This window comes from Vibrio sp. TRT 1302 (assembly GCF_050113875.1).
Lineage (GTDB): Bacteria > Pseudomonadota > Gammaproteobacteria > Enterobacterales > Vibrionaceae > Vibrio.
On the sequence record NZ_JBNJOF010000007.1, the window covers coordinates 57672 to 115342 of the forward strand.

Genomic DNA, 57671 nt, shown 5'->3' on the forward strand with positions numbered 1-57671 from the left:
CCGTATGCTTGATCAAGGTTCGATCGTTTTACTTGGCCCTATCGCCAGCTCAGTGACCGGAGAATCATTCAACTTACTCTCTGAAGAAGTGGCGACCCAAGTTGCAATAAAATTAAATGCCGATAAGTTGATTGGCTTCTGTTCTGAACAAGGCATCATTGATGAAAATGGCAACGCAGTCGCCGAGCTGTTTCCCAAAGACGCAGAACGGATTCTCTCTCGTCTGGAAATCGAACGCGGCAGAGACAATGACTCTTCTTCAGGGACTTTACGTTTCCTTAGAGCAGCAACAGCGGCATGTCGAGCGGGGGTTCCACGTAGCCACTTGGTCAGCTACAAGGTTGATGGCGCACTGATTCAAGAACTTTTCTCTCTCGATGGTATCGGTACTCAGGTCGTTGAGGCGAGTGCAGAGCAAGTCAGACTTGCCGATATTGACGATATTGGCGGTATCCTAGATTTGATTCGCCCATTAGAAGAGCAAGGTATTCTTGTTAGACGTTCACGTGAGCAACTTGAGCAAGAGATTCATCAATTCACCATTATTGATAAAGATGGGCTGATCATTGGTTGCGCTGCTCTTTATCCTTATCCTGATGAGAAAATGGCAGAAATGGCGTGTGTGGCCATTCATCCAGAGTACCGCGATGGAAATCGAGGGCTATTGCTGCTTAACCATATGAGATTGCAATCAAAAGCTCAGGGTATCGAACAGATTTTCGTACTGACGACTCATAGTCTCCACTGGTTTAGAGAGCAGGGTTTCCATGAAATGGGCGTCGACTCTTTGCCATCACACAAGCAAAACTTATACAACTATCAACGTAAATCGAAAATACTCTCTTTACAGCTGTAAGGTGTTGATATTCTCATAGTTGCGCTTGAAACGGTGAACTTTCCTACATTATTCACTTTATTTCATGCGTCAGTTTGGTTAAAATTCGAGCTCCCAAATAAATGGGAGCTAAATAGGATTCACTTATCCGCTTAACTTATTCGCAAGTTAAGTCGCAAGGATTGCTTGAGGTAACTCACTACGTCACTTAGAGCAAACTGTCGATGAAAAAAATTATCTGTAACTCAGTCCAGAGTTTTTGGGATATGGCAGACAATGAACTGCTAGAAAATCTAGACGTTCACTGCGTCTTTCCCGTTACAGAAGGCTTAAAAGCATTCATTTTGAACTATCAAAAAAAATACCGCATTCGCAGTATTTCTTTCACTAAAGCACTTTAACTGCTGCATTCGGTAACCACGGAAGGTTATCCACTCACTTGCAACCGCTCTATCAATCCACTTGCTCGCTCAGTCCGAACCTTAATGCCTCTTTTCATCACTCCATCATCGACATATAAGCTCAAACGCTTTTTGGCTCGAGTGATCCCTGTATAGATCAGCTCACGCGTTAAAATAGGGGTAAACTCAGGTGGAAGAATCATTAGAGTATGCTCAAACTCACTACCCTGTGACTTGTGAATCGTCATCGCGTAGGCGGTTTCATGCTCTGGAACTCGACTTGGCAGCACCGACTTCACACTACCATCCGGAAGTTCAAAAAAGACTTTCAGCCTTGGCTGACTGTCTGATTCATCAAGCATACAGATACCAATGTCACCATTGTAAAGCCCTAGCGAATGGTCATTGCGTGTCACCATTACTGGTCGACCGTGATACCAAATTTCGTCCTGAACCTGAATAAGTTTACGTGCGGCCAAGGCGCGCTCGATACGCAAATTTAGCCCTTTAACCCCAAAGTCTCCCTCACGAATAGCACACAACAAACGACAGCGTGAAAATAGTTCCAACACGGCTTTCGCTTTATGAGCCGCGGTTTCAAGTTCACCGGTACTAACATCGTGTTGCGAAATGTTCATACGTTTGAGGTAGTCGCTGTACTCGCTCACTAGAGATTGAATTAATTGGCTGTAGTGTTGACTATCGATAGGAAATCTCGCGATATCAGCAAACTCTTTTTGCCACACCCAATCGACTTTCTGCGCCGAACCTGCGTTAACCGCCTGAGAAAGCTGACCGATACCTGAGCGTGCATCAAAACGGTAGCTCTTTTTGAGCATACACAAGCTATCAGCTATCGAAGGTTGAGCATTATTTGTCTGAGCCAGTGTTGTATAGCCCGTTAAACGCGCCACTTGCGTCGCTTGTAACTGACTGAAACCAAAATGACTAAACGAGCAAATATCCCCAAGCACCGCTCCCGCCTCTACCGAAGCTAGCTGGTCTTTATCGCCAAGTAAGATCAAACGTGCATGCTTAGGTAACGCATCAATCAATTTGTACATCATCGGCAGATCAACCATAGAGGCTTCATCGACAACAAGAATATCTAAGTGAAGCGGATTATCTCGGTTATGTCGAAACTCTGCGCTGTTTGGTATCGCGCCCAATAGGCGATGAAGCGTACTTGCATCTGTAGGAATTGCTTGCTTGAGCTCTAACGACACTGGCAAACCAGCAACCGCTTTACCTATCGATTCCGTCAAACGGGCCGCTGCTTTCCCCGTCGGCGCCACCAGTTTAATGGTTGGATATTCATTATTGCTTTGTGCTTGCTCGATAAGTGCTGCAAGTAATTTGGTTACCGTTGTTGTTTTACCGGTTCCCGGTCCACCTGAAATCACCGCAAAACGTCGGCTCAGCGCAACCGCTGCCGCAACCTTCTGCCAGTTAACACAAGCAGCCATTGGTACCAACTCATCTAACACCGACAAATCAGAGACACTTTTCGCCGCAACAAGCTTTTGGTCTATGGTAGGCCAATCCAAGATTTCCTCGCACACGACGTCTAGGTGGTCACAAACCATACGCTGACGAAGCACCGAATTTAGCTCTCCAGAATCAAAGCTTTTCTTAATATCTTCAAATAGATAACGATAATTTCTTGCAAAAAGATGATCGAGTAGATCTGCGAGCTTTTGCACGTCAGCGGGCTTTTGGATCATAGGTGACCCAAAGCTATTTAAGCGTTCGGCTAGTGCAACTTCGTAATGCCAATAGCGATGAAGGTAGAGCCGTTTACCATCAAATATTAGTGGCAGCGATTCTCCCATTGTTCCGACTAATGGCGCCGAACTAAGGCACTGATGCCAATCCACTCCGACCAAGATTTGATTAAGTTGATGGGCAGCCTCACCGAAAAGACCAAGCTTGGCACTTAGATCAACCGCCTGTCCCTGAGCATCGTTCAATGGAAGACAAATATGACCTTTTCCTAACTCACTGCTCACCACTCCGGCAATGAACCCCAGATATTGGTCATGAGATTGAGACTCGATGAATCGTGCAAACTGATAATCAAGTTGTCGGATACTGCCTTTCAGCGCTAACTGTTTGAGGGGTTGAACTAGATTCATCATGATCAAAGTAACTCCATCTGGCCTGCGCTATTTTGCTTCACATCAATCGCTTCACCATCGATCAGTTTGTCCATGTCGGTCAAAAACTCCAAGCTTGGTTTGGCACTAAATACACCATGGTCACTCGCGCCATCCATACCTCTCAAAAACAGGTAGTAAACTCCACCAAAATGCTGCTCATAGTCATAGTTGGCGATACGGCTGCGCAAAAAACGGTGCAGTGCTAAAGCATAAATCTGGTATTGAAGATCGTAGCGATGATCGGCCATTGCCGTTTTTAATGCATCGCCATGATAGAAACTCACTTCATCGCCAAGGTGATTCGACTTCCAGTCAAGAACGTAATACTTACCTTGGTGTTCAAATACCAAGTCAATAAAACCTTTCAACATACCCTGAACGGTGTGAAAACCCAGGTCACCCGCTTTGGCTGAAAGCGGATCATGGCGCTGAATAATTCGGTTAAGTGCAGGAGCCGACAGCACTTCAATCGGTAATAAGAATTCCATCTCAACCAGTCGTTGACTAGGGTCTTTTTGGTTGAGTAGCAACGATTTACCATCTAAAGGAGTCGCTAACACGGTATCGATAAGTTGCTGAAGAACTGACAGCCAGTTGATGTCTAACTGCTCACTTTCTAATAGCTGGGCAATTATTTCACTGTTTTCATCGCTGGTCGCAGGCAGAGTGAACTCAACCTCTTCGAATAAGGTATGTAAGAAGGTGCCAGGTCTTGCCCCTCGCGGAAAAGTAAAAATCGACATTTCGGGATCGGAAATTTCGTCTAGATCCTGTTCACCTGAAGAATCAATATCGAGGTGCATCAAATCCGTGAAGGCTTCATCACTATGATGAGAGCCCTGTTTTACCAATCCTGAATAGCTGGTAATCCGCCAGTTGCGATCAATCTCATGGCTCAGTTCACTGGCTGTCAGTGAATGTTGAGACTCATTTAGTAAACTAAACGGTTGTGAATGCTGTTGGGGTAACGCTGACAGCACAACGCAATTCAACCCATCCACTTGCTTTTGAATAGCTAAGGTTAAATCTTGTATACCACCCTGCTGCCCATCCTGAAGCAAATGCCCCATCGCACTATTGTGAACCCCCGTAGGCTCTTTGGTTGAACGCCCATTCCTCAACGGAGACGCGCCAATATAGCAACCATAAACCGCTCGAGTTAAGGCGACGTATATCAAACGCAGATCTTCTGCCAAACGCTCTTTGTCGGCCTGAGCAAGCGACGAATCCTGCTTAGCGATATCTAAAATGGTTTGATCTTGCTTGGCATCGTAATACTTGGCTTCACTTGCTTCTCGATGACTCATAGCAAAAGGCAAGAAAACGAGGTCATATTCAAGACCTTTTGACTTGTGGATTGTCACGATTTGCACCAAATTGCGTTCAGACTCCAAACGCTGAATTTGCTCCTCGCTGCCTCCCAAACCATTTTGCGCATCACTGATTGCCTGAGCGAGCCAACGCAACAAACCGTGGTCACTTTCCAGCTCTTGGCTCGCCTGTTGTAAGAGCTCACCAATATGCATTAAGTCAGTAAGATTGCGCTCACCCGCCTCTTCTTCCAGCATACGTTCTGCAATATGACGCTTACTCATCACACTGCGCAGCATGGGTAGCACACCACGCTGACTCCATAGCTTGCGATACTCTTTGAATTCATTGATCGCACTTTCCCACTCATTCTCATCATTATTGAGCTTGTCGAGTGTTCCGGCATCAAGAGCAAAAATTTCTGAGGCTAGACTGGCACGCAAGGCACGATCATTTTCAGGTGTAAGTACAGCTTGCAGCAAACGCTGAATATCTTGCGCGATCAAAGAAGTAAAAACGCTGTCACGGTTCGAAAGGTACACACTCGCTATGCCCTGCTTGGCAAGCGCTTCTTTAACCATGCGACCTTCGCTACCAGTGCGAACGAGAACCGCTATATCACCGGCCTGTATCTGATGTTGCTTATCACCATCAACAAAGTGAGCCCTCTGCTCTTGCGCTGCCGTTAGTATTGTCTGTATCTGGTCAGCCGTCGCTTTGGCCATAGCTTGCAAATACTCACCTTTCGGTAACGGTTTATCGTCGGCGTCTTGCAGCCAATAGGTCAGCGCGGGTTGCTTTTGGTCACCGATGAACCAAGTGCGATTTTGAGCTTTAGGACTATGATTAACCGCAAGGAACGGAATGTCCTCATCATAAATAAATGGACTCGTAGGTAGTTCAAAAATCTGGTTTACCGCCGCCACCATATCTGCGCTCGAACGCCAGTTAGTTCCAAGGGTAAAGTGAGACGAAACCTGCTTACGAGCCTTGATGTACGTAAAAATATCAGCGCCACGGAAACCATAAATGGCCTGCTTAGGGTCGCCGATCATGAACAACCCACATTGTGGATGGTTCAAATAGATACGGCTAAAAATGCTGTATTGCAGAGGATCGGTATCCTGAAACTCATCAATCATCGCAACCGGATATAGCGTCCGAATACGTTCCGCAAGCAATTCTGATTCATCGCTATCAATGGCTGCAGAGAGATTAGTTAACAGGTCATCGAACGATAACCACTGTTTTTGCTGCTTCGCTTTTGCCAGCATAGAACGGCAATGCTCTATTGCATGAGCAAGAATCGGCGCTTTAAGAGTGATCGGATTGGAAAGAAATTCTTCAATCGCCGAAAACACAAGATGCTCTGGCGCACTCCCTTTTGGCGTTTTTTCGTGCAGCACCTGCTGAGAAAAGCGCTCCAGCTTGTCTGGGTAGTCATAGCCAGTGGTATCGGATGCAGCCCAATGGTTGACCTCTTCCAGCCACGCTGGCAGGGATTTTTTGGTGTAGCTGCGCTTATTCACATCAGAATCATTGATGATGGCAAAAAGGTCATCCTGATGGTTTCGCCACAACTGTTTCAATTCATCAACACGCTCAAGATTTTGCTTATGCAGATCCGCCAACGAACCACTCATCGCTTTAACCGAAAGACTTAGCGGCGCTCCCGTTAAATAGTTAGTGATATCGCGCAGCAGATCAGAAGGAGCGTTCCATAGTCGACGAACCTCACCCGCCAAGTTCAGTGGCAGTGGATAAAAATTTCGCCGCCAATAGTCAGCAACCACTTGTGCTTTAAGGTGGCTTTCATCAGTAACAAACTCATTATTAAATCGACTGCCTGACTCAAACGCATTTTGGGTCAGCATACGCTGACAGAAGCCGTGGATGGTATAGACCGCGGCTTCATCCATTTGCCTCTCAGCTTGAAGCAAGATATCAGCCGCTAGCTTATGATCATGCACCTCTTCAAGCAGAGGTTGGATCACAGGGTCATGACTTGTCCCTCGAGCAAACGCCAGTCGTGCATCATGAATCCTCGCTCGGATACGATCGCGCAATTCTGCCGTTGCAGCTTCCGTAAAAGTAACAACTAAAATCTGATCAACCGTTAAAGGGACTTGGTGCTTCGTTTTTGGATCACCATGACCCAAAAGCAATCTGAGGTATAAGCCAGCGATGGTAAATGTCTTACCCGTACCCGCCGATGCCTCGATAAGCCGAGCACCGTGCAAAGGAAAAGTCATGGCATCTAGCGGTGTCACCATAGACGTTGCTGTCATAAAAATTCTACCTTTCTAATCAAAACCCAAGATCCAAGTGTGATCTAGACTTAAAAATGATTGTAATTACGTTAAACGCCTAAATAGTTAGGACTTTATGGGATCTTTCTCACGGCAGAACATTGTTCTAACCGCTAGTATCCGCGACATGTGTTGAGCAAGTGACGTTAACTTTGAATTTAACCGCACTTGTGAACAACCAACAGAATCATGGTCCCTCTGACCTGTGGCCGTACAGCGAACGCCCTACACAATAATGATTTACTGGCGGCCACCTACTTTCCTCATGCTATCAATCACTCAACATCTTCACGATTTTTTGCGGTTAAACGCGGAGCCTGAAGCACCAATGCACTCATCATTCGTACTTGCGCTGCCAGCTCGTCACTCCAGTTCGGCCAGACACGCGCGATATAAGGATTATTGCCTTCACCAGCAGCCATAAAGCTGTCATTAAATGTTTCCGCCATTTTTTTCAGCGACTTCTCTTCATCGTCTACCCAATTACCACGGCTAAAACCCGCTTCAACACACGCTAAGGCGGTTTTAGGGAAATAGCACAACGGCTGCGTCATACCCTGATAGAACAGACGGATCAATTCAGCCAATAGTGACTTAGCATATGTCGAATCATCGACGGCTGGATAAACCAGATGAACCACGCCCTCTTTACGGTCGTAGCCAATCATGTGAGTGGGCTTATTAATGCCCATCGCTGACATTGAGAGGTGATCAATCCACGCTGCGAGATAGTCCTGAGCACGAATGCTGCCACTACGGTAGCGAATCAATCCAGATTGATAGTGTTGGGTCAGCCAGCCAGTAAGGTTGACGAGTTTATCCTCTCCCAGCACGTCGAAGCTGAGTTTGATTTCCAAATCCTCATGTTCAGCACCGCATAAGAAGGTTAATTTCTCGACCAACTCTTCAGCCTGAACACGATTGGTTTCAAATTCAATATCACCGAACGCACCGACTGGTAGTTTGCCTTGAGCACGCTGTTGCTCAACAAAGCGGTTTACCATGGTTTGTGAGTCTTGTTCACCTGCGAGTCGATGCTTAAGCAAACTATCGAGCAGACCATCACGCATCTGATAGCTTTGCAGCCCATTCAGTACGAAAGGCTCGTCATCTTCCATAACAGGCAGAGGTGGTTCAAACATTACTTTCAAACGGCGATTGAAAAAATACTGAACAGGTAAACGCCAAAAACGCTGTAACTCAACCAAATCCAATTCCAACGGATAGGTGGCATCGAGCAGATAATCCTCAAGCTGACGGTTAAACTCACCACCGCTTTGACCTTGTCTGTTCGCAGCGGGCAGCCACTCTTTGGCATAGCTTGGCTGTTCACCGACAAATGCACTGGCACTAAACGGCACCATAGAATGGCGATGAATCAATCGGCTAAGTAACCGATCCCCAGACGCATCACTAGGCAATGACTCATCGCCCTCTAAGCAATAGTTTTGTTGGCAATATTCCGTTAACTCAGACACCAATACCGACGGGACGCGCTCAGTATTGTCCTGAATCGAACGGCCAACATAGCTAATGTAAAGCGTTTGCTGCGCTGAAAGCATTGCTTCAAGGAATAAATAGCGGTCATCGTCACGACGAGAACGATCTCCAGGCTTGGTTCGACCATTCATTAGATCGAAACCTTCTGCGGGCATTGAACGAGGATAAACGCCATCATTCATCCCCAACAAACAGACAACCTTAAATGGAATTGAGCGCATCGGCATCAAGGTACAGAAGTTGACTTGTCCAGCTAAGAAGCGCTGACTTACTCTCGTTCCTGCGAGTTTATTATGTAGATACTGAGCCACGATAGCTGGCGCTAAGGTTTGCTCAAAAGCTGCATCAGTGAGTTGCTCTTTGAGATTGACCAAAGTATCTCGAATCGATTTCAATGCCGCCTCACCTTCCAGCTCCACCGAGAAAAAGTCATCGAGCAATAAGGTGAGGACTTCACGCCAGCTATCAATTGACTGGGTGAGTTGCAGTTTTTGGCGATAGTCGCTGATGGTCTCAATAAAGTGTGCCAGCTTACCCGCTAGCTCGGCCCCCATGCCCTGAACTTCATTATAAGGTGCGATCATTCCTGATTGAGATTCAAACAAACCCGCGCTATTGGGCATCGCGTAACCAAGTAACATACGCTCAATGCCGAATTGCCATGTATTTTGTTCGGTTGCCGGTAATTCAAATTCCAGACTCGTCGAGGCGTTCAACCCCCAACGAATACCTGATTCCTCAACCCACTGCTTCGCTAAAATAAACTCATCTTCGTTTAATTCAAATCGTGCTAGTACTGCTGGAGTTTCGAGTAACTCTAACAGCTCTGACGCCAAACAACGCGTATTCGGTAAATTAACCAACTGCATAAAGGCATTAAGGATCGGACTTTCTTGATCTGCGGTTCGGTCGGATATTGAGTAAGGAATAAAACGTTCGCCCGGTGCATTCCCATATACCGCCTGTATCGCTGGGCTATAGGCATTAATATCCGACACCATAACGATAATATCGCGCGGTTTGAGCGCAGGATCCGCATCGAACATCGCTAATAACTGGTCATGAAGCACTTCTACCTCACGCATCGGGCTGTGACAAGCATGCAAGGTCAGCGACTTATCCTCCAAAGCGATGACTTGCTTGTGTGTACTGGTCTCTAGTTGCTGGTCATTCTGGTGTTCTTCCAGATTGAGAATATCCGCTTGTAGATGGTGAAGCAGACTGTCTCGTTCGACATCAACAAAAGCTTCGATCTCGTTCGATTCAAGTTGTGACAACAAATACATGTTATCGCGCCCCAACTTACCCATAGAAGCCAACAGGCTATTGCCAACCGCGTCGGTATGCAGTTCGTCGATGACGTTCTCTTCTAGACTGCCTTTTAACTGTTCGCTTTCGCCATGCTGTTCGGAGTGATCCTGATTCCATACCACATGCTTACGATGCTTAGCCGCTAAACGAGCAAGGAATTTTCTATCTCGCACTTCTCCCCAGTAGTAACGACAAGGATTCGTAAACATCAGATGAACGTCGATATGCTCACCAATCGCTTTTAACGCATCCATATAGCGCGGAGGCAAAGAAGTGATACCAAACACAAATAAGCGTTTTGGCAGATGATCAAAGCTCGCCTGACTGCTTTCTAAGGTATCAATAAAGTGCTCATAAAGATTGGCACGATGGTAAGGTGACTGACCAAGAGCGACCGTATGATCATAAAGTGCCTGCCATAGGATAGGCTGCCACGGATGTTCGTCGTCGAGTTCAAAAACCGTCTGCCCAGCTTCCCAAGCCGCTATCCATTCTGGACGATAGACGAGATAGCCATCAAAAATGTCGGCTATTTTTTCAGACAACTGATAGAGCTTAGATTTGTCATCATCTTGCTCTAAATAGTGTTTGAGTGGTTCAAACTCCTCTCGCCCGAGTAACTCAGGCAAAATCAGCATCAATTTCCAAGTCATTGACTCTTTGTTGAATGCACTGCGTTTGGGTACGTCAGGTAGAACCTGAGTAAACATATTCCAAATAAAAGTAGCTGGCAGAGGGAACTCGATGTTCGCTGCCACCCCAAACTCCTTGGCTAGCTCCATCTTTAACCACTGAGACATCCCCGGACTCTGAACTAAGATCTGCTCTTGCTCAAATGGGTTTGACAAAGGGTTAAGCCGTACAAGCTCAACAAGTAAGGATTTTAATATATCCACTTGATTGGAATGGTAGACAGTAAACAAAACACACTCACACTATTAATGCCGCAACTAGGGTGAGACTAGCACATGCAGCTAAATTTCGAGAGTGTTATAAGCGTATGATTTGGCTCGAATCAAAATACCCGCTCAAGCCTTAGACAGACAAGAGCGGGTAGGAGGGAGAAATTATCAACTCATTGTTAGAGAGCTAATTATTGAGCGATGAGATCTTTGTAAGCGATCGTTTTGCCTTGTGGTTTTTCATTCGCCAGCTTGGCTTTAGGCGCACCAGGTTGAGACAACCAGTACTGTGGATCTTTCTTCTCATTCAGTTTCGGACCACACTCACCTTGTGCACCACTACGCTCTAGACGCTGTAGTACACGGTCTTGTGCTTGCGCTAAACCATCCAATGCTTCCTGAGGCGTTTTCTCGCCACTTGCCGCTTCAGAAACGTACTGCCACCATAGCTGTGCTAGCTTCGGATAGTCAGGAACGTTGGTTCCCGTTGGCGTCCACTGCTTACGTGCATCACTGCGGTAAAACTCAACCAAACCGCCGAGTTTCGGCGCAGCTTCTGTCATAGCATCAGAGTTGATGTCTGATTCACGAATTGGAGTCAAACCAACCAGCGTTTTCTTCAAACTCACTGATTTCGATACGACAAACTGAGCGTACAACCACGCTGCCTGACGGCGGTCAAGTGGTGTGCTGTTTAGGAATGTCCAAGAACCTGCATCCTGATAACCCAGTTTCATGCCTTCTTCCCAGTAAGGACCACGTGGAGAAGGTGCCATACGCCATTTTGGCGTACCATCTTCATTCACTACCGGTAGTCCAGGTTTGGTCATGTCAGCGGTAAAAGCGGTGTACCAGAAGATTTGCTGAGCAATAGAACCTTGAGCCGGAACTGGACCCGCTTCACCAAACGTCATGCCCTGTGCTTCTGGTGGCGCGTACTGCTTGAGCCAGTCTACGTATTTGGTTGTCGCATACACTGCGGCTGGACCATTGGTTGCACCGCCACGAGCGACATCTGAACCGACGGGTTTACAGCCTTCAATACGAATGCCCCACTCGTCAACAGGTAGACCGTTTGGAATACCCTTATCGCCAGCACCGGCCATTGAGAACCATGAGTCAGTGAAACGCCAACCTAGAGAAGGATCTTTCTTACCGTAATCCATGTGCCCGTACACTGGCTCGCCATCGATAGTCTTCACTTTATCGGTGAAAAACTCTGCAATATCTTCATACGCAGACCAGTTCAATGGAACACCGAGTTCATAGCCGTACTCTTTTTTAAACTTGGCTTTTAGATCTTCGCGCTCAAACCAGTCCGCACGGAACCAGTATAAGTTCGCAAACTGCTGATCAGGAAGTTGATACAATTTACCGTCTGGCCCCGTTGTGAAATCCAAACCAATAAAATCAGGTAAATCCAAATATGGGTTAGTAACGCTTTTTCCTTCACCTGCAATGAAGTCTGAAATAGGTACAACTTTTCCGTAACGAACGTGAGTACCAATTAAGTCGGAATCGTTAATGTAGCCATCATAGATGTTACGGCCAGTCTGCATCTGGGTTTGTAGTTTCTCAACGACATCACCTTCTTGAATTAGGTCATGATTAACCTTAATTCCGGTAATTTCATAAAACGCTTTCGCCAAAACTTTCGCTTCGTACTCGTGCGTTGTGATGGTTTCAGAAGCAACATTAATTTCCATACCTTGGAAAGGCTTAGCAGCATCAATGAACCACTGCATCTCTTGCGTTTGTTCCTCTTTCGACAGTGTCGAAGGAGTAAACTCTTCACTCATCCATTTTTTCGCTGCTGCTATATCAGCCAGGGCAGCAGGAGAGATTGCAGCAAGCGCAAATGTCAGCGCCAAACTACGTGCAAGGTAAGACTTTTTGATATCCTTTTTCATTCTTGTGTAACTCCAGTTATGAGTATTCTGTCTCTTACGTTATTGATTACGCTCATGACCCTGAGACTATGGCTTACTGTCAGCTTGGTCAGGAGCACATGTCAGTCAGTTGTTGTTATCCCCATTTCAAAACCGTACCCAGCCAAACTACGCAGATCGTAAATGGCACCCAAATTGTCAGTTCAGTAAACCCAATAAATCCCAAGTGGATAAAAGCGGAACTTAATAAACCGATAAACAGCCGATCACCACGAGTGGTTGTAATCGGAAGGAATCCTTTGCGCTCAATACATGGTGTACGAATTTCTCGAACCGTCATCGTGAGCAAGATCAGAGCTATTCCTAGGAAGAACAGTGCTGAAGGTGTAGTCCATGCCATCCAAGCCATAATGTTTCTCCTTATACTCGACCTAACGCGAAGCCTTTCGCGACATGGTTTCTAACGAACCAGATAACCAAAATACCCGGTAAGATGGTTAGTACCCCAGCCGCAGCCAACACACCCCAGTCAATACCCGACGCGCTCACGGTTCGAGTCATAACGGCTGAAATTGGCTTAGCCTCTACGGATGTCAGCGTACGAGCAAGCAACAGCTCGACCCAACTGAACATGAAGCAGAAAAAAGCCGAGACCCCAATCCCCGAACGGATCATCGGCAAAAAGATTTTGATGAAGAACTTAGGAAAGCTGTAACCATCAATGTAAGCGGTCTCATCGATTTCACGGGGAACACTCGACATAAAACCTTCCAGAATCCATACCGCGAGTGGCACATTGAACAGACAGTGCGCCAATGCGACCGCAATATGGGTGTCAAACAAACCAACCGAAGAGTAAAGCTGGAAGAATGGCAGCAAGAACACAGCTGGTGGTGCCATACGGTTGGTTAACAACCAGAAGAACAGGTGCTTATCACCGACGAACTTAAAACGAGAAAACGCATAAGCAGCAGGCAACGCAACCGTTAAGGTAATGACCATATTCATCACTACATAGATGATCGAGTTGACGTACCCCATATACCAACTTGAGTCGGAGAAAATGGTCTGATAGTTCTTAAACGTCCAGTTCTCAGGAAAGAAGCTCAGGCTTCCTAATATCTCTTGGTTTTCTTTAAACGACATGTTGAGCAGCCAGTAAATTGGCAGCATCAAACAGATGATGTAGAACGCTAGCCCGACGATCTGTGTGTATCGGGTGTATGTTGATTTTGTCATCGCCATTGTTGTTTCCTTACTTACTTTCACCGTGCGTCATTGCGGTGTAGAACACCCAGCTCACCAATAGGATGATCAGGAAGTAGATGATCGAGAATGCCGCAGCCGGACCAATATCAAACTGACCAATCGCCATTTTGGTGAGTGTCTGACTGAGGAATGTGGTTGAGTTACCCGGACCACCGCCGGTTAAGACAAACGGTTCGGTGTAAATCATGAAGCTGTCCATAAATCGGATCAGAATGCCGATCAGAAGAACGCTTTTTAGCTTAGGTAGCTGAATGTAACGGATGATTGACCATGTTGATGCACGGTCTATATTCGCAGCTTGATAGTACGCATCAGGAATCGCGCGCAGCCCCGAATAACACAGGAGTGCTATCAATGAAGTCCAGTGCCAGACATCCATCAGAATCACGGTCAACCACGCATCAATTGGATTGCCTGCATAGTTGTAATCAACCCCCATACCATTGAGAGCCCAACCAAACAGACCGATATCTGCACGACCAAAGATCTGCCAAATGGTCCCTACCACGTTTAGCGGAATCAGCAGAGGAATGGCCAGTACAATGAGGCAAAAAGCAGACCAGCGACCTTTGGTTGGCATGGTCAAAGCAACGATGATACCTAGCGGTACTTCGATGAGTAGAATGGTAAAAGTGAATCCAAACTGGCGCACAAGAGCACCATGCAACCTTTCATCATTGAGAATCTCACGATACCACTCCGTGCCGACGAAATAAGCCGTATTGGCGTCAAAGATATCTTGTAGCGAGTAGTTCACTACGGTCATAAGAGGAACAATGGCACTAAAGGCCACCAGCGCAAACACTGGCAGGACAAGAAACCATGCTTTATTGTTTGAAACCTTATCCATTACTCTTCCCCTACATTGACTAAAAATTCATCGACATACAGCATGGTCCATTGCTCTGGGAAGCTGATATATGCGTGTTTATCAGGCACCGGCTGATCTTCTTGTAAGCGTGCTTTGATCTGCTTAGAACCCAATTGCAAGGTGACGATTTTGTAGGTACCAAGGTCTTCGACATGGAGCACTTCGCAGCTCAACGCCGACTCATTCCCTTTCTCCCATACGTGGACAAATTCAGGTCGAATGCCGATTTTGATGTTATCGCTCCCTGCCTGAGAGATGGCGTGACGGTAAGATTCAGATAGTGGCACTTCTACATCATCAAACCGAACGCCATTTTCCGTTGGAGTGACTTCCATTAAGTTCATCCCCGGGCTACCAATGAAGTAACCAACGAAGGTGTGATTTGGTCGTTCAAACAACTCACGTGGCGTTCCAAACTGAACAATCTGACCGTTGTACATCACGGCAATTTCATCAGCGAAAGTGGAAGCCTCAAGTTGGTCATGAGTCACGTAGACCATAGTGATATTGAACTGCTGATGAATCTGTTTGAGCTTGCGGCGCAGCTTCCATTTCAGTTGTGGATCGATAACCGTTAAAGGTTCATCAAACAGAATCGCCGAAACATCATCTCGAACTAAGCCACGCCCCATAGATACTTTCTGCTTTTCATCCGCCGTGAGATGCTGGGCTTTTTTAGACAACACATTAGTCAGCTCCAAAATCTCTGCGATTTCAGTCACCTTGGAATGTATTTTGGCTTTATGAACCTTCATATTGCGCAGTGGGAATGCAAGGTTGTCGTACACCGTCATGGTGTCGTAAATCACCGGAAACTGAAAAACCTGAGCAATATTGCGATCTTGAGGACGAAGTTCATTCACCCTCACATCATCAAACATCACATCCCCTTGAGATGGACTCATTAAGCCAGAAATGATGTTGAGCAAAGTGGATTTACCACAACCAGAAGGCCCTAGTAACGCGTATGCTCCTCCTTGTTTCCAAACATGGTTCATCTCTTTGATGGCATAAGTCGAAGAAGACGTGGGCTTCTTATCATAGGTGTGAGCCAGTGAATTAAGTGTAATTTGAACCATGAACGCTATCCCCTAACATCACGAATCGGGGCATGGATGAGATTGTTATCCATACCGAAGACATAAAATTTGTGGATTGGAATGTAGATTTTGATCGTCTCATCAACGTCGTAGCTATGGACGCCCGGTAAATGCAGCACCATATCCAGATGAGCGTTGCGCACGTGAAGGAAGGTTTCAGAGCCACTGATTTCCGCCACTTCAACCTGAACGGTGAGTTCAACATCATCATCATTTTTAGGCAGTAAGCTCAGATGACTTGGGCGAATCCCAAACTGGTAATGACCCATATCCAATTTACTTAGTGACTGATTTAACGGGAAATGCGCACTTTGATCGAACGTCACTTCGTTCGAGGTAATTTCGCCAGAAATAAGATTGATCGGCGGTTCACTAAATAGGGTCGCGGAATCCACATTGTCAGGGTGATGGTAAACAGAAGCGGTTGGACCAGACTGAATCACTTTTCCTTCATGAAGAATGGTCGTCGTTCCTCCTAGTGCCAGTGCCTCGTTCGGTTCGGTCGTCGCGTAGATAGCAATCGTATGTCTAGTCTGAAATAGCTCGCGCATCTCCTGACGTAACTCTTCACGCAATTTGTAGTCAAGATTCACTAATGGCTCATCGAACAGAATGATCTCTGCATCTTTTACCAAAGCTCTTGCCATAGCCGTACGCTGTTGCTGACCACCTGATAGCTCTAATGGGTACTTGTTTAGGTGTTCAGTTATGCGCAACATTTCTGCTGTCGCATAAACGCGTTCCTGAATCTCTTTATCTGCCATCCCTGCAAGTCTTAGCGGCGAAGCCACATTTTCAAACACAGTCAGGTTGGGATAATTAATAAACTGTTGGTAAACCATAGAGATGTTACGGTCACGTACCGACACGCCCGTCACATCAATACCATTGACTAAAATCTTTCCAGAAGTCGGGCGATCCAGCCCTGCAATGAGCCTCATTAAAGAGGTCTTACCCGCTAACGTACGTCCGAGCAACACGTTAAACGAGCCCGGCTCAAAAGTGAGGTTGACATCAGAGATATGCATATCTCCGTCAACATATTTGCTTACCTGCTCAAGTGTTAATGACACTAAAAACTCCTTACCATTCGAACAACAATCTTTTTCGATATTGCTCACTAGAGCGAGAGTCGTGCCAACTTACACAAATAAGAAACAAAAAATTCACATATCGTCTTACAGCCCTTTAAACATAAAGATATTTTGATGAACAAGTCAGTAAGACACTTGGTTTATTAGTAATTTCGTATATGAGACCCTTGTAACATTTGTTAATAAAATGTGTTCAATTGATGTTCAATGTGTTCATAGAAGTGATATGTTAGATGAGCGTTTGTGATCATTAACGTTCACATACGAACAATTAGAATAATTACTTAATTCAGGCCAATTTAACGCTGCTAGTGGTCAAGACTATGGACAAAACACATCTATCTATGATTGAGCGATCCTGGCAAAGGTGCCGGGAGGCGGGGCTCGTTCACAATAGTCATCCAATAATTGAAATGGAGACCGGTCAGGCCTTTAGCCATACCCTTGAAGAACATTCAGGGCTATTAACCACTACCCAGCAAAAAGTCCTGCCCTTCTATGACAGCTTACTCGCCAACAGCAACTGCCTGATCACATTAGCGAACACCAATGGACAGGTGTTGAACAGTTGGGGTGAACAACGTTTCTTCTCACAACGACAGCCTCAAGTCTTTCAGAATGGCGTAAACTGGCAGGAAAACCTGATTGGTACCAACGCAATTGGTACAGCCCTAGAGACAGGTTCCATTGTTCAAGTGTTTCACGATGAACACTTCTTAACGTCTAACCGCTTTATGACGGGCTCCGCTGCCCCACTTTTTGATGCAGACAGAAAAATGGCCGGAGTACTTTCGATATCCAGTGACGCCTACATGCCAACCGCCCACACTCTAGGTATGGTAAAGCTGATGTCTCAGGCGATTGAAAACCAACTTATTGCATCCAAGTTTCAAGCAGATCACTATCTTTTGTGGTTTAACACTTCAGCGGAAAATATTGATAGCCAGTGGTCTTCCCTCTTGGTATTCAATGAACAAGGCGTGATCATTTCTGCCAACCGTCGAGCCGAAGTGGTCTTAGGGCAAGATCTGGCACTTCAGCGTTTAGATCAGATCTTTGATATTAGGCTGGAACAGTTACTATCCCATCCACCTTTTAATCCAGCAGCAATCACAACCCACTCTCGCTTTAGCTTTTTTGGTATTATTACACCGCCTAAAGTGCCTAAAGGGCGTCAACTCGATTACCGTAAATCGGCAGCCAAAAGCGATCTCGAAAACGCCAAAGCACCTCTTGACTTAGAACGACTCAACATGGGCGACCCAAGGCTGGCGAAAGCCATCGCTCAATCGAGCCGGATTCTCGATACTGACATCCCTATCTTGATTCATGGCGAAACGGGCGTCGGCAAAGAAGTATTCGTCAATGCACTTCACTTATCCAGCGAACGTAAACATGCTCCGATGATTGCAGTCAACTGTGCCGCAATTCCTGCCGAGTTAGTCGAATCAGAACTGTTTGGTTATGAAAAAGGCGCCTTTACGGGGGCGAACAATAAGGGCTATATAGGCCTAATCCGCAAAGCTGATAAAGGGACACTGTTTTTAGATGAGTTAGGCGATATGCCTATGAATGTTCAGGCGCGCCTGTTGCGTGTTCTTCAAGAACGTAAGGTAACACCTCTTGGTTCTACGACCTCTTATCCTGTCGACTTCAAACTGGTCTCTGCCACCAACCGCAACCTCAAACAAGATGTTGAAAGAGGCACTTTCCGACAAGATCTCTACTACCGAGTAACAGGATTGAACCTCTCATTGCCTTCACTAAGAGAGCGAACAGACAAAGAAGCCCTAGTGAAGTTTTTACTGGCTAAATACGCCCTAGATGGTGAGACACCTAATATCAGTCTCGAAGTGTTGTCGATGTTCAAATCCCACCCTTGGCCGGGAAATATTCGTCAGATGGTCAGTGTCATTCAGATAGCGCTAGCGATGGCTGGCGATGAAACCATTACCGTAGAACATCTTCCTGATGATTTCTTGCAAGATTTGCAACCGTCTCAGCCCGAAGTGTTGTCTCCGCCGGACCATCATATCGGTCTGCCTTCTAGTCGCAGCCAAGAAACCATGATCAGCGAAGATTGGATGGCGGTTTATGAACAAAACGGCCGCAATGTCTCTGCGACCGCTAAGGATTTGAACATTAGCCGCAATACTTTGTATAAGCGGCTAAGAGAGCAAGGAGTACGTTAATCAGTGAGAGACCAAACCTAATGCATGACTTACTGGTTTGTAGAAAGCGAGGTATCTTAGTGCAACATAGCCAACAACAACGGTTGCAACCACTAGCTCTAAACCCGCAAGCCAGTGAATTTGAGCAACATACTCACTAGCGATACCGACGCTCTCCATCCACACACTGAGTTTAAACAGAGCGGTAGAACCAATCACCATTGGGAAGGTGAACGCGGCATAACCCGGACTAAATGGCAGTCTAAGTAGTTTGATAAATGCCAGATAGATAATCGCTGTCATCAAGACTGCAATACCGAACAAAAGACCAATGATAACTGGCGATGGCTCAGCAGTGACCGTCAAGTAACCCGCAAGCGAAAGACTGGCAGGTGCTGCCATAATCGCCATGGTTGGTTTTGCAGCATCAGGAATTTCATGGGTGAACATCAAACGATAGATCATTAGAGGTAGCATAATCGCATATGCCAACATACCAAAGATAAGCGCGCCCGTCGCAACTTGAGTCAATGCTGGATTGCCCGAAAAAGAGACATCAGCAACGATGATTCCCACAGGTGGAACGAACCAGCTGGGTACCATATGGTGAAGCTCGAAATCCTGCATGCGATGGTAAGCAAAGCTGGTAAGAAACACGATATGTAGCCCTACTGCAAATAGCCATAACATGTCGCCCGCAAGTGGAATGAAATGCCCCAAAGAGTTCGATACCACCATAGTCGCCATCGCGAAAGTAGGTACTACACTTCCCACAACTGGGTGAGCAAGATCTTCACGTAATAGGTGGCGATGAAACAAGAATTTTACCGCGAGAACCAGCAACAATACGCTGGCAATTAACGCTCCAGACCACTGCGCGTAACCGTGAAAAGGGGCGGCATTTTCCCAACACCAACCTAAACTGGCAATCCCTAGAGCTAAGCCCGCCATAGGAGTAGGCGCACCCATCACTTTTGCTTTTGCTGCTTTAATCATTCTTGCCTCACAATCTCTTTAATTCGAGGTCAGTTTACGCTTGCCAAATGTTCGAAACTATCTAATTATTTAGAACATACGTTCAGATAAACTAAACACAAAATTATGGCCGCTAACATCTCTCTGAAACAACTAAAGGTCTTCATCGCCATCACTCAGCATGACACCCTGACGGCAGCGTCTGAAGCGCTGTTTTTGTCTAAAGCGGCCGTAAGCATGGCGCTCTCTGAACTTGAAAAACAGATCGGTCATTCACTATTTGACCGAGTAAACAATCGACTTATCCTCAATCAAGAGGGGCAGAAACTACTGCCTTTGGCGGATGAAATCATTGAGCGTGCGCAAGATATTGAACAGCTGTTCGATAATAATCAGGCATTGTCAGGCCAATTAAGAATTGGCGCCAGTGACACCATAGGCAACCAACTTGCCCCGTATCTACTCAGCGACTTTCGCCGTGAAACCCATCACCTTGCACAAAGCCTATTTATCTCCAACTCAGCACTCATCTGCGAAAAACTGGTCGACTATGAACTCGATCTGGCACTGATTGAAGGGAAAACACTGCATCCTCAGTTAATTTCAACTCAGTTCAGCGACGATGAAATGTGCGTCATTTGTGCACCAAATATGCCTTTTGCACAGCAAGGAGTCATTCCCGTTGGTGAGCTGGAGAATAGCCACTGGATCCTACGCGAGCCAGGATCCGGTTCCCGTGAGTTTTTTCTACGTGCCATCGCCCCAAGAATTGAACATTGGCAGGAGTCATTCCAACTCAACACCACGGAAGCCTTGATCAATAGCGTCTCTGCTGGATTGGGATTAGGTTGCCTCTCCAAATTGGCTGCCGAGCCAGCATTAAAAGATGGCCGCGTGGTAGAACTCCAGTTACCTCTCGATATGAAGCGCCGCTTCTGGCTACTGGTTCACAAAGAAAAATACCAAAGTCCCCTGCTGAAAACCTTCATTGAGTATTGTCATCAATGGCGCAAAGACTAGCCACTTGGATCTCAGAATTGGTCAGTAACCTAGACTTAATCGGTTAAAAACTGTATAAACAGACAGTAAATATTTTCAATAATTTGAGTTAGAGGACCAACCATGGCTGTAATCGTCAAGTACGTGGTAGAACGCAACGGAGAAGAGAAAATGACTTTTACCTCTAAAGCGGAAGCTGACGCATATGACAAGATGCTCGATATGGCTGATGAGCTTTTTGAGCTATTGGGTAAAAGTGAACTGCTAGAAGATGACGGCAAGCAAGAAGACTTGGCCATGTTCCTAGCACAAAACAAAGAAGAAGTGCTTTATGCACTTGGCGCAAAGCGTAAACCAACACCAAAGCAATCAAAAAAGATTGAAGCGGTTGAAGATAGCGAAGAAGCGCAAGACGACGCAGCGTAATCAAGCGATTCCGATTTGAAACCTCAGCCTCAAGCTGGGGTTTTGTTTTTTAAGGGGAAGTAAAAACCGCCACGTTTACCCTAATATGTTGCAATGGCACTGCTAAAATGACCTTACCTTTCCAAATGAGCAACAGCCATGAAATACCATATCGAAGTCTGCATTGATAATTTAGAATCCCTCCACTACGCCATCAAAGGCGGTGCTACCCGCATTGAACTCTGCTCATCACTCGCTTTGGGTGGTCTAACACCGAGTTTCGGCCTGATGAATAAAGCAGCTCAAATAGCCTCGATTCCGGTTTACGCTATGATTCGCCCTCGACAAGGGGATTTTGTTTACGACCAAGATGACATTGATTCTATGTTGCTGGACATCGAAGCCGCAGCAGAAGCAGGATTACAAGGAGTGGTTCTTGGAGTCCTAACTCCAGAAGGCAAGATCGATATGCTCGCGGCTCAGCAATTAGCCGACAAAGCGAAAATCTATGGACTCGGAATCACTTTCCATCGTGCCATCGACCAATGTGTTGATTGGCAACAAGCAATAGAAGACATTGTTTCACTAGGCTGCGAACGCATTCTCACCTCAGGTTTGGCTGCCAATGCCGAGCTTGGAATCGACGTTTTAAAACAGATGGTAACCACGGCTGATGGACGTATTTCCGTCATGGCTGGCGCTGGGCTAAACGAAGAAAATGCGCAATCCATCGTAACGCAAACCCGGGTTAGAGAAGTTCACCTATCCGGAAAGACGACTCGTCCTAGCAAAATGCAAACCCAGAACAATCAGACCAAAATGGGCAATCAAGATACCGATGATTACCTTATTCCCGTCACAAGTAGCGAAGCTATTGAAAAGGTAGTGAAAGCTCTCAGTTCTTAGCCATATCACTCTCATACAGATAAAACTAATGCTAACCTTTTGATAACAAAGGAGTGCATTATGGGCGACGGTAAACTAACTAAAAAATACTACGAGAACGAACTTCAACGATTGCAAATCGAGTTAGTCAAACTGCAAGAGTGGGTTAAGCAGGAAGGACTCAAGGTCGTGGTTATCTTTGAAGGTCGTGATGCTGCAGGGAAAGGCGGTGTGATAAAACGCATCACTGAGAAACTCAATCCTAGGGTATGTCGGGTTGTCGCCCTACCGGCCCCTACAGAAAAAGAAAAAACTCAGTGGTATTTTCAACGCTACGTTGCCCATCTGCCAGCGGCTGGCGAAATCACTCTGTTTGATCGAAGCTGGTACAACCGAGCGGGGGTTGAAAAGGTGATGGGGTTTTGTACTCCCGAGCAGTATGAAGAGTTTCTAAGATCTTGCCCTGAGTTTGAACGCATGCTGCAACGTTCGGGCATTATTCTACTCAAATACTGGTTCTCCGTTTCCGATGAAGAGCAAGAGAAACGCTTTTTAGGACGTATAAATACGCCTATCAAACGCTGGAAATTTAGTCCAATGGATCTTGAGTCTCGCAATCGATGGGCAGAGTATTCAGAAGCGAAGGATCAGATGTTCGCTTACACTGATACCAAGCAGTGTCCTTGGTGGGTAGTCCCTTCAGATGATAAGAAGCGAGCGCGACTTAACTGTATCAGCCACTTACTTGAACAAATTGAGTATCAGGAAATTTCCTACCCAAAAATCGAGCTACCAGAACTCAACAAAGAAGGCTATATTCGAGCTCCACTTGAAGAGCAAACCTTCGTTCCACAGAAATACTAGGGCAGAAAATGGCAAAGGATCTGTTTTACAGCTTAGATTTAAACCTGTTACGGACATTTCTAGTTCTTTCTCAAGAACTCAACATGCGTAAAGCTTCACAACGCCTGTTTGTCTCCCAGCCTGCAATCAGTCAAGCCCTGCAAAAACTACGTAACCATTTTGATGATGAGCTGTTTGTCAAAGTCCCTAAAGGGCTGGAGCCGACACCATTTGCCCATCAGTTGGCAAACTCAATCACTCCACATCTTGATGGACTGGCAAAGGCGCTTAATCAGGTCGATACGTTTGATCCCAAAACGCTCTCTGGTTCCATTAAAATTGCCGTAGCGCCTATTGTATTAACTTGCCTCTCTGGTGCGCTATTTCTACGTTTGAGAGAGCAAGCTCCCAATTGCACTATTGAATTGATCGGCTGGCAACGCTCTACTTTTGAAGAAATTATAAAGGGTGAAATACTGCTCGGAGTCAATCTCGAAAGCGAAGCGCAACAAAATATATATCAACAAAAACTGGTTGAACTAACAGGAAAAATCATCGTTCGAAAAGACCACCCAGTAACCAAAAAACAAGTCACGTCACATGACATGGCTCCCTACCCTATCGCTTCAGTTATCACCCCAGGTTGGAACGATAATTTTGTTTATGCCGCTGAGCTGATGAAACAAGAAGGGGTAGCTCCTGAAGTCGGATTCCGATCAGAATTTGTCATGGCGGTGGTAGACGTCATTCAACATAGTGACTTTTTCTTGCCTCACTCTAACTTATTTCCGATACAAAACTACCCAACCCTTAAAGCACTTGATGTCACAGTGCAAGGCCAGCCCTATCTTCACAATGTATACAGTTTTTACCACTGTAAATACCGCCAAACATCATTGATTGAGTGGCTCCACCAGCAAATTCAACATGTGCTTAACCAGCAACTCGCCAAACCAGTATAATGAAAAGCCCCGAGCATAATCTGTCTATCACGCTCTATTCTCCTTCATCACTCCATCTCACTTCGAAAAACGTCATTCAAATTTTTATTGGCCACAAGTAAGAAGCAATGCTTATCAGATTAATAAGAGATACTAATTAGTACCTATCTGGCTTAGTGCTTAACATTTCCTCACTAGAGCAAAGATACCAAGGATGGACAAGCATTACTGCGCTTCAGTTTTAGAAGCCATTGCTCCAAATTACGGCTCAATCTTTGGTACCTATCATGAAAAAACAACTGTTAACTCTGGCTCTCTTGGCTCCGATGACGGCTGGTGCGACTGGCTTACATATTTCACCAGAACTCAAACTGGGGCCTTATCTTGGAGCAGGTATATCAGGCGCGGGACTGCAGTTAGGATTAACTGATATCGCAGGGCTAGATGCTTTGTATCTCAGCTATTCGCATACTTCAGCAGAGATTCTGCTAGATAAAGATCGCTTTAAAACCTACCGTATTGGCGGTCAATACCAGTTAGTTGACCGACCAATGAAGATGGCACTTCAGCTAGAAGGTGGGGTTGTTGAGTATCAAGGGACTCGTGATTACATCTGGTCGAGTGAATCTAAGTATACAGAGGCCACTGGAGCCACTGTTTCAGCGGCTTGGGTGGTATTTGTTAATGACAATATCGGCTTTAGAGTTGGCAGTGACGTCCACTATATTGATCAGAGCAAAACACTGTTGGGGACGCACTGGTCAGCCACTTTTTCCACTGGGGTCGTTTTACACTTTTAACGCAATGCGTCATCAATGCTTTGTTCGCCCAAGTGGCGAACATCTTTGCCTTTCACAAAGTAAATAATGTATTCACAGATGTTCTGGCATCGATCGCCAACCCGTTCTATTGCACGCGCAGACCACATAACTTGCAAAATGCTTGGAATATTTTTGGGGTCTTCCATCATGTAAGTCATTAACTGACGAATGACCGCTTCATATTCCGCGTCAAGTTTATCATCGAGCTTGTACACTTCTGCTGCCGCATCAACGTCCATACGGGCGAAAGCATCCAACACTTGGTGCAACATACTAATTGCGTGGCGGCAAAGAGGTTCTAATGAGACATGAAACTGACGTTCTTTCGTCGTTGGCGATTTAATGGCCGCATGCGCAATTTTAGCCGCTACGTCACCGATACGTTCGAGATCTGTAATGGTTTTGATGATCGCCATAACAAGACGCAAATCTTTCGCGGTTGGCTGGCGCTTAGCAATTATGCGAGTACAAGCTTCATCAATCGACACTTCCATCGCATTAACTTTGTGATCATCTCGAACCACTTGTCTTGCGAGTTCAATATCATCTTTGTACAGAGCTTGCATAGCAAAAGAGAGCTGTTGCTCAACCAAGCCGCCCATAGTTAAAACATGAGTTCGGATCGATTCTAACTCGACATTAAACTGACCTGAAATATGACGTCCAAAATTCATAGAATCTCCGTTAAAACTGCTTAACCATATCGACCAGTAATGTAGTCTTCGGTCTGTTTTTTCAATGGTGAAGTGAAGATAGAATCCGTATCAGAATACTCAATCAATTTTCCCATATGAATAAATGCGGTGTGATCACTCACTCGCGCGGCTTGTTGCATGTTATGTGTGACGATGACAACGGTATATTGAGTTTTCAGCTCGTTAATCAACTCTTCTATCGTCAACGTAGAGATGGGATCGAGCGCCGATGTCGGCTCATCAAGTAGCAATACTTCCGGTTCAATCGCAATGGCTCTCGCAATCACCAGTCGCTGCTGCTGACCACCAGATAGTCCAAATGCATTCTCGTGTAAACGATCTTTCACTTCATCCCAAAGCGCTGATGCTCTAAGAGCTCTTTCTACCGCATCATCAAGTGAGCGGCTATTTTTAACACCTTGCAGACGCAGACCGTAAACCACATTCTCATATATTGATTTAGGAAATGGGTTGGGTCTTTGGAAAACCATCCCTACACGGCGACGCAAAGTTGCAACGTCTACATCTGGATCATAGACGTTTTTTCCATGAAGTCTGACTTGCCCCTGCACTTGGCAGCCTTCAACCAAGTCATTCATTCGGTTTATACAGCGCAGAAGCGTGGATTTCCCACATCCTGACGGACCTATGAATGCAGTGACTTGCCCCTTAGGGATTCGCATCGAGACTCCACTCAATGCCTGCGAACTCTTGTAGAACAAGTTTAAATCCTCGATCGCAATCGCCGTTTGCTCATCGCTCAAATTGTTCACATCTAACGGCGCGTGGTAGCCGAGTGTTTGATTGACAGAAAACATGTTTAATCTTGTCCTAATGTTCGATATTTTTCGCGCAAATTATTACGAATACTAATCGCAGTGAGGTTCAGCCCTACAATCACTGTTACTAATAAAAAAGAGGTCGCATAAACCAGCGGTCTTGCACTTTCAATATTTGTGGTCTGAAAGCCCACGTCATAAATGTGAAAACCTAAGTGCATGAATTTACGTTCTAAATGCAAAAATGGGAACTGATTATCAACCGGCAAACTCGAAGCTAGTTTCACGACCCCGACTAACATCAAAGGAGCGACTTCTCCTGCCGCCCGCGCCACCGCCAGAATCAGACCTGTGATGATTGCGGGACTCGCCATCGGCAAGACTATTCGCCACATAGTTTCAAATTGCGTTGCGCCTAACGCCAATGAACCATGACGAACTGAGTTCGGAATTCGAGTTAAACCTTCTTCCGTTGCAACAATCACAACGGGTAGCGTTAACACGGCCAACGTCAGTGCCGACCATAGTAGCCCAGGCGTACCAAATGTCGGTGCAGGCAAACGCTCTTGGTAAAAGAGTGCGTCTATTGAACCACCTAAGGTATAAACAAAGAAACCAAGGCCAAAAACACCATACACAATGGACGGTACCCCAGCGAGGTTAATCACCGCGACTCGAATCAAGCGAGTGAAGGCATTGTTCTTAGCATACTCATGAAGGTATATCGCTGCAATGACACCAAGCGGCATAACGATAACAGACATGATCAGTACCAATAACACGGTTCCGAACATTGCAGGAAAAACCCCTCCTTCCGAGTTTGAATCACGAGGGTCTTCTGACAAGAACTTCCATACCTGCTTAGCCCAACGAGCTAGCTTTTCCAAAGTACTCATCTGATTCGGATACCAAATATCTAAGACTTGATTCAGCGGTATCATCACTTGTTGTCCGGTCATGTCTTCGACAATCATCCCCTGATTTGCCAACTGACCGCGCAAGTAATCGAGTTTATTTTCTGCTGCCGCTAGAGCTTCAACATAACGACCACTCTGAGTTTCGTAAAGCGCTTCAAACTCATCATCTAGCTTTCCATTCAGAGTGCGTTTGCGCTTTTCAAGTCTCAGTCTCTCCGCTTGAGCACTGATCACTCGGACATCGCCTTCAATTAGACGTTCAATCTCTTCGCGTAACTCATTGGCAAAATCCAAGCGGTCGCGAATCTCACTGGTTAAATCCGTTGATATTGTTCCATCTGGGTATAAATAGCCGATAGGATTGGCATAAAAATCACCATCGCGAACTCTCTCGATGACAGCCCACTTAGCGGGTGTTGTTGGTTCTTCAAGATCAATAGAAAGCAACGAAACAAAATCCGCATCGTAGAGATCGCGGTTAGCCACCTTAATGTTCAAGCGCTTCACCAACCCCTTATCGATCGCTTCCTGGGGCAATGTAACGTTCATCTCGGTTAAGTGGCTAACTGGCACATATTCAGTCGCATAGATTTGCCCAACGAGAGTATTCCCCTGTGAAGTCTGCCACTGATACAAAGGCGCAGGCCAGAAATAAGAAAGTCCTTTCCAACCAATCAGCAGCAATAGCCCTAACACAGAAAGCAGGCTGACGCTAACTGCACCACCTGTTAACCATATCCATGGAGAGCCTGATTTAAACCACTTAATCACGTTGAACACTTCCTAAATTTTGACCGTTAAAGTGAGCGATACTTTTCACGTAAACGTTGACGAACATATTCTGCTAAAGAGTTCACCGCAAAGGTAAATACCAACAATATCAGCGCCGCTAAGAACAACAAGCGATAGTGCGAGCTACCGACTTCAGACTCCGGCATCTCAACGGCAATTGTTGCTGATAACGTACGCATCCCTTCTAAAATATTCCAATCCATGATTGGCGTATTACCTGTCGCCATCAACACAATCATGGTTTCACCTACCGCGCGCCCTAGCCCCATCATAATGGCAGAAAAAATACCTGGGCTGGCGGTCAATAACACAACATGTATCAGTGTTTGCCATGATGTCGCCCCCAGTGCCAAAGAGCCATCGGATAGATGTTTAGGTACAGAGAAAATCGCATCCTCCGCAATAGTAAATATGGTCGGAATCACCGCAAAACCCATCGCGAATCCCACCACGAGTGCATTTCGCTGGTCAAAATCGATTCCATGCTCGGCAAGATAAACTCTGACATCGCCTGAAAACAGTAACGCCTCGATGCTGCCACTTTGAGACAGAATAACCGCAGTAACGATAACAATTGCGGGCATTAAAATTGCGGCATGCCATCCATTAGAGAATCGTCCAGTCAACGCTTTGGGAAGACCATGCCAGACCAAACCAATCACTACCGTCGATAGCGGTAAGAAAAGCATCAGGGCAACGACTGCGGCTAAGTGACTTTCGACAATAGGAGCAAACCACAAGCCGGCAAGGAAACCGATAATAACCGTCGGCAATGCTTCCATCAGTTCGATCGACGGCTTAACGACTCTACGCATTCTAGGTGTCATGAAATACGCAGTATATATGGCCCCTAATACTGCAATCGGCACAGCAAATAGCATCGCAAAAGCGGCGGCCTTCAGCGTCCCAAATGCAATCGGAACCAGACTAAATTTCGCTTCAAACTCTTCACTCGCCGACGTGGTTTGCCAAACAAACTCCGGTTCCGCATAACTTTCATACCAGACTTGCTGCCAAAGTGACGATAACGAAATTTCAGGATAAGGATTATCCACTACCGCAAGATCTAATGAACCGTCTGTCAGCGCAATGAGATAAGTCTCATTGTTTGACATCGCTGCTATTTGCGGAGCTTTTTGATATGCACGCTCAAACATCACGAGCTTTTCGCTGGTCGTGTAGTGGCTCTGAACCGTGCCGTTTATATAGAAGCTATAAAACCCTTTGCGATAACTGTCTGGCAGAAGAAATTGCAATTCTGAGGCAAGATTGAACTGGCGAATAAAGGTAAGTGAACGCTTACCTTCATTGATAACGTCAAACCACTGAGAGACCAAGCCATCGCGGTAAGTAACCAGCAACGAGTATGCCCCAGAAAGTAAGTCAATATTCATTACTGAATGTTGGGGATTTCCCTGACTCAAGTCGACCACTTCACGCACTGCAAAATTTTGTGACTGACGAACCGCCACAATCAATTCGGAGCCAGAACGGAGGTAAAGAGTTTTACCATTTGGCGTTAGTATCAACTGTTCAAGGCTGGATATAGGCGATAGAAACGTAAACGACTTAACCTCGCTGCCATCTTGCCATCGGACCATAACCGTTTGGTCATCGTACCAACCCGCCAAGGTGAGGTCGTCACTATTCGCGAAGGCAAACTTTTTAAGATCATTCCCTTCGCGGTAAAGATTGAAAGGTAGAGACAACTCCGTCACGCTTGGTGAGAATTTACGGTTACCTTTTTGCAGCTCAGAATCTAAGTTAGGCTTGAACAAAGTCACTTCCCCTTGCTGGGAAGCATAAGCAAACCACCCAAGCACAGGGATGGTTTTAGCAAACAGATCACCCGAACGACCAAGTTGTTCCGATAGCACAGGCTTGCGTTCAGGATCGGTTAACGACCAGAAATTGAGCTTACCTTGTGACGACAGGACAAAAGCATTTTCACCATAATCATCGACACCCGCCGCAAGAGCTTGCGTTGCTTGTATCTTTATCGAACGTACATTAGGTGTGAATTTTGCGTCACTAAACAGTGGCAAAACCATCATGGCGAGATAGACAAAAATCAACACCAACGCGGCAAGAACACCAACGCCACCAGCAGATACAGTGAAACGAACCAATCGATCTTTTATCAATCGCTTTCGATCACGTTCTCGCAAAGAAAATTCTGCCTGTGTCATTCCTGTCTCTTACCTATTTTTGCCCTAGGGTATAATATTTCTATAAGGTGACAATTATATTACAGTTCCCATTAAACAACTGAAAACAATGCAATAAAATTTGCAATAAAAATGTCATATAAACCCCTTAAGTTGCTATCCAAAGTGAGTGAGGAGGAGCTTCACTCGAGTCCGTCAAGTAGGTCATAGGGTAAGATCATGAGCACAGAGAAGCTGTATATTGAAAAGGAATTAAGTTGGCTTTCTTTTAACGAACGGGTCTTGCAAGAGGCGGCCGACAAACATGTCCCACTGATCGAACGAATTCGATTTCTTGGTATATTTTCCAATAACTTAGATGAGTTCTATAAAGTACGATTTGCCGATGTCAAACGCCGAATTTTGATCAACCAAGAACGTGGTGGCAATGACAACTCCAAACATCTATTGACCAAAATGCAAACCAAAGCGCTGCGCCTTAATGAGCGCTTTGATGAGCTCTACGCGGACTTGATTCGTGATATGGCCCGAAGACGCATATTTCTTGTTAACGAAACTCAACTCAGTGAAGCGCAGCAAGTTTGGGTACGAAAATATTTTCGTCATCAGGTTCTGCCCCACATCACGCCCTTGATGCTTCGTGATGATATTGACGTTTTGCAGTTTCTCAAAGATGAATATGCCTATATCGCCGTTGAGCTCGAACAACAGGAGTTCAACCAATACGCACTGATCGAAATCCCAACCGATCACCTGCCACGTTTTGTGATGGTACCTGAGCAGAAAGGAAAACGACGTAAAACGATCATCTTGCTCGATAACATCATCCGATATTGTCTAGATGAGCTTTTTAGCGGATTTTTTGAATATCAGAGCCTCAATGGCTACGCGATGAAAATGACACGCGATGCAGAGTACGACTTGAGTCACGAGGTTGAATACAGCCTACTTGAACAGATGTCAGAAGGCGTAAGCCAACGTTTAACCGCTATGCCTGTGCGCTTCGTTTACGAAAGAGAGATGCCTAAGGAAATGCTCGATTTCTTATGCGAAAAGCTCAAAATATCAAACTACGACAGTTTGATTCCTGGTGGTCGTTATCACAACTTTAAAGACTTTATTGCTTTTCCTAACGTCGGCCGAGACTACTTAGAAAACAAGCCGTTACCGCCAATGGAGTGTGCGGACTTTGAAGGGTACGCCAACAAATTTGACGCCATCAAGGCGCAAGATATTTTGCTCCACTACCCTTACCATACCTTTGAACATATCAGTGAATTGGTACGTCAAGCATCGTTCGACCCGAAAGTGCTAAGTATAAAAATCAATATTTATCGCGTCGCCAAAGACTCGCGTTTAATGAACTCACTTATCGACGCCGTACACAATGGAAAAAGCGTTACGGTAGTCGTCGAACTTCAAGCACGTTTTGATGAAGAAGCGAATATCGAATGGTCCCGCGTTTTGACGGAAGCTGGCGTAGAAGTGCTCTTTGGTGTTCCAGGCCTTAAAATTCACTCCAAACTGCTACTGATAAGTCGTCGAGAAGAGGACGACATTGTGCGTTATGCGCATATTGGTACGGGTAACTTTCACGAGAAAACCGCACGAATCTACACCGATTTTTCGCTATTAACCGCTGATCCAGAACTCACCAATGAAGTGAGTAAAGTCTTTGGCTACATTGAGAACCCCTACCGACCTATTAGGTTTAATCACCTCATCGTTTCGCCAAGGAACTCCCGTAAACAGCTCTATCGCCTCATTGATACCGAGATAACCAACGCTCAAGAGGGCAAAAAGGCTGCGATTACGCTCAAAGTCAACAATCTAGTAGACAAAGGCTTAGTCAATAGGCTCTACGAAGCCAGTTCAGCAGGCGTTGAAATTAAAATGATCATCCGCGGAATGTGTTCACTTGTTCCTGGTGTCGAGGGAGTCAGCGACAATATCAAAATCATCAGTATCGTTGATCGATTCCTTGAGCACCCTCGAGTGCTGATCACCCATAACGCTGGTGATCCTCAGGTCTACATCTCATCCGCTGACTGGATGACGCGAAACATTGATTATCGTATAGAGGTCACAGCGCCAGTCCGTGACCAACGACTTAAACAGCGCATTATTGATATCATCAACATCCATTTTACCGATACAGTAAAAGCGAGATGGATCGATAAAGAGATGAGCAATCACTATGTGCCGCGTGGAAACCGCAAGAAAGTACGCTCGCAGATTGCCATTTACGACTATCTTAAACAGGTAGAAAGACAAACTAGGAACCAGAAACGCAAAGCACAGTTACATACCCATCTTGAGCAGTAGCTTTGCCGATGTTGGTAAGGACTCCATCACTCTATTCACGACGGAGTGAAGGGGTAACCGCCAAGTGTGTACGTGACTTATTTAGGTTGGAATAGAATGACTCAGAATCCGGAAATACGAGATGTTGCAGCGATTGACTTAGGCTCAAACAGCTTTCATATGGTCGTGGCAAGAGTAGTTGAGCAGGATTTGCAATTGGTCAGCCGCCACAAGCAAAGAGTTAGACTTGCTGCTGGGTTAGACGCACTTAAAAACTTAGATAACGCCTCAATGCAACGCGGATTAGAATGCCTCGCGATGTTCGCTGAACGTATCCAAGGCTTTGATCCTGATAACGTTCGGATTGCCGCCACTCATACACTGCGCCAAGCCAACAATGCACATATTTTTCTTCAGCGAGCTCGAGATGTTCTGCCTTTCCCAATTGAGATCATTCCTGGTGTTGAAGAAGCGCGTTTGATTTATCTGGGGGTGGCTCACACTCAACCAGAATCAGACTCCAAACTCGTGGTTGATATTGGTGGTGGAAGTACAGAGTTGGTTATTGGTAAGGGGTTTGAACCCGAACTGATCAACAGTAAACAGATGGGCTGTGTCAGCTATACCAAACGTTTTTTCACCGATGATAAGTTATCCAGTAGCAATTTCGCCAAAGCGACGCTGTTGGCTGAGCAAAAGCTTGAATCTATCGCTCATCGTTATCGCCGCACAGGTTGGGAAGTGGCGTTTGGATCTTCAGGCACCATCAAAGCAATCAAAGAAGTTCTGATTGGTCTTGGTTATGAAGATGGAATCATTACCAGCAAGCGTCTATCAAAACTGACTGAAACATTGTGCCAGTGGGAAACCATCGATGACATCGAACTATCAGGGTTAACACCAGAAAGAAAACCCGTTTTCGCCGCAGGTGTGGCAATACTTAGCGCTGTCTTCCAAAGTCTGAAGATCAATGAAATGCACTTCTCAGAGGGTGCACTACGTGAAGGTTTGCTCTTTGAGATGGAAGATAGTTTTAAACGCTCAGATATTCGCATGCGCACAACGGAAAATCTCGCCAGTAAACATCTAGTTGATCTTGAACATGCGGCTAAAATTAAAGGCCACGCGAGTGAATTTTTCCAGCAAGTACACAAACAGCTCGGCATAAAGAAAAGCTGCGAGTTGTTTGACCTACTCCAATGGAGCGCACTACTTCATGAAGTGGGATTAAGTATCAGCCTACAAGCTTTTCATCGTCACTCAGCATACATTTTACGCAACACTTACATGCCCGGTTTCAACCAAGAACAGCAGCGTGTTCTCGCCACTCTGGTACGTTTTCAGCGTAAATCGCTCAAGCTAAATGAGATGGAAGAGTTCACTCTGTTTAAGAAAAAGCACATTGTCGGTCTGATTCGTATCCTCCGTCTCGCCATTTTGCTCAATGGTCAACGCAACGACGATCCCCTGCCAGAACTTTCGATCACGATTGATGGAGAGCAATGGAAAATTTCTTCCACTAATGATCAATGGCTTGAAGAGAATAAACTGCTACACGCGGATTTACTGACCGAACAAGATTATTGGACTAGTGCAGGATGGGAACTAGTTTTCTAGGCCTACTTTAGCCAGCTCTTGTTTGGCTATCTGTGGTGAAATAGGCACATAGCCTTCTTTTTCAACTAAAGCTTGCCCCTGACTGGAGAACATGAAACGAACAAATTCTCGTTCAATGGGGCTCAACGGTTTAAAAGGGTGCTTGTTTACATATACATAGAGGTAGCGCGAAAGTGGGTACTTACCCGAAAGAATATTTTCTTGGCTCGCCTCTATGTAGTTGTCACCCGACTTAGCGATCGGTAATAGTTTCACACGCGAGACTTTGTAACCCACTCCCGAGTAACCAATGGTATTGATTGCCGAGCCGACAGACTGCACTACCGATGCCGAACCGGGTTGTTCGTTGACGCTATTTTTAAAATCGCCACCACACAAAGCATTCTTTTTGAAATATCCATAAGTCCCTGACACAGAGTTACGTCCAAACATCTGCATCCCCCGCTTACTCCACTGGTAATCCAGTCCTAAGTCAGCCCAAGTAGAGACCGATTCAGTCGCCCCACAGCGCAGCGTGGCAGAAAAAATACTATCAAGCTGATTAAAGTTCAGCCCTTTGATCGGGTTGTCACGATGAACAAAGATGCCAATGGCATCGATCGCGACTCTCAGTTCTGTTGGCTTATAACCATTTTCACGTTCAAAGGCTTCGATTTCCCGCTTCAACATCGGTCGGCTCATGGGGCCAAACTGAGCTATGCGCTCTGTCAATGCAGGAGGTGCGGTTGAAGAGCCGGATGCCTGCACCTGACCATTGACACTTGGGTAGAGCGATTTAAATTCTTCAACCCATGACGTGGTCATACCGGCCAAAGTGTCAGACCCTACCGTCGTCAGTTCACCGGTGATTCCAGCCACCTTATTGTAATTAGGTAAAGCGGTACTCCCAGCCCAGCTAGGTACTGAAGTGAGTAATGAAAGCCATGCGACGACAAGTAAGCTTCTCATCGTTTCACCACTAAACGCGACGGCAGCGTGAAAGAAAACTTACTGCCAACCCCAACCTCACTGCTGATTTCCAAATGCGAATCATGGTGGCTCAAGGCATGCTTCACAATCGCAAGACCTAGACCACTACCGCCGGTATCACGTGACCGCGCCTTATCTACGCGATAAAAACGTTCAGTCAGTCGGTGTAAATGTTGAGGTTCGATACCATCTCCGCTGTCTTCAACTTCAAGGTGAGCACCTTGAGATGTCTTGTACCAACGAACACGAATATCCGCGCCTGCGGGAGTATACTTGACGGCATTGTAGACCAAGTTAGAGATGGCACTGCGTAGCTGATCATCGTCACCAAGTACATGTAATTCGCTATCAACGTCAAAAGAGAGCTTATGCCCGAGGTCACCGCTTAAACTAGCCGCTTCTTTTTCTAGAACTTCCAGCATCGCCGGAACGTTGACCACATCTTCAAGTTCAAGTGTCGAAGAGGCTTCAATTTTTGACAGAGTCAGTAACTGATTAACGAGAGTATTCATCCGATTCAACTGCTCGGTCATGACTCCATGGGCTTTGCTCCACATAGGACCGGCAACAATATCCGGATCTTCCGTCATTTCCAAATAGCCCTGTAGCACCGTCATCGGGGTACGCAACTCATGGGAAACATTAGCAAAAAAGTTGCGGCGCATGCCTTCTAACTGCTGTAGCTGAGTAATGTCACGCACCACCATCAGATGCTCCCCTTCCATATATGGCACGATACGTAATTCGATCATACGTTCCACATTAAGCGGTGAGCGCATCTCTAATGGTTCAGAAAAATCTTGCTTGTTAAGATAATGAATGAAATCTGGTGTTCGGACTAAGTTAGAAATGGGTTGTCCTGAATCATCAGGCCAACGAAAACCAAGTAAATGTTGAGCAAGCTTGTTGCACCATACAATGTTGCCTTCACTACGAAAAACAACCACCGCATCAGGTAATGACTCAGCACCATTACGGAAACGACGGATTAATTTGGTCAGCTCTTTACGCTTTTTACGCTGCCGCTGTTGTAAGCGATAGATGCCGTTAAACAAAGATTCCCAGTTGCCTGTACCGGAGGGCGGAGTCAGACGTTTTTCATCCCACAACCACGCCGATAAACGCATTTGATTGTTTAAATGCCATACAAGCTGCAAAACCGTGGCTGCCAAAAGCAACCACGGCATATAACCGAAAATCCAGCCGACAATCACCCAAGGGGTGTAAAGGAAAACCAACTGCCAAGCTAATTTTTTCCACGTTAACCGTTCTACCACCTACATCTCCACCGGTATTGTATTTTACGCCTTAGTCGAGAAGCGATAGCCAGCGCCACGCACTGTCTGAATCAACTTGTCATGCCCTGCACTTTCCAAAGCTTTACGCAGTCTACGGATATGAACATCAACCGTACGGTCTTCAACGTAGACATTGGTGCCCCATACGTTATTAAGTAGCTGTTCACGGCTGTAAACTCGCTCTTGATGGGTCATAAAGAAGTGCAGCATCTTAAACTCGGTAGGCCCCATATCAAGCGCTTGATCGTTAGCCATAACACGGTGGGAAACGGGATCCAATTTCAGACCCTGGACATCAATAACATCTTCAAGCGCCGTCGGCGTAACACGTCGAATAACCGCTTTCAGTCTGGCAACCAATTCTTTAGGTGAGAATGGCTTAGTGATGTAGTCATCGGCTCCAACTTCTAGACCACGCACTTTATCTTCTTCTTCACCGCGCGCTGTCAGCATCACCACAGGAATATTACGCGTTAACTCTTCACGCTTCATATGCTTGATAAAGTTGATGCCGCTGCCGCCTGGAAGCATCCAGTCAAGCAGGACGAGATCTGGGAAGGGTTCTGCTAGTTTAGTTACCGCAGTTTCGTAATCTTGAGCTTCGACTGTTTGGTAACCTTTCTGTTCAAGGACAAAGCAGAGCATTTCACGGATCGGTGCTTCATCTTCGACAACTAGAATCCTTCTAGACATAACTGTATAACCTTATATTAGTTGAGCTTTCTCAATAAGTAAGGCAGTGAAACCGCCTCCTGATGCATAGGCATTATTACTAGCAATTATGACACTTTTGTGACCTTTGAAAACTAATTTTCATATAACTTTCATTCCACTATTGCGTGTTTGCTGTAAGACAAATAAAGCAAAAGTCTTTATGATGAGCCGTCAAATTTAGGTATAGAGAAAAAGTATGTGGTTTAAGAACTGTCTAGTTTACCGATTTAATCGTGAAATCGAATTCAACGCTGACCAGCTAGAGAAACAACTTCAAGAGTTTCGCTTTACTCCATGTGGCAGTCAGGACAAAACCAAATTTGGTTGGGTTACTGCGATGGGTAAACATGGCGATATGATGACGCATGTCTCTGAAAACCGTATTCTTATCTGCGCAAAGAAAGAAGAGAAAATGCTGCCAGCTTCCGTGATTAAAGATTCACTGAATGCCAAAATTGAAGCAATGGAAGCTCAGGAAGGCCGCCCTCTCAAGAAGAAAGAAAAGGATAACCTCAAGGAAGACATCGTCATAGATTTGCTACCGCGCGCTTTCAGTCGCAGCAACTATACCAATGTCGTTATTTTGCCTAAAGAAGGTTTTATTCTTGTTGATGCAAGTAGCTACAAAAAAGCAGAAGATGTCCTTGCTCTATTGCGTAAAACTATGGGCAGCTTACCTGTCGTTCCAGCTATTCCTGAGACCGCAGTAGAAACGACGTTAACAGAGTGGGTAAAAACAGGTAACACTCCAGCTGGCATTCAGATGCTGGATGAGGCCGAGCTAAAATCTGTGCTTGAAGAAGGCGGTGTCATTCGCTGTAAGAAGCAAGAACTGACCGCGGATGAAATTCGCAGCCATATCGATGCTGGTAAGGTAGTCACCAAACTGGCTTTATGGTGGCAAGAGCGCCTTGAATTTATTTTAGCGGAAGATGGCAGCATCAAACGCCTCAAGTTCTCAGATGAGCTTAAAGACCAAAACGACGATATTCCACGTGAAGATCAAGCCGCACGTTTCGATGCAGATTTTTCACTGATGTGCGGCGAGCTTAGCGCTTTCCTACCTAACCTCTATGAATGCTTAGGTGGCTTACCTCACCCTAACGCATAACGTACTTTCGATAAACGCCCGACTCACAGGGCGTTTTTTAATTGCCTTTCTGAAAGCTTTTCCTAGTCACAAGTCACGTTTTGACGTAAAATTTGCGCCCCTTTACTTCCACTAGGTGGGAGTAACCTGACTTGAGATCAGACTAGAGAAAAATACAATGACTACTGAGAAAGCATTCGTACCAGAGCTACTGTCACCAGCAGGCAGCCTAAAAAACATGCGCTACGCATTTGCCTATGGCGCAGACGCAGTGTATGCAGGTCAACCTCGCTACAGCCTTCGTGTACGTAACAACGAGTTCAACCACGAGAACCTAAAAATTGGTATCGATGAAGCACATGCCCTAGGCAAAAAGCTTTACGTGGTATGTAACATCCAACCGCACAACTCTAAGCTAAAAACCTTCATCCGCGACCTTAAACCTGTGGTCGAGATGGGCCCAGACGCACTAATCATGTCTGACCCTGGCCTAATCATGATGGTTCGTGAAGCCTTCCCTGAAATGCCAATTCACCTGTCTGTACAGGCGAACGCAGTAAACTGGGCAACAGTTAAGTTCTGGGCAGCGAACGGCGTTGAGCGTGTGATTGTTTCTCGTGAGCTTTCTCTAGAAGAGATCGAAGAGATCCGTGAACACTGTCCTGAAACGGAACTAGAAGTTTTCGTTCACGGTGCACTGTGTATGGCTTACTCTGGCCGCTGCCTACTTTCTGGCTACATCAACAAACGTGACCCTAACCAAGGTACATGTACGAACGCATGTCGCTGGGAATACAAGGTTGAGCAAGGCAAAGAGAACGACACTGGCGATATCGTTGAGAAGTTCGATCCAGCTCAAGCACAAGCGGTTGAAGTCCAAGACGAGCGTCCAGAAACGACCATTGGCCGTGGAAAACCAACCGATGAAGTTGTGCTACTGTCTGAAGCGCACCGTCCAGAAGAAAAGATGGCCGCGTATGAAGATGAGCACGGCACTTACATCATGAACTCTAAAGACCTACGTGCGGTTCAACACGTAGAGCGTCTGACGAAGATGGGTGTTCACTCACTTAAAATCGAAGGCCGTACTAAGTCTTTCTACTACTGTGCACGTACTGCTCAGGTTTACCGTAAAGCGATCGATGACGCTGTTGCTGGCAAGCCATTTGATGAGAGCCTAATGGGTACACTAGAGAGCTTGGCACACCGTGGTTACACAGAAGGCTTCTTACGTCGTCACACTCATGATGCATACCAAAACTATGACTACGGTTACTCAGTATCTGACGCTCAGCAGTTCGTGGGTGAGTTCACAGGTAAACGTCGTGGTGACCTTGCAGAAGTAGAAGTGAAGAACAAATTCGTTGTTGGTGACAGCTTAGAGCTAATGACACCAAAAGGTAACGTTATCTTCACGCTTGAAGCGATGGAAAACCGTAAATCAGAGCAAATCGAAGACGCAAAAGGAAATGGCCATTTCGTATTCATTCCAGTACCACAAGATATGGATCTGGAATACGGCCTGTTGATGCGTAACCTAAATGCAGGTCAGGATACCCGTAACCCAACAGGTAAGTAATCATGGCATTGCTCATTACTGACAAGTGCATTAACTGCGATATGTGTGACCCTGAGTGCCCAAATGGTGCTATTTCTATGGGTGACTCTATCTTTGAAATCGATCCTGATTTATGTACTGAATGTAAAGGCCACTATGACAAGCCTACGTGTCAATCAGTATGCCCGATAACAAAGTGTATCATTACTGACCCGAATCACGTTGAAACCGAAGAAGAGTTACTGGAGAAATTCGTAATCATTCAAGGTTTAGCCTAAGCAATAACCAATATAAAAACGCCGCTCACATTGAGCGGCGTTTTTATATCAATTAAATATTATCGAGCAATTGCTGACATTGAATCGGCATTACCTTTGGCTTTTTCTTCGTTTGAGTAACGACTACCTTAGGCGCGGCTGGTTTGGGTTGAGGCTTCCAACTGGCCAACTCTGAACCACAACCGTCTCCCACAGGAGGCTCAGGTTGCGACTGACAGTTTTTGCTGTCTTGCGGGCATTTCAGTCGCACATGCATGTGGTAGTGATGCCCCCACCACGGTCTTACCTTTCTCAACCATTCTCGATTCTGCGTTTCTTCCGAGACACACAGTTTTTGTTTAATCACAGGATGGACAAAGATGCGTGCAACTTGCTGATCGTTCGCGGCCAGTTTCACCAGAGTAAAATGACGCTCGTCCCAGTTATCTTTGAGCAGTTGGTACTGCTCAAGGTTAACGACACTTAACGGTTGTGGCTCGGATAACTGCTGGGATGACAGCATTTCATCAGCCAGTTTTAACCAGATATCAATATCCAATCCAGTTTGGTGGCTAGAGTGACCTGAAGAGAAGCGTCCCCCCTGAGGCAGAGACATATCACCTATCAGAATATTGGTTGAGAGTTTTTGTTGCGATTGAACCGCTAGCCGCTTAATAAAGCGGATGGTTTCTGGATGACCGTAATATCGAGCACGTTGACTACGCAGCACCTGATAGCCTTGCCCCTCTAATGGTAGAGAAGCACCACCAGCCAAGCAGCCATTCGCATAGCTACCAATCGCTTGAGATGGTTGAATAGATGGAGATGAGACTTGCTCCCACGGGTTAGCCTGTAAGAGAGTAGGAGCAAGCAGCAACAAAGAGAAAATGAGCACGCGGCATTTGGTACTCTTATGGCGACTTCCCATCATAAACTCCTTGCTGCTTTGCACTCAGTGGAAACTAATAGTGTTCCCCGTTATCGTAGTAACCTTGAGGGTTCAACGCGCTAAAGATCACGGCGACGTTAACATCTTCGCCGATAATACCGCGAACCTGAGCGGTAATGATTTTAGCGACGGCATCTTGCGTCTCTTGACCTCGATCGAACCAAAGAACTTCAACAAATGGATAAGCGGTGCTGACCTCTCCCTCATGGTAGAAGGTCGTGTAGATGTATTCAAAGGTAAAATCTTCGCGAGGAGAGTCCATTAGAGGCTGAAGAGCGTCAATGAGAGATTTAGAAAGTGTTTGAACTGTTTGCGGTTCAACGGCGCGAAAACGTAAATGTGGCATATCTTGCCTCCTCAAAACTGATTTGCTCCATCATAACAAGTTCCAAAGAAATCTCTTACTACCAATCGTTCAATCTTGACTAAGCGTCAGCGTAATAAGCTCTCCATCGCTACTCAATCTAGCTCGCCACTCTCCATTTTGCCAGATTAGCGTCCTATGGGCATGCTGCGGAAATCGATTTAAGAACACAATCAAAGACCTATCGACGTCTTCAACCGAGGTGCTCTTTATCTCTTTAGCGACCTCAAACAGCTCTCCGTCAATTTGTGCATGCTGTAACGAGAAACCGTCCTGTCGTAAATGGAGCTGAATTTGTCCAAGTCGCTCAGGTGAATATTCACCAATAAGCTCGATATGGAGGGAGTCTTGACTGAGACTCGCCTCTGCCACAAAACGGTTATGGTAATAGCTGAGATCATCCTCACACCAGATAGACTCACCGCATTGCTGCCATGATGACTGAATCTGTTGCCTCAGCTCACCAGAATGGGACTCAGGCAAGACTAAGCGATTGGCCGATACGGAACAACTGAACAGCACAGCACAACAAAAGGCAAAGGTTCGCATAATCTCTCCTTAATAAACAACAAAGCCGCTGAAAATCAGCGGCTTGAGTAGAGCGTCAAGTGACCTTATGGCATCTCGTCGAATTCTGCACCCTCTTTCTCTACTTGAGTTGGCATTAAGTGTTCTTTGGTAATACCCAGTTTCAATGCCAGCGCCGAAGCAACGTAGATTGAAGAGTAAGTACCGACTGTAATACCTAGTAGAAGAGCGGTTGCGAAACCGTGGATCATAGCACCACCCTGTACAAACAGAGCGATAACTACAAAGAGTGTAGTACCAGAGGTAATCAAAGTACGGCTCAATGTTTGTGTGATTGAGCTGTTCATGATCTCTGATGGTTCACCCTTACGCATCTTGCGGAAGTTTTCACGGATACGGTCGAATACAACGATAGTATCGTTGAGCGAGTAACCCACAACGGTTAGCAAGGCTGCGACGATGGTTAAGTCCACCTCGATCTGCATCATAGAGAACACGCCAAGCGTAATGATAACGTCATGAGCAAGTGCCATTACCGCACCAGCAGCGAGGCGCCATTCAAAACGCACTGAAACGTAAATCAGGATACAGATAAGCGAAACCAAAATCGCCAGACCACCAGCTTCCGTAAGTTCATCACCCACGTTAGGACCAACGAATTCGATACGACGCATCTCAACGTTTTCGCCAGTTCCCTGTTTGATTGCAGAAATAATCTGGTTGCCCAGAGTCTCACCTGCCATATCATCACGAGGACGTAGACGAACCATAACGTCACGTGCACTACCAAAGTTCTGAACCGTTGCATCACCAAAGCCTTTCGCTTCCAGCGCACTGCGGATATCTTCAAGGTTAGCAGGCTGTTCAAAACCTACTTCGATTAGAGTACCGCCCGTAAAATCTAGACCCCAATTCAACCATTTGGTCGATAGAGTGAAGATTGAAGCACCAATCATCAAAATAGAGAACAAGAATGCGAATTTTGACCAACGCATAAAGTCGATCGTTTTCTCTGCTTTTAGAATCTGAAACATACTAATTCCCAGCCTTAGATCGACAGTTTGTTGATACGTTTACCACCGTAAGCCAGATTCACGATACAACGTGTTCCAACAATGGCTGTAAACATAGAAGTTAAGATACCGATAGACAGAGTCACCGCGAAACCTTTGATTGCGCCAGTACCGACAGCAAACAGAATAATCGCAGTAATCAAGGTCGTGATGTTCGCATCGGCAATCGTACTGAATGCGTTAGCGTAACCTTGGTGGATCGCTTGCTGTGGGCTGCGACCATCACGTAACTCTTCTCGAATACGCTCAAAGATCAGTACGTTCGCATCGACGGCCATACCGACAGTCAGAACGATACCGGCAATACCAGGTAAGGTCATGGTTGCACCTGGAATCATCGACATAACGCCGATAATCAACACAAGGTTTGCCATTAAAGCGACGTTAGCAATCAGACCAAACTTACGGTAGTACATCAGAGTAAAGAGCATAACTGCCACCATACCCCAAATCATTGCTTGGATACCCATGTCGATGTTCTGCTGACCCATTGAAGGACCAATAGTACGTTCTTCGACAATAGAGATAGGCGCGATTAGGGCACCCGCACGTAGTAATAGTGCTAGGTTGTGTGCTTCAGCCGCAGAATCAATACCAGTAATACGGAAGTTACGTCCTAGCGCAGATTGAATCGTCGCTTGGTTAATCACTTCTTCGTACTTAGTCAGAATCACTTTGCCTTCAGGAGTACGACGACCACTGTCTTTGTACTCAGCAAACACGGTTGCCATTAGCTTACCAATGTTCTGACGAGAGAAAGCCGACATCTTGTTACCACCTTCGCTATCTAGCGAGATGTTAACCTGAGGGCGACCATACTCATCAACACTTGAGCTTGCATCCGTGATGCTCGAACCGCCTAAGATGACGCGTTTCTTAAGCACCACAGGGCGGCCGTCACGATCTTGTTTGATTTCACTGCCTGCTGGCGCGCGACCACTAGCCGCCGCAGCCAAATCAGCTTTAGCATCCACTTCACGGAATTCTAACGTTGCCGTTGCACCAAGAATCTCTTTTGCTCGAGCCGTATCTTGAACACCTGGAAGCTCAACAACGATGCGGCTTGCACCCTGACGTTGAACCAATGGTTCTGCAACACCAAGTTCGTTAACACGGTTACGCAGAATCGTGATGTTCTGCTCGACAGCGTAGTTGCGAATTTCAGTTAGACGTTGCTCAGTAAAAGTAGCAATTAGAGCAAAACGACCCTCTGACACGGAATCAGTAAAGAGCATGTCTGGGTGGTTTTTCTCAAGAATGCGCTGAGCTTCGGCTAGTTGTTCTTCATTACGCAGTAGCACTTCAACCGCGTTCTTGCCTGAAGGGCGAATCGAACGATAGCGTACTTTTTCTTCGCGAAGTTCACTGCGGAAGGCTTCTTCCTGCTGACCAATCAGCTTTTCCATCGCAGCGTCCATATCCACTTCCATCAAGAAGTGAACACCACCACGTAGGTCAAGGCCAAGCTTCATCGGCGCAGCGCCAATTGATTCAAGCCAGTCTGGCGTTGCAGGAGCGAGGTTAAGAGCAACAATTATATCGTTGCCCATCGCTTCGCTGATAACATCACGAGCACTAATTTGCGTGTCAGTGTTATTGAAGCGAACAAGGATGGATCCATTTTCAAGAGCAATGGATTTATGAGATAAGCCCTGTTTATCAAGAGCTTGAGTGACAGAATCCAGCGTCGACATATCTACAGAGGCGCCACGCGCCCCTGTAACTTGAATTGCCGGATCTTCACCGTAGATATTCGGAAGTGCATACAATGCTGCGATAGCGATGGTAAACACCACCATCAGGTACTTCCACAACGGATAGCGGTTAAGCACAGCGAGGATCCTTAAGCTGTTTTATAGAGATTTCAGCGTACCTTTTGGTAGCACTGCTGTAACGAAGTCTTTTTTGATAACAACTTCGTTATTGGTGTTTAGCTCGATAGAGATGTAGTCGTTGTCTTCAGCGATCTTAGTAATTTTACCGACTAGACCACCGCTGGTTAGAACTTCATCACCTTTACCCATCGACGCCATTAGGCTTTTATGCTCTTTTACACGCTTAGCTTGTGGACGGTAGATCATGAAGTAGAAGATCACCGCAAACATACCTAGCATGATTAGCATTTCAAAACCGCCACCTGCTGGTGCACCTTCAGCTGCTGCGTGAGCTTGAGAAATAAACATTAAAATATCCTCTATTATTATCTATTAGTATCCAAGTTGGGCATTCGCGATTTAGTTTCAAGTCTGAGAGTAACCAATAGCGATCACTCTCTCAAAAATAGCTTGCGTTTGCCTACTTTATTAGCAAAAGCCTCTGGCATAATGCCAAAGGCTTTAATTCTTAAAATTCGTCGATTACTGCTCTTTCGCCAGTGGCGGTACTTCACGGCCACGACGCTCATAGAACTCTTTCACGAACTCATCAAAACGATCTTCGTCAATCGCGTTACGAATACTTTCCATCAAGCGTTGGTAGTAACGTAGGTTGTGGATCGTGTTTAGACGTGCACCCAGAATCTCGTTACAACGCTCTAGGTGGTGAAGGTACGACTTAGAGTAGTTCTGACAAGTGTAACAGTCACAGTGCGGATCTAACGCAGTTGTATCTGTTTTGTGTTTCGCATTACGGATCTTGATCACACCGCCAGTCACAAATAGGTGACCATTACGTGCATTACGCGTTGGCATTACACAGTCAAACATATCGATACCGCGGCGCACACCTTCAACTAAGTCTTCTGGTTTACCTACACCCATTAGGTAACGAGGCTTGTCTTCTGGCAATTGAGGACATGTATGTTCAAGAATACGGTGCATGTCTTCTTTTGGCTCGCCTACAGCTAGACCACCGACAGCATAACCGTCAAAACCGATTTCAGTTAGACCTTTAACCGACACATCACGTAGATCTTCGTACACACCACCCTGAACGATACCAAATAGGTTGTTCGGGTTCTCTAGTTTATCGAAGTGGTCACGTGAACGCTGTGCCCAGCGTAGCGACATTTCCATCGATTTCTTCGCTTCGTCATGTGTTGCTGGGTATGGCGTACACTCGTCGAAGATCATAACAATGTCAGAACCTAGGTCTTTTTGGATTTCCATCGACTTTTCAGCGTCCATGAAAATCTTGTCACCGTTTACTGGGTTACGGAAGTGAACACCTTGCTCAGTGATCGTACGCATCTTACCTAAGCTGAATACTTGGAAGCCGCCTGAATCAGTAAGAATAGGACCTTGCCAGTTCATAAAATCGTGCAGATCACCGTGCATTTTCATCACTTCCTGACCAGGACGTAGCCATAAGTGGAAAGTGTTGCCTAGCAGGATTTCAGCACCAGTGCCTTTTACTTCTTCCGGCGTCATACCTTTAACAGTACCGTAAGTACCTACTGGCATAAATGCAGGTGTTTGAACTGTGCCACGTTCAAAGGTCAGTTGACCACGACGCGCAACACCGTCTTTCTTTTTAAGATCGAATTTTAACTTCACGAAGCCTCCGGTTGTCAGAGAAACAGTCTGACATTAAGTTCAGAGCATTGAGCTCTATGAGGAGCGGTCGCCTTCCATGCGAGAGACAAAACAGTCTTCTGCTTTGCTTCCTAGCTTACTGCTAGCACTCGTAAACTATAAATTGTGAAAAAGCTTACTAGCAAAAGGCTAGTCAGTTTTTTTCTTAATGAACATCGAATCACCGTAAGAGAAGAAGCGGTACTTGTTCTCCACTGCGTGCTTATAAGCGTTCATTGTATTCTCGTAACCTGCGAACGCACTGACCAACATGATCAGTGTCGACTCTGGCAGGTGGAAGTTAGTAATTAAACAATCAACTAACTGATATTGGTAACCTGGATAAATAAAAATCTCAGTATCACCGAAGAAAGGAACCAGTTCCGTACCATTCTTAAGTGCATCTTGCGCGGCACTTTCTAGTGAACGAACCGATGTCGTCCCTACCGCAATAATTCGACCACCACGAGCTTTAGCTGCATTGATCGCATCAACAACTTCTTGCGGTACTTCAACGTACTCCGCGTGCATGTGGTGATCATGGATATCATCAACTTTCACTGGCTGGAACGTTCCAGCGCCCACGTGTAGAGTCACGTAAGCAAACTCCGCACCTTTCGCTTTGATTCTATCCAGCAATGGTTGGTCGAAATGCAGACCTGCCGTCGGCGCTGCTACGGCACCCGGTTTTTGGTTGTAAACCGTCTGGTAACGCTCTTTGTCAGAGTCTTCATCCGGGCGATCAATATAAGGAGGAAGAGGCATATGACCAATCTCTTCCAGTACCGCTAGAACATTTTGCTCTGAATTGAACTTCAACTCAAACAACGCGTCATGACGCGCGACCATCTGCGCTGAAAACTCATCATTCTCACCAACAAAAATAGTACTTCCCGGCTTAGGTGACTTTGAACAACGCACATGAGCCAGAATGCTTTTCTCATCGATAACCCTTTCAACCAACACCTCAAGCTTGCCACCTGATTCTTTACGGCCAAACATGCGCGCAGGAATCACGCGAGTGTTGTTGAAAACCACTAAATCACCAGGTTGTACTTGCTCAAGTACATCGGTAAATGTGCCATCAACAAGCTCCCCCGTATTACCATCCATTTGTAGTAAACGGCTCGCAGTGCGCTCTGGCTGAGGATAACGAGCAATAAGCTCATCCGGTAAGTCAAAATGGAAATCTGATACTTGCATGTTACTAATCTTTTGTCGTGGGTTCTTTATGTGAGTCGAACTGATTCTGTCACAAACAGACGACGAGTTTTTCGCAGCCGACTAGTATATTCTGCATCAGAGCAATATCAAGAAAAGAGATGTGAATTATTGTAATCATTTACGTAATTACCGCTTCTGAGAGTGTTATTTTAGCGCTGAATTATTCAACCATTGATTTGCCACAAAAAAAGCAGGGTTATGACAATAAAACGCGATTAGCTCTCATACTCACAGCGAGAAAATTACTATATTTATAGGGTAAAGAACAACTTCAGGAGGCAGCCATGATTAAAGTAGAAGACATGATGACGCGTAGTCCCCATACGCTTCTTCGTTCACATAATCTTGCTGATGCTAAAAGCATGATGGAAGCACTTGATATTCGCCATATTCCCATCATAGACGCAGATAGAAAACTGCTCGGTGTGATCTCACAACGTGATGTATTAGCCGCTCAAGAATCCAGTCTGCAACAAATCCCAGAAAACCAGTCCTTCACTCTCAATACGCCCCTGTACGAAATCATGAAAACCGGCGTGATGACCGTAGCCCCACAAGCAGGATTAAAAGAGAGTGCCATCTATATGCAAAAGCACAAAGTGGGCTGTTTACCTGTGGTAGACAGAGGTCAATTAGTCGGAATCATCACCGATAGTGACTTCGTTGCGATAGCAATTAACCTGCTCGAATTACAAGAAGAAGTTGAACCTGAAGAGATGGATTGATTTGCCCTTCGACATATGATTTATAACGCCAAGCGCTTATCGTGCACTTGGCGTTATCTGCGATCGACCCATCATCATTCTTGTCCGCAAGAGACTCAGCCGCGCTCTCTATTCCCGCATCAAGCCACACCCACCAAGATTCAGAAACACCTCAATCGCTCGTTTGTGCTCCTAGCCAACAACAAATAAATTCATAGAACATTTAAATATAAGCAAAATTAATCACTTAACAGATAAGCGTCCATTCATATTCACTAAGTATTTCTATTTGTCAGCACGTTGCAGATTTGACCGTTATAATTTAGTTACAAAACTATAAATACATTTCATCGTCAGTTATCACCTTCGACGTCCGTCAGCCAAACGGAGAGACTGGTATGAGTCTGAAAAAATTACTCACCCTTGGATTTGGGGTGATCTTAGGCCTAATTTTGGTCATTTCTGTTGTTGCTTCACTTCGTTTTTACCAATCGAGTGGAGGCTTTAATACTTACCGTGCTCTTGCTTTAACCAGTGTTGCTACCGGGCGCATCCAAGCTAATATTTTAGAGGCTCGTTTAGCGGCGCTAAAATACATAAATACCAATAACCAAGAAAACATCGCTGCTGTTGATACGCGAATAACCACCACGAATAACTTAATTGAAGAGCTACTCGGTAAAAACATCGACAACAGTAATAAATCTGATTTTATCTCGATTGAAAATCAATTAAAGCAGTACAAACAAGGTTTTATTCAAGTTACTCAACTAGTGAATCAACGTAATCAACTTGTTCAACAACAGCTCGATCCCGCAGGATTGAACATGCGATTATCAGTCACAAACATCATGAATCAAGCCGCAACCGAAGATGATCTTGACGTTGCCGTCAGCGCCGGCACTTTACAACAACATCTCTTGCTCGCTCGACTATATGCATCTAAATTCTTAACCAATAACGCTCAGGCTGATGCTGAAAGAGCCGAGAAAGAATTTTTAGTTGTTGCCACTTTAGCTGACAAGGTGGATTCACAATTGATGTCGACAGAGCAGATTGAAAATCTGAAATCTTTCCGACAATCCTTTGAACAATATCGTTCAACCTTCTCTCAAGTAGTGCAAACCATTAATAACCGCAACCAAATCATCTCAGGAACACTTGATGTTTTAGGGGCTTCTGCTGCTCGTACCATTGAAGAGATAAAACTCAAAACCAAAGAGAAACAAGATACGGTCGGCCCTGAAATGGTAGAGCGCTTTTCAAACGCTCAGCTCCTGATCGTAGCACTGTCTATTATCGTCATCATCAGCGCCTTGGCGATTGCGGTTGGTATCTATCGCAGTGTATTGAAAGTGGTTGGCGGCGAGCCTAGCCAGATTCAAGAGATCGTCGCTGAAGTGGCATCAGGGGATCTTTCGAGCCAGATTACAACCTCGGGTAAAGAAACTGGCATCTACGCTAATATCTTGCAAATGCGCACTGAACTGCGTCGAATCATTGAAGGCTTTCATCAAATTTCCGACAACGTTTCTTCTTCTTCAATGTCTTTGACAAACATCATGAAACAGACCGAACACAATGCACAGCAGGAACTCAGTCAAGTCGAACAGATTGCCACTGCCATCAATGAGCTCTCCAGTACTGCCTCTGAAGTCAGTCAAAATGCAGCAAATGCCGAAAACGCAGCCAATGATGCTACTAACAATGTTGTTGAAGGCGGAAGATTATTGGATTCGTCAGACGAAGTGTCGCGCAAAGTGGATTCGTCTATTGAAGAGACATCAAAAATCGTTAATCAGTTGCAAGAGTACTCCGTTGAGATTGGCACCGTAGTAGAAGTGATTAACTCAATCTCGGAACAAACCAATTTGCTGGCACTTAATGCCGCAATTGAGGCGGCTCGTGCAGGTGAACAAGGACGAGGCTTTGCTGTCGTTGCCGATGAAGTTCGCTCACTTGCCGCGAAAACGCAACAATCGACCATTGATATTCAAGACATTATCTCTCGTTTACAAGCTCAAGCAAAAGACGCGACAAACTATATGCAGTCGAACCTGACCTTAGCGGAAGATTCTCGCAAATTCAGCGGGCAACTTCGTGATGCGTTTTCGGCCATTACTGAATCTGTCTCTCTGATTTCAGATATGAACACCCATGTGGCAACGGCTTCTGAAGAGCAATCTGGTGTGACACAAGATATCTCGCAAAACGTGTCTCATGCTTTCGATTTGGTTAATAAAAATGCGGCTGGTATTGAGGAGAGTAAACGAGCCAGTGATGAGCTATCGAATCTGGCAGTGAAACAAAAAGATCTGTTGAGCTTCTTTAAACTTTAGCTAAAAAAAGAGCGGTCTGCACCGCTCAAAAGCATGTCAAAGTTTATGCCTAAACAGAATATCTATACCCAAAGGCTAGTGAGTCAAAGCCTGCATTTTTGACTCACTAGGCAGGGTATTAATGGCTAAGGGATTAAAATTGGTCTTCTTCTGTTGAACCTGTCAATGCTGTTACAGAAGAATTACCACCTTGAATTGTGTTGGTCATCTTATCGAAGTAACCAGTACCCACTTCTTGCTGGTGTGCCACGAATGTGTAGCCTTTCTCAGCTGCTTGGAACTCTGGACGCTGTACTTTCTCAACGTAGTGACGCATGCCTTCGCCTTTCGCGTAGTCGTGAGCAAGTTCGAACATGTTGAACCACATGTTGTGAATACCTGCCAGTGTAATGAACTGGTACTTGTAGCCCATGTCAGAAAGCTCTTGCTGGAATTTCGCAATGGTTTCTGCATCTAGGTTCTTCTCCCAGTTGAACGATGGAGAACAGTTGTATGCAAGTAGCTGCTCTGGGTACTCAGCATGAATCGCTTCTGCGAACTTACGCGCTTCTTCTAGACATGGTGTTGCTGTTTCACACCAGATTAAGTCTGCGTATGGCGCGTAAGCTAGACCACGAGAAATCGCTTGGTCAATCCCTGCACGTACACGGTAGAAACCTTCCTGAGTGCGCTCGCCAACGATAAAGTCTTTGTCGTATGAATCACAGTCAGACGTTAGTAGGTCAGCAGCGTTCGCATCTGTACGAGCGATAACGAGTGTTGTTGTACCAGCAACGTCGGCAGCTAGACGAGCCGCAACCAGTTTTTGAACCGCTTCTTGAGTAGGAACAAGAACTTTACCGCCCATGTGACCACATTTCTTAACAGAAGCAAGTTGGTCTTCAAAGTGAACACCCGCAGCGCCCGCTTCGATCATCGACTTCATCAGTTCGTATGCGTTTAATACGCCACCAAAACCCGCTTCTGCATCCGCAACGATTGGTAGGAAGTAATCCACAGCACCTTCATCAGCTGGTGATTTACCGTTAGACCATTGGATTTGGTCCGCACGACGGAACGAGTTGTTAATGCGCTTAACGACTGATGGTACAGAGTCTACTGGGTATAGCGATTGGTCTGGGTACATTGTTGATGCAGTGTTGTTGTCTGCAGCAACCTGCCAGCCAGAAAGGTAAATCGCTTCAATACCCGCTTTCGCTTGCTGTACTGCTTGGCCGCCAGTCAGTGCACCTAGACAGTTTACGTAGCCCTTCTTAGCATCACCGTTCACCAGTGACCATAGTTTGTCAGCACCACGCTGAGCGATGGTATTTGCAGGTACCATTGAGCCACGTAGTTCAACAACCTCTTCAGCAGTGTAAGGACGTTTTACGTTTTTCCAGCGTGGATTGGTTGCCCAATCTTTTTCTAGAGCTTCAATTTGTTGGCGGCGAGTTAAGTTAGTCATCGGTCTATCCCTCTATTGATGAGCGCTTCTTATGTTGAGTTAACGGGCGCTATGTTTTCCTTTTTCCTTGGCAGTACATCCAGCTCTGCCTTAGAACATTCACGTTATTGTTGTGGAGTTTGTTTCTAATCCAGGTAGTCGTAACCTGGAATGGTTAAGAAATTGGTTAATTGGTCACTGGTCGTGAGCTCAGTCATCAAGTCCGCAGCTTCTTCGAAGCGACCTGCTTGGTAACGCTCCTCACCCACTTCTTGTTTAACGACGTTAATCTCTTCACTCAGATACTGTTTGAACAGCTCGTTGGTGACGGTTTGGCCGTTGTCCAGCGATTTACCATGTTGAATCCATTGCCAAATCGAAGCACGCGAGATTTCTGCGGTCGCGGCATCTTCCATCAATCCGTAGATAGGTACACAACCGTTACCTGAGATCCACGCTTCGATGTACTGCAAAGCAACACGAATGTTATGACGCATGCCTTGTTCTGTGATGTCACCTTCACATGGAGCAAGAAGGTCTGCCGCTGTCACTGGTGCATCTTGTTCACGAGAGACATTGAGCTGATTTGTTCTTGGTCCCAATGCTTGGTCAAATACAGCCAATGCGGTGTCAGCTAATCCAGGGTGTGCAACCCAAGTGCCGTCATGACCATTGTTGGCTTCCAGTGATTTGTCGTTATAAACCTTATCAAGCACTTGCTGATTAGTTTGTGGGTCTTTCGCTGGGATAAAGGCGGCCATACCTCCCATTGCGAAAGCACCACGTTTATGACAAGTACGGACAAGTAAACGGGAGTAAGCGTTTAGGAACGGCTTGTCCATTGTCACTACCTGACGGTCAGGAAGAACGCGATCAGGGTGTTTTTTAAGTGTTTTGATGTAGCTGAAGATGTAATCCCAGCGACCGCAGTTAAGACCAACGATATGTTCTTTTAGTGAGAATAGAATTTCATCCATCTCGAACACAGCGGGTAACGTCTCGATCAGTACGGTTGCCTTGATAGTTCCAGTGTCGAGACCGAAGTATTCTTCCGTAAAGTGGAACACTTCACTCCACCATTTTGCTTCCGTGTGAGACTGAAGCTTTGGAATATAAAAATAAGGGCCGCTGCCTTTTCTCAACAGACTGGTATAGTTGTTGTAAAAGTAAAGCGCAAAGTCAAACAGGGCCCCAGGGATAATCTGACCGTTGAACGTAACGTGTTTTTCTTTGAGATGTAGTCCACGTACACGGCAGATAAGAACCGCAGGATCGTCTTCCAACTGGTAGAGCTTGCCATTGACTGGATTGGTGTAGCTAATATCACCATTTACCGCATCACGTAAGTTGATTTGGCCATCAAGCACTTTGTCCCACGCTGGAGCTAATGAGTCTTCAAAGTCAGCCATAAACACTTTTACGTTAGCGTTTAGAGCGTTTATCACCATTTTTCGGTCTGTAGGACCTGTGATTTCAACGCGGCGGTCTTGAAGATCTTTAGGGATCCCTTGGATTTTCCAGCTTCCTTCTCTGATATCTTGCGTATCTGTTAGGAAGTCCGGCAGTTCACCAGCGTCAATGCGTGCCTGCTTCTCCTCACGAGCAGCGAGCAATTCATCAACTCGACCAGCGAACTTTGCACACAGCAGAGATAAGAAGGTTTGGGCTTCAACAGGGAAAATCGCCTGATGCTCTGGAGAAAGGGTACCAGTGACATCAAGCATGCCTTCTTTTAGTAGGGTTTCTTGGGCTTCTACTGTTGTTTTATCTCTTTCTGGTGTGTTGGCAAGCATAATTTCTTCCTTAATATCCTGCTGTATATGAAACCGTCACTGGTTAGCCGCACTTATCTGACACTGCGAACACTTCTGCCGAGTTCGTCACTGTCATTGTCAGCCCCACCTCTGTATCGGGTCATTTCGATTCTCGAACGCTCCGATTACATTTGTAACTATCAAACAACAATCAAACTTCCTAACTGATCATTCTCTGAAGAGGTTTCTTGTTCTGTTGGCTGTTAGATTGAATCAGTAAAACATTCATTTCAATCTAGACATAAGTCTTACTGAGCCTTTATTTAACCTATACCAAACATGACTAGAGTAAAAGTACTAAAGTAAACAAAACGTTAAATTCGAAGTTTTATTCCGCACGCATAAAAGTGGTGTTCGCACTCACAAAAACGTAACTAGTTACGTAATTTAATTACAGTGAAATTAACGATGTAAAATCGTTTCAAACGCGCGTTTAATTCTATGTAGTGGGGACAAATCCCTTTTATCACTAGGGGTGAAGGGAATATGCAATCGGATTATCAAACAACGGAAAATCGGAGGGTTGTAAAATTCACACTGTGAAATTTCACAATTTAATGAAAGCTTCATCAAAATTTACTTGTAAAATTTTACAAGATAAAGTTTACCGACAGGATAAAATGCTAAAAAGCACACCAAAACCAGTGTGCTTTTTGATAGGAAATCGATTTCGTCAACTAATACTTATCGCTAAAGTAGCTCTGACACTACATCCGCTAATTGTTTAAAAGTATTTACTCGGGATGAACTTGGTCGCCAAACCAGACCTATATCACGATGAGCTTGCTGCCCTGGGGCATCAATCACAACCAAGTTCTGGTTATCTATCAAACCATGATCAATGGCCATTTGAGGTATAAAGGTAGTTCCCATCCCATTGGCAACCATCTGTACCAAGGTATGTAAACTTGTGGCGGAGAAAGGGTTAATCTTCTCTTTGTCTGTTAACTGACAGGCAGAAACCGCGTGCTCGGTCAAACAGTGCTCTTTCTCTAAAAGAAAGACAAACTCATTAGGCAAGTCTGCATACTTAATTGGCGTTTGAATCGCATCAGCTTGATTGCGACTAATGATCATACGGAATGGATCACTCCCCACAATGCGGCTTTCCATGCCTAATATGTCGACTGGCAACGCTAAAATCAGGACATCCAATTCTCCATGGCGCAACGCATCGAGCAAATTGGTCGTCGTATCTTCTCTTAATAACAGATTCAGTTGAGGAAAGCGGCGATTCACCTCCTGAACTAAATCACACAATAAGAAGGGAGCGATAGTGGGGATGCAACCAAGGCGCAATTGCCCTTCCATTTCTCCACCTTGGCACAAACGCCCAAGTTCAACGAGATCTTGTCCTTTTGCCAATAACTCTCGCCCCTGCTGCACCACTTGCTCGCCAGCCAAGGTAAAAACCAAAGGGCTTTTCTTGTCTTTCTTTTCGTATAAAGGGCAACCAATCAGCTCTTCGAGATTCTGGATACCTTTACTTAAGGTAGATTGACTGACAAAGCACTTTTCAGCGGCATCGCTAAAATGACGTGTTTCGTGCAAGGTAATTAGATAGTGTAACTGTTTGAGGCTGGGCCACTTATTCATAGATTTATCTATAACTTCCGACTGGATATTGACCAAGTTAATAAAATCAAACTTATCGTTTTTTTCGATTAACTTAATCTATTTAATTCGCTTTTTTACATACTACAATGTGTACTATAGTTTGTCCCGTACAAACACGGACCAAAGCGAAACAGACGTTTTGCATTGGAACTAACCAAATATTTTAGGAGCAAAAAAATGGTACTAGTAGGTCGTCAAGCCCCAGATTTTACTGCTGCAGCTGTTCTAGGTAACGGTGAAATCGTTGATAACTTCAACTTTGCAGAGTTCACTAAAGGTAAGAAAGCAGTTGTTTTCTTCTACCCACTAGATTTCACTTTCGTTTGCCCATCAGAGCTAATCGCTTTTGACAACCGTTTTGAAGATTTCAAAGCTAAAGGCGTTGAAGTTATCGGTGTTTCTATCGATTCTCAGTTCTCTCACAACGCATGGCGTAACACTGCGATCGAAAACGGCGGTATCGGTCAAGTTAAATACCCTCTAATTGCTGACGTTAAGCACGAAATCTGTAAAGCTTACGACGTTGAGCACCCAGAAGCAGGTGTTGCGTTCCGTGGTTCTTTCCTAATCGACGAAGACGGTCTTGTACGTCACCAAGTTGTTAACGACCTACCTCTAGGCCGTAACATCGATGAAATGCTACGCATGGTTGACGCACTGAACTTCCACCAAAAACACGGTGAAGTATGTCCTGCACAGTGGGAAGAAGGTAAAGCAGGTATGGACGCATCTCCTAAGGGTGTTGCAGCGTTCCTATCTGAGCACGCAGACGACCTAAGCAAGTAATTGCTTACTATACCCAAGCTCAACGGGTATATGGTTGGTAAGTATATAAAAGCACATAGCGCATAAGCGCAACGCCAATCAGTTCTAAGTAAAGTCTTAATCAAAGCCCGAAGCACTGCTTCGGGCTTTTTTATTTCACTACCAAAGTCGAAATATTGATAAAAAGACAACATATCGCTAAAGAGACAAAAAATATCGTCTTACAGACTTTCTCGGATTCAGCCCTTTAAAGTCTGCATCGCTCTCTTTATGATGAATTTAACTTAATTTGAGACTGAGCATCATTGCTCTTTCTGGATGAATATAAACATGGAGATTTAAAATGGCTTACTTTTCTCTAGCCTTTGGTACGGCAACTAAAAACCGCGACGGAAAAATCATTGAAGCATTTTTTCCAAACCCAGTTCTAAACCCATCAGATGCACTGGTTGAAGCCGTTGCTAAAGTTGCAGGTTATGAGCAAGGTAACCAAGCTATCGAAATCTCTGCGGCTCAAAGTGCTGAGTTAGTGAGTGCCTTTGAAGCAAACGGTGATACAGCGAATGCTTCTTTCGCTGCAAAAGCGGCAGAATCTTCTCAACCTCTGGTTGTTGTGGTTCTAGCAACAGATGAGAAACCTCAGTCCGTTGCTGAAGGTTTCCTTAAACTACAACTTATCTCTAACCGCCTAGTTCAACCACACGGCACCGTCCTAGATGGTATCTTCGGTCTACTGCATAACATTGCATGGACTAACGAAGGTCCAATCGACTTGCCAGAGCTGGCTGACCGTCAAATTGAAGCGCGTCTTGCTGGCCGCTCACTGTCTGTTGACTGTGTCGACAAATTTCCAAAAATGGTGGATTACGTTGTTCCAGCTGGTATTCGTATTGCGGATACATCTCGCGTACGCCTTGGTGCTCATGTGGGTGAAGGCACCACCGTTATGCACGAAGGTTTCATCAACTTCAACGCTGGTACTACGGGCGTGAGCATGGTTGAAGGTCGTATCTCTGCGGGTGTTGTTGTCGGCAATGGCTCTGACATCGGTGGTGGCGCTTCTATCATGGGTACACTATCCGGCGGCGGTACAGTAGTGGTGTCAATTGGTGAAAACTCACTACTAGGTGCGAATGCGGGTCTTGGTTTCCCTCTAGGCGATCGTTGTACTGTTGAATCCGGTCTATACGTGACGGCAGGTTCTAAA

At 45.5% G+C, this 57671-nt stretch carries 46 protein-coding genes (2 of these 46 cut by a window edge); 18 read left to right on the forward strand and 28 right to left on the reverse strand.

Translation table 11 applies throughout. The features are described from left to right. Window positions 1-856, forward strand: partial view of an amino-acid N-acetyltransferase gene (argA, locus tag ACQEXP_RS11245; RefSeq protein ID WP_269377622.1) — the 3' portion only. 482 nt of this gene lie to the left of the window's left edge; 856 of the gene's 1338 nt are visible here — the last part of the coding sequence; its start codon lies beyond the left edge, outside the window; the stop codon is at window positions 854-856. 203 nt (window positions 857-1059) lie between these two features. Continuing rightward, a complete protein-coding gene (locus ACQEXP_RS11250; protein ID WP_171052109.1) occupies window positions 1060-1236 on the forward strand; it encodes a hypothetical protein in 177 nt (58 codons plus the stop codon). Between the two features lie 26 nt (window positions 1237-1262). On the opposite strand, the gene recD is transcribed toward ACQEXP_RS11250, so the two are convergent. The 9 genes from recD to ACQEXP_RS11295 all read right to left on the reverse strand — a co-directional run bounded on the left by recD (window position 1263) and on the right by ACQEXP_RS11295 (window position 16930). Continuing rightward, window positions 1263-3374 carry an exodeoxyribonuclease V subunit alpha gene (gene recD / locus ACQEXP_RS11255; RefSeq protein ID WP_426969909.1) on the reverse strand — a complete coding sequence of 704 codons (2112 nt, stop codon included), beginning with the start codon at window positions 3372-3374 and terminating at the stop codon, window positions 1263-1265. Window positions 3375-3376: 2 nt separating this feature from the next. Next, entirely contained in the window at window positions 3377-6994 is a 3618-nt protein-coding gene (gene recB, locus ACQEXP_RS11260) for an exodeoxyribonuclease V subunit beta (protein ID WP_426969911.1), read from the reverse strand. A 296-nt stretch (window positions 6995-7290) separates the two neighbouring features. Further along, window positions 7291-10749, reverse strand: coding sequence for an exodeoxyribonuclease V subunit gamma (gene recC, locus ACQEXP_RS11265; RefSeq protein ID WP_426969912.1), 3459 nt, complete (start codon window positions 10747-10749; stop codon window positions 7291-7293). Between the two features lie 170 nt (window positions 10750-10919). Beyond that, entirely contained in the window at window positions 10920-12638 is a 1719-nt protein-coding gene (locus ACQEXP_RS11270) for an extracellular solute-binding protein (protein WP_269377626.1), read from the reverse strand. A gap of 115 nt (window positions 12639-12753) precedes the next feature. After that, the gene (locus tag ACQEXP_RS11275) at window positions 12754-13026 is read right to left on the reverse strand and encodes a DUF2160 domain-containing protein (RefSeq protein WP_138970482.1); all 273 of its coding nucleotides are present in this window, start codon (window positions 13024-13026) and stop codon (window positions 12754-12756) included. An 11-nt stretch (window positions 13027-13037) separates the two neighbouring features. Continuing rightward, on the reverse strand, window positions 13038-13856 hold the full coding sequence (locus ACQEXP_RS11280; RefSeq protein ID WP_138970507.1) for a carbohydrate ABC transporter permease: 819 nt from the start codon (window positions 13854-13856) through the stop codon (window positions 13038-13040). A gap of 16 nt (window positions 13857-13872) precedes the next feature. Beyond that, the gene (locus tag ACQEXP_RS11285) at window positions 13873-14736 is read right to left on the reverse strand and encodes a carbohydrate ABC transporter permease (protein WP_269377628.1); all 864 of its coding nucleotides are present in this window, start codon (window positions 14734-14736) and stop codon (window positions 13873-13875) included. Beyond that, the gene (locus ACQEXP_RS11290) at window positions 14736-15836 is read right to left on the reverse strand and encodes an ABC transporter ATP-binding protein (RefSeq protein WP_138970480.1); all 1101 of its coding nucleotides are present in this window, start codon (window positions 15834-15836) and stop codon (window positions 14736-14738) included. Before ACQEXP_RS11290 ends, ACQEXP_RS11285 begins: the two co-directional genes overlap by 1 nt. Window positions 15837-15841: 5 nt before the next feature. Beyond that, window positions 15842-16930, reverse strand: coding sequence for an ABC transporter ATP-binding protein (locus ACQEXP_RS11295; RefSeq protein ID WP_426969915.1), 1089 nt, complete (start codon window positions 16928-16930; stop codon window positions 15842-15844). A gap of 344 nt (window positions 16931-17274) precedes the next feature. On the opposite strand from ACQEXP_RS11295, the gene ACQEXP_RS11300 reads away from it, so the two are divergent. After that, complete coding sequence (locus ACQEXP_RS11300; RefSeq protein WP_426969917.1) at window positions 17275-19143, forward strand: sigma-54-dependent Fis family transcriptional regulator; 1869 nt, start codon at window positions 17275-17277, stop codon at window positions 19141-19143. Here the strand turns inward: ACQEXP_RS11300 and ACQEXP_RS11305 are convergent, their stop codons facing one another. Next, window positions 19144-20118, reverse strand: a complete 975-nt coding sequence (locus ACQEXP_RS11305) for a TDT family transporter (RefSeq protein WP_426969919.1) — start codon at window positions 20116-20118, stop codon at window positions 19144-19146. Between the two features lie 105 nt (window positions 20119-20223). Here ACQEXP_RS11305 and ACQEXP_RS11310 point away from each other — a divergent pair, with 105 nt between their 5' ends. The 6 genes from ACQEXP_RS11310 to ACQEXP_RS11335 all read left to right on the forward strand — a co-directional run bounded on the left by ACQEXP_RS11310 (window position 20224) and on the right by ACQEXP_RS11335 (window position 24970). Continuing rightward, on the forward strand, window positions 20224-21117 hold the full coding sequence (locus tag ACQEXP_RS11310; protein ID WP_269377634.1) for a LysR family transcriptional regulator: 894 nt from the start codon (window positions 20224-20226) through the stop codon (window positions 21115-21117). 102 nt (window positions 21118-21219) lie between these two features. Next, entirely contained in the window at window positions 21220-21522 is a 303-nt protein-coding gene (locus ACQEXP_RS11315) for a YebG family protein (protein WP_331426669.1), read from the forward strand. Window positions 21523-21660: 138 nt separating this feature from the next. Next, window positions 21661-22407 carry a copper homeostasis protein CutC gene (locus tag ACQEXP_RS11320; protein ID WP_426969921.1) on the forward strand — a complete coding sequence of 249 codons (747 nt, stop codon included), beginning with the start codon at window positions 21661-21663 and terminating at the stop codon, window positions 22405-22407. Window positions 22408-22467: 60 nt separating this feature from the next. Continuing rightward, on the forward strand, window positions 22468-23250 hold the full coding sequence (ppk2, locus tag ACQEXP_RS11325) for a polyphosphate kinase 2 (RefSeq protein ID WP_426969923.1): 783 nt from the start codon (window positions 22468-22470) through the stop codon (window positions 23248-23250). Window positions 23251-23258: 8 nt separating this feature from the next. Next, window positions 23259-24191 (forward strand): LysR family transcriptional regulator, encoded by a 933-nt coding sequence (locus ACQEXP_RS11330; protein WP_426969925.1) that lies wholly within the window; start codon window positions 23259-23261, stop codon window positions 24189-24191. A 266-nt stretch (window positions 24192-24457) separates the two neighbouring features. After that, window positions 24458-24970, forward strand: a complete 513-nt coding sequence (locus ACQEXP_RS11335) for a hypothetical protein (RefSeq protein ID WP_426969927.1) — start codon at window positions 24458-24460, stop codon at window positions 24968-24970. On the opposite strand, the gene phoU is transcribed toward ACQEXP_RS11335, so the two are convergent. From phoU to ACQEXP_RS11355, 4 genes are read right to left on the reverse strand one after another with little or no spacing between them, the layout of a single operon-like run. Beyond that, complete coding sequence (gene phoU, locus ACQEXP_RS11340; protein ID WP_426951006.1) at window positions 24967-25665, reverse strand: phosphate signaling complex protein PhoU; 699 nt, start codon at window positions 25663-25665, stop codon at window positions 24967-24969. The two genes, ACQEXP_RS11335 and phoU, sit on opposite strands and share 4 nt — an antisense overlap. Before the next feature lie 20 nt (window positions 25666-25685). Continuing rightward, complete coding sequence (gene pstB, locus ACQEXP_RS11345; protein ID WP_269377649.1) at window positions 25686-26504, reverse strand: phosphate ABC transporter ATP-binding protein PstB; 819 nt, start codon at window positions 26502-26504, stop codon at window positions 25686-25688. A 2-nt stretch (window positions 26505-26506) separates the two neighbouring features. After that, window positions 26507-28153, reverse strand: a complete 1647-nt coding sequence (pstA, locus tag ACQEXP_RS11350; protein WP_269377650.1) for a phosphate ABC transporter permease PstA — start codon at window positions 28151-28153, stop codon at window positions 26507-26509. A gap of 26 nt (window positions 28154-28179) precedes the next feature. Beyond that, window positions 28180-30363 carry an ABC transporter permease subunit gene (locus tag ACQEXP_RS11355; RefSeq protein ID WP_426969929.1) on the reverse strand — a complete coding sequence of 728 codons (2184 nt, stop codon included), beginning with the start codon at window positions 30361-30363 and terminating at the stop codon, window positions 28180-28182. A 198-nt stretch (window positions 30364-30561) separates the two neighbouring features. On the opposite strand from ACQEXP_RS11355, the gene ppk1 reads away from it, so the two are divergent. Continuing rightward, window positions 30562-32667, forward strand: coding sequence for a polyphosphate kinase 1 (ppk1, locus tag ACQEXP_RS11360; protein WP_269377652.1), 2106 nt, complete (start codon window positions 30562-30564; stop codon window positions 32665-32667). 96 nt (window positions 32668-32763) lie between these two features. Next, window positions 32764-34263, forward strand: a complete 1500-nt coding sequence (ppx, locus tag ACQEXP_RS11365) for an exopolyphosphatase (RefSeq protein ID WP_269377653.1) — start codon at window positions 32764-32766, stop codon at window positions 34261-34263. Here ppx and ACQEXP_RS11370 read toward each other — a convergent pair. From ACQEXP_RS11370 to phoB, 3 genes are read right to left on the reverse strand one after another with little or no spacing between them, the layout of a single operon-like run. Next, entirely contained in the window at window positions 34252-35211 is a 960-nt protein-coding gene (locus ACQEXP_RS11370) for a PstS family phosphate ABC transporter substrate-binding protein (RefSeq protein WP_426969932.1), read from the reverse strand. The two genes, ppx and ACQEXP_RS11370, sit on opposite strands and share 12 nt — an antisense overlap. Beyond that, window positions 35208-36509, reverse strand: coding sequence for a phosphate regulon sensor histidine kinase PhoR (gene phoR, locus ACQEXP_RS11375; protein ID WP_269377656.1), 1302 nt, complete (start codon window positions 36507-36509; stop codon window positions 35208-35210). The genes ACQEXP_RS11370 and phoR overlap by 4 nt, the downstream gene beginning before the upstream one ends. Before the next feature lie 24 nt (window positions 36510-36533). Continuing rightward, the gene (gene phoB / locus ACQEXP_RS11380) at window positions 36534-37223 is read right to left on the reverse strand and encodes a phosphate regulon transcriptional regulator PhoB (RefSeq protein WP_138970464.1); all 690 of its coding nucleotides are present in this window, start codon (window positions 37221-37223) and stop codon (window positions 36534-36536) included. 217 nt (window positions 37224-37440) lie between these two features. On the opposite strand from phoB, the gene rdgC reads away from it, so the two are divergent. The 3 genes from rdgC (at window position 37441) to ACQEXP_RS11395 (ending at window position 40170) form a co-directional block, all read left to right on the forward strand. Continuing rightward, complete coding sequence (gene rdgC, locus ACQEXP_RS11385; RefSeq protein WP_269377658.1) at window positions 37441-38355, forward strand: recombination-associated protein RdgC; 915 nt, start codon at window positions 37441-37443, stop codon at window positions 38353-38355. Between the two features lie 157 nt (window positions 38356-38512). Continuing rightward, on the forward strand, window positions 38513-39913 hold the full coding sequence (gene yegQ / locus ACQEXP_RS11390; RefSeq protein ID WP_269377660.1) for a tRNA 5-hydroxyuridine modification protein YegQ: 1401 nt from the start codon (window positions 38513-38515) through the stop codon (window positions 39911-39913). Between the two features lie 2 nt (window positions 39914-39915). Beyond that, complete coding sequence (locus ACQEXP_RS11395; RefSeq protein WP_269377661.1) at window positions 39916-40170, forward strand: YfhL family 4Fe-4S dicluster ferredoxin; 255 nt, start codon at window positions 39916-39918, stop codon at window positions 40168-40170. Between the two features lie 52 nt (window positions 40171-40222). Here ACQEXP_RS11395 and mepA read toward each other — a convergent pair whose 3' ends face one another. The 8 genes from mepA to queA form a co-directional block, all read right to left on the reverse strand. Beyond that, window positions 40223-41077 (reverse strand): penicillin-insensitive murein endopeptidase, encoded by an 855-nt coding sequence (gene mepA / locus ACQEXP_RS11400; protein WP_426969994.1) that lies wholly within the window; start codon window positions 41075-41077, stop codon window positions 40223-40225. Between the two features lie 34 nt (window positions 41078-41111). Then, window positions 41112-41444, reverse strand: coding sequence for a DUF1904 domain-containing protein (locus tag ACQEXP_RS11405; protein ID WP_426969934.1), 333 nt, complete (start codon window positions 41442-41444; stop codon window positions 41112-41114). 69 nt (window positions 41445-41513) lie between these two features. After that, complete coding sequence (locus ACQEXP_RS11410) at window positions 41514-42011, reverse strand: hypothetical protein (protein WP_426969936.1); 498 nt, start codon at window positions 42009-42011, stop codon at window positions 41514-41516. 65 nt (window positions 42012-42076) lie between these two features. Then, window positions 42077-43024, reverse strand: coding sequence for a protein translocase subunit SecF (gene secF / locus ACQEXP_RS11415; protein ID WP_269377666.1), 948 nt, complete (start codon window positions 43022-43024; stop codon window positions 42077-42079). 14 nt (window positions 43025-43038) lie between these two features. Beyond that, window positions 43039-44895 (reverse strand): protein translocase subunit SecD, encoded by a 1857-nt coding sequence (gene secD, locus ACQEXP_RS11420; RefSeq protein WP_269377667.1) that lies wholly within the window; start codon window positions 44893-44895, stop codon window positions 43039-43041. Between the two features lie 21 nt (window positions 44896-44916). Further along, window positions 44917-45246, reverse strand: a complete 330-nt coding sequence (gene yajC, locus ACQEXP_RS11425) for a preprotein translocase subunit YajC (RefSeq protein ID WP_138970454.1) — start codon at window positions 45244-45246, stop codon at window positions 44917-44919. Window positions 45247-45420: 174 nt separating this feature from the next. Beyond that, entirely contained in the window at window positions 45421-46557 is a 1137-nt protein-coding gene (gene tgt / locus ACQEXP_RS11430) for a tRNA guanosine(34) transglycosylase Tgt (RefSeq protein ID WP_006877883.1), read from the reverse strand. Between the two features lie 168 nt (window positions 46558-46725). Beyond that, window positions 46726-47778: a tRNA preQ1(34) S-adenosylmethionine ribosyltransferase-isomerase QueA gene (queA, locus tag ACQEXP_RS11435; protein WP_269377669.1), complete on the reverse strand. Its 1053-nt coding sequence runs from the start codon at window positions 47776-47778 to the stop codon at window positions 46726-46728. Between the two features lie 305 nt (window positions 47779-48083). On the opposite strand from queA, the gene ACQEXP_RS11440 reads away from it, so the two are divergent. Continuing rightward, window positions 48084-48524, forward strand: coding sequence for a CBS domain-containing protein (locus ACQEXP_RS11440; protein WP_269377671.1), 441 nt, complete (start codon window positions 48084-48086; stop codon window positions 48522-48524). 377 nt (window positions 48525-48901) lie between these two features. Then, window positions 48902-50842, forward strand: coding sequence for a HAMP domain-containing methyl-accepting chemotaxis protein (locus tag ACQEXP_RS11445; protein WP_426969938.1), 1941 nt, complete (start codon window positions 48902-48904; stop codon window positions 50840-50842). 133 nt (window positions 50843-50975) lie between these two features. On the opposite strand, the gene aceA is transcribed toward ACQEXP_RS11445, so the two are convergent. From aceA to ACQEXP_RS11460, 3 genes are all read right to left on the reverse strand, one after another. Continuing rightward, entirely contained in the window at window positions 50976-52289 is a 1314-nt protein-coding gene (aceA, locus tag ACQEXP_RS11450) for an isocitrate lyase (RefSeq protein ID WP_138970451.1), read from the reverse strand. Between the two features lie 125 nt (window positions 52290-52414). Beyond that, window positions 52415-54061, reverse strand: coding sequence for a malate synthase A (aceB, locus tag ACQEXP_RS11455; RefSeq protein WP_426969940.1), 1647 nt, complete (start codon window positions 54059-54061; stop codon window positions 52415-52417). A 711-nt stretch (window positions 54062-54772) separates the two neighbouring features. Beyond that, on the reverse strand, window positions 54773-55678 hold the full coding sequence (locus ACQEXP_RS11460; RefSeq protein ID WP_269377676.1) for a hydrogen peroxide-inducible genes activator: 906 nt from the start codon (window positions 55676-55678) through the stop codon (window positions 54773-54775). 198 nt (window positions 55679-55876) lie between these two features. Between ACQEXP_RS11460 and ACQEXP_RS11465 the strand changes: the two genes are divergently transcribed. Beyond that, a complete protein-coding gene (locus ACQEXP_RS11465; protein WP_269377677.1) occupies window positions 55877-56485 on the forward strand; it encodes a peroxiredoxin C in 609 nt (202 codons plus the stop codon). A gap of 322 nt (window positions 56486-56807) precedes the next feature. Next, a protein-coding gene (dapD, locus tag ACQEXP_RS11470; RefSeq protein WP_426969942.1) for a 2,3,4,5-tetrahydropyridine-2,6-dicarboxylate N-succinyltransferase crosses the window boundary here: on the forward strand, window positions 56808-57671 show its 5' portion. Its footprint extends 168 nt past the window's final position; the window shows 864 of its 1032 coding nt (coding positions 1-864); the start codon lies at window positions 56808-56810; its stop codon lies beyond the right edge, outside the window.

Coding starts and splice junctions, on each gene's coding strand:
- ACQEXP_RS11250 (WP_171052109.1), top strand. CDS start 1,060: ATGAAAAAAATTATCTGTAACTCAGTCCAGAGTTTTTGGGATATGGCA.
- recD (WP_426969909.1), bottom strand. CDS start 3,374: ATGATGAATCTAGTTCAACCCCTCAAACAGTTAGCGCTGAAAGGCAGT.
- recB (WP_426969911.1), bottom strand. CDS start 6,994: ATGACAGCAACGTCTATGGTGACACCGCTAGATGCCATGACTTTTCCT.
- ACQEXP_RS11270 (WP_269377626.1), bottom strand. CDS start 12,638: ATGAAAAAGGATATCAAAAAGTCTTACCTTGCACGTAGTTTGGCGCTG.
- ACQEXP_RS11275 (WP_138970482.1), bottom strand. CDS start 13,026: ATGGCTTGGATGGCATGGACTACACCTTCAGCACTGTTCTTCCTAGGA.
- ACQEXP_RS11280 (WP_138970507.1), bottom strand. CDS start 13,856: ATGACAAAATCAACATACACCCGATACACACAGATCGTCGGGCTAGCG.
- ACQEXP_RS11285 (WP_269377628.1), bottom strand. CDS start 14,736: ATGGATAAGGTTTCAAACAATAAAGCATGGTTTCTTGTCCTGCCAGTG.
- ACQEXP_RS11290 (WP_138970480.1), bottom strand. CDS start 15,836: ATGGTTCAAATTACACTTAATTCACTGGCTCACACCTATGATAAGAAG.
- ACQEXP_RS11300 (WP_426969917.1), top strand. CDS start 17,275: ATGGACAAAACACATCTATCTATGATTGAGCGATCCTGGCAAAGGTGC.
- ACQEXP_RS11305 (WP_426969919.1), bottom strand. CDS start 20,118: ATGATTAAAGCAGCAAAAGCAAAAGTGATGGGTGCGCCTACTCCTATG.
- ACQEXP_RS11310 (WP_269377634.1), top strand. CDS start 20,224: ATGGCCGCTAACATCTCTCTGAAACAACTAAAGGTCTTCATCGCCATC.
- ACQEXP_RS11315 (WP_331426669.1), top strand. CDS start 21,220: ATGGCTGTAATCGTCAAGTACGTGGTAGAACGCAACGGAGAAGAGAAA.
- ACQEXP_RS11320 (WP_426969921.1), top strand. CDS start 21,661: ATGAAATACCATATCGAAGTCTGCATTGATAATTTAGAATCCCTCCAC.
- ppk2 (WP_426969923.1), top strand. CDS start 22,468: ATGGGCGACGGTAAACTAACTAAAAAATACTACGAGAACGAACTTCAA.
- ACQEXP_RS11330 (WP_426969925.1), top strand. CDS start 23,259: ATGGCAAAGGATCTGTTTTACAGCTTAGATTTAAACCTGTTACGGACA.
- ACQEXP_RS11335 (WP_426969927.1), top strand. CDS start 24,458: ATGAAAAAACAACTGTTAACTCTGGCTCTCTTGGCTCCGATGACGGCT.
- phoU (WP_426951006.1), bottom strand. CDS start 25,665: ATGAATTTTGGACGTCATATTTCAGGTCAGTTTAATGTCGAGTTAGAA.
- pstB (WP_269377649.1), bottom strand. CDS start 26,504: ATGTTTTCTGTCAATCAAACACTCGGCTACCACGCGCCGTTAGATGTG.
- ACQEXP_RS11355 (WP_426969929.1), bottom strand. CDS start 30,363: ATGACACAGGCAGAATTTTCTTTGCGAGAACGTGATCGAAAGCGATTG.
- ppk1 (WP_269377652.1), top strand. CDS start 30,562: ATGAGCACAGAGAAGCTGTATATTGAAAAGGAATTAAGTTGGCTTTCT.
- ppx (WP_269377653.1), top strand. CDS start 32,764: ATGACTCAGAATCCGGAAATACGAGATGTTGCAGCGATTGACTTAGGC.
- ACQEXP_RS11370 (WP_426969932.1), bottom strand. CDS start 35,211: ATGAGAAGCTTACTTGTCGTCGCATGGCTTTCATTACTCACTTCAGTA.
- phoB (WP_138970464.1), bottom strand. CDS start 37,223: ATGTCTAGAAGGATTCTAGTTGTCGAAGATGAAGCACCGATCCGTGAA.
- rdgC (WP_269377658.1), top strand. CDS start 37,441: ATGTGGTTTAAGAACTGTCTAGTTTACCGATTTAATCGTGAAATCGAA.
- yegQ (WP_269377660.1), top strand. CDS start 38,513: ATGACTACTGAGAAAGCATTCGTACCAGAGCTACTGTCACCAGCAGGC.
- ACQEXP_RS11395 (WP_269377661.1), top strand. CDS start 39,916: ATGGCATTGCTCATTACTGACAAGTGCATTAACTGCGATATGTGTGAC.
- mepA (WP_426969994.1), bottom strand. CDS start 41,077: ATGGGAAGTCGCCATAAGAGTACCAAATGCCGCGTGCTCATTTTCTCT.
- ACQEXP_RS11405 (WP_426969934.1), bottom strand. CDS start 41,444: ATGCCACATTTACGTTTTCGCGCCGTTGAACCGCAAACAGTTCAAACA.
- ACQEXP_RS11410 (WP_426969936.1), bottom strand. CDS start 42,011: ATGCGAACCTTTGCCTTTTGTTGTGCTGTGCTGTTCAGTTGTTCCGTA.
- secF (WP_269377666.1), bottom strand. CDS start 43,024: ATGTTTCAGATTCTAAAAGCAGAGAAAACGATCGACTTTATGCGTTGG.
- yajC (WP_138970454.1), bottom strand. CDS start 45,246: ATGTTTATTTCTCAAGCTCACGCAGCAGCTGAAGGTGCACCAGCAGGT.
- queA (WP_269377669.1), bottom strand. CDS start 47,778: ATGCAAGTATCAGATTTCCATTTTGACTTACCGGATGAGCTTATTGCT.
- ACQEXP_RS11440 (WP_269377671.1), top strand. CDS start 48,084: ATGATTAAAGTAGAAGACATGATGACGCGTAGTCCCCATACGCTTCTT.
- ACQEXP_RS11445 (WP_426969938.1), top strand. CDS start 48,902: ATGAGTCTGAAAAAATTACTCACCCTTGGATTTGGGGTGATCTTAGGC.
- aceA (WP_138970451.1), bottom strand. CDS start 52,289: ATGACTAACTTAACTCGCCGCCAACAAATTGAAGCTCTAGAAAAAGAT.
- aceB (WP_426969940.1), bottom strand. CDS start 54,061: ATGCTTGCCAACACACCAGAAAGAGATAAAACAACAGTAGAAGCCCAA.
- ACQEXP_RS11460 (WP_269377676.1), bottom strand. CDS start 55,678: ATGAATAAGTGGCCCAGCCTCAAACAGTTACACTATCTAATTACCTTG.
- ACQEXP_RS11465 (WP_269377677.1), top strand. CDS start 55,877: ATGGTACTAGTAGGTCGTCAAGCCCCAGATTTTACTGCTGCAGCTGTT.